57 protein-coding genes and 1 other RNA gene (1 of these 58 only partly in view) are annotated in these 57,671 nt (G+C 37.6%); 57 read left to right on the plus strand and 1 reads right to left on the minus strand.

Annotated elements, in window-relative coordinates:
* Positions 1-433: 433 nt before the first annotated feature.
* From EHW90_RS03990 to EHW90_RS04190, 42 genes are all read left to right on the plus strand, one after another.
* Positions 434-760 (plus strand): hypothetical protein, encoded by a 327-nt coding sequence (locus EHW90_RS03990; protein WP_243113910.1) that lies wholly within the window; start codon positions 434-436, stop codon positions 758-760.
* A 136-nt stretch (positions 761-896) separates the two neighbouring features.
* Entirely contained in the window at positions 897-1,340 is a 444-nt protein-coding gene (gene nusB / locus EHW90_RS03995; RefSeq protein ID WP_124951408.1) for a transcription antitermination factor NusB, read from the plus strand.
* A 1-nt stretch (position 1,341) separates the two neighbouring features.
* On the plus strand, positions 1,342-2,520 hold the full coding sequence (gene xseA / locus EHW90_RS04000) for an exodeoxyribonuclease VII large subunit (protein WP_124951410.1): 1,179 nt from the start codon (positions 1,342-1,344) through the stop codon (positions 2,518-2,520).
* A gap of 14 nt (positions 2,521-2,534) precedes the next feature.
* Positions 2,535-2,747: an exodeoxyribonuclease VII small subunit gene (gene xseB, locus EHW90_RS04005; RefSeq protein WP_124951412.1), complete on the plus strand. Its 213-nt coding sequence runs from the start codon at positions 2,535-2,537 to the stop codon at positions 2,745-2,747.
* Entirely contained in the window at positions 2,740-3,630 is an 891-nt protein-coding gene (locus EHW90_RS04010; RefSeq protein WP_124951414.1) for a polyprenyl synthetase family protein, read from the plus strand. The genes xseB and EHW90_RS04010 overlap by 8 nt, the downstream gene beginning before the upstream one ends.
* A gap of 7 nt (positions 3,631-3,637) precedes the next feature.
* The gene (gene dxs / locus EHW90_RS04015) at positions 3,638-5,515 is read left to right on the plus strand and encodes a 1-deoxy-D-xylulose-5-phosphate synthase (protein WP_124951416.1); all 1,878 of its coding nucleotides are present in this window, start codon (positions 3,638-3,640) and stop codon (positions 5,513-5,515) included.
* A complete protein-coding gene (locus EHW90_RS04020; protein ID WP_009444524.1) occupies positions 5,505-6,296 on the plus strand; it encodes a TlyA family RNA methyltransferase in 792 nt (263 codons plus the stop codon). The genes dxs and EHW90_RS04020 overlap by 11 nt, the downstream gene beginning before the upstream one ends.
* Positions 6,297-6,304: 8 nt before the next feature.
* Entirely contained in the window at positions 6,305-7,129 is an 825-nt protein-coding gene (locus EHW90_RS04025; RefSeq protein ID WP_124951418.1) for an NAD(+)/NADH kinase, read from the plus strand.
* Between the two features lies 1 nt (position 7,130).
* Positions 7,131-7,583 (plus strand): arginine repressor, encoded by a 453-nt coding sequence (locus EHW90_RS04030; protein WP_009444526.1) that lies wholly within the window; start codon positions 7,131-7,133, stop codon positions 7,581-7,583.
* 37 nt (positions 7,584-7,620) lie between these two features.
* Positions 7,621-9,270: a DNA repair protein RecN gene (gene recN / locus EHW90_RS04035; RefSeq protein ID WP_124951420.1), complete on the plus strand. Its 1,650-nt coding sequence runs from the start codon at positions 7,621-7,623 to the stop codon at positions 9,268-9,270.
* 9 nt (positions 9,271-9,279) lie between these two features.
* A complete protein-coding gene (gene glgA, locus EHW90_RS04040) occupies positions 9,280-10,722 on the plus strand; it encodes a glycogen synthase GlgA (protein ID WP_124951422.1) in 1,443 nt (480 codons plus the stop codon).
* Positions 10,719-11,204 (plus strand): HD domain-containing protein, encoded by a 486-nt coding sequence (locus tag EHW90_RS04045; RefSeq protein WP_009444529.1) that lies wholly within the window; start codon positions 10,719-10,721, stop codon positions 11,202-11,204. Before glgA ends, EHW90_RS04045 begins: the two co-directional genes overlap by 4 nt.
* Positions 11,201-11,659 (plus strand): divergent PAP2 family protein, encoded by a 459-nt coding sequence (locus EHW90_RS04050; protein WP_009444530.1) that lies wholly within the window; start codon positions 11,201-11,203, stop codon positions 11,657-11,659. The genes EHW90_RS04045 and EHW90_RS04050 overlap by 4 nt, the downstream gene beginning before the upstream one ends.
* Positions 11,660-12,439: an HAD family hydrolase gene (locus EHW90_RS04055; protein WP_124951424.1), complete on the plus strand. Its 780-nt coding sequence runs from the start codon at positions 11,660-11,662 to the stop codon at positions 12,437-12,439.
* 9 nt (positions 12,440-12,448) lie between these two features.
* Positions 12,449-13,426: a hypothetical protein gene (locus EHW90_RS04060; protein ID WP_242867638.1), complete on the plus strand. Its 978-nt coding sequence runs from the start codon at positions 12,449-12,451 to the stop codon at positions 13,424-13,426.
* Positions 13,413-13,904 carry a DUF5721 family protein gene (locus tag EHW90_RS04065; RefSeq protein ID WP_124951426.1) on the plus strand — a complete coding sequence of 164 codons (492 nt, stop codon included), beginning with the start codon at positions 13,413-13,415 and terminating at the stop codon, positions 13,902-13,904. The genes EHW90_RS04060 and EHW90_RS04065 overlap by 14 nt, the downstream gene beginning before the upstream one ends.
* Positions 13,894-14,412 carry a sigma-70 domain-containing protein gene (locus EHW90_RS04070; RefSeq protein ID WP_124951428.1) on the plus strand — a complete coding sequence of 173 codons (519 nt, stop codon included), beginning with the start codon at positions 13,894-13,896 and terminating at the stop codon, positions 14,410-14,412. The genes EHW90_RS04065 and EHW90_RS04070 overlap by 11 nt, the downstream gene beginning before the upstream one ends.
* A gap of 14 nt (positions 14,413-14,426) precedes the next feature.
* Positions 14,427-15,644: a 6-phosphofructokinase gene (locus tag EHW90_RS04075; protein WP_124951430.1), complete on the plus strand. Its 1,218-nt coding sequence runs from the start codon at positions 14,427-14,429 to the stop codon at positions 15,642-15,644.
* A gap of 73 nt (positions 15,645-15,717) precedes the next feature.
* A complete protein-coding gene (locus tag EHW90_RS04080; protein ID WP_124951432.1) occupies positions 15,718-19,449 on the plus strand; it encodes a phosphoribosylformylglycinamidine synthase in 3,732 nt (1,243 codons plus the stop codon).
* A gap of 19 nt (positions 19,450-19,468) precedes the next feature.
* Positions 19,469-20,788, plus strand: a complete 1,320-nt coding sequence (locus tag EHW90_RS04085; RefSeq protein WP_124951434.1) for an aspartate kinase — start codon at positions 19,469-19,471, stop codon at positions 20,786-20,788.
* Position 20,789: 1 nt separating this feature from the next.
* Positions 20,790-22,019: a BaiN/RdsA family NAD(P)/FAD-dependent oxidoreductase gene (locus EHW90_RS04090; RefSeq protein ID WP_124951436.1), complete on the plus strand. Its 1,230-nt coding sequence runs from the start codon at positions 20,790-20,792 to the stop codon at positions 22,017-22,019.
* A complete protein-coding gene (gene cmk / locus EHW90_RS04095; protein ID WP_124951438.1) occupies positions 22,012-22,683 on the plus strand; it encodes a (d)CMP kinase in 672 nt (223 codons plus the stop codon). The genes EHW90_RS04090 and cmk overlap by 8 nt, the downstream gene beginning before the upstream one ends.
* Positions 22,680-23,528: a 4-hydroxy-3-methylbut-2-enyl diphosphate reductase gene (ispH, locus tag EHW90_RS04100; RefSeq protein ID WP_124951440.1), complete on the plus strand. Its 849-nt coding sequence runs from the start codon at positions 22,680-22,682 to the stop codon at positions 23,526-23,528. Before cmk ends, ispH begins: the two co-directional genes overlap by 4 nt.
* On the plus strand, positions 23,509-24,615 hold the full coding sequence (rpsA, locus tag EHW90_RS04105) for a 30S ribosomal protein S1 (RefSeq protein ID WP_060930681.1): 1,107 nt from the start codon (positions 23,509-23,511) through the stop codon (positions 24,613-24,615). The genes ispH and rpsA overlap by 20 nt, the downstream gene beginning before the upstream one ends.
* A gap of 68 nt (positions 24,616-24,683) precedes the next feature.
* Positions 24,684-25,520, plus strand: coding sequence for a CPBP family intramembrane glutamic endopeptidase (locus EHW90_RS04110; protein ID WP_124951442.1), 837 nt, complete (start codon positions 24,684-24,686; stop codon positions 25,518-25,520).
* Positions 25,517-26,521 carry a cobalt-precorrin 5A hydrolase gene (locus EHW90_RS04115; RefSeq protein ID WP_124951444.1) on the plus strand — a complete coding sequence of 335 codons (1,005 nt, stop codon included), beginning with the start codon at positions 25,517-25,519 and terminating at the stop codon, positions 26,519-26,521. The genes EHW90_RS04110 and EHW90_RS04115 overlap by 4 nt, the downstream gene beginning before the upstream one ends.
* A gap of 1 nt (position 26,522) precedes the next feature.
* Positions 26,523-26,774 carry a hypothetical protein gene (locus EHW90_RS04120; RefSeq protein WP_124951446.1) on the plus strand — a complete coding sequence of 84 codons (252 nt, stop codon included), beginning with the start codon at positions 26,523-26,525 and terminating at the stop codon, positions 26,772-26,774.
* Between the two features lie 103 nt (positions 26,775-26,877).
* Positions 26,878-27,870, plus strand: a complete 993-nt coding sequence (gene plsX, locus EHW90_RS04125) for a phosphate acyltransferase PlsX (protein WP_124951448.1) — start codon at positions 26,878-26,880, stop codon at positions 27,868-27,870.
* Between the two features lie 13 nt (positions 27,871-27,883).
* On the plus strand, positions 27,884-28,120 hold the full coding sequence (acpP, locus tag EHW90_RS04130; protein ID WP_008751809.1) for an acyl carrier protein: 237 nt from the start codon (positions 27,884-27,886) through the stop codon (positions 28,118-28,120).
* A 74-nt stretch (positions 28,121-28,194) separates the two neighbouring features.
* A complete protein-coding gene (rnc, locus tag EHW90_RS04135) occupies positions 28,195-28,881 on the plus strand; it encodes a ribonuclease III (RefSeq protein ID WP_124951450.1) in 687 nt (228 codons plus the stop codon).
* Positions 28,882-32,439, plus strand: coding sequence for a chromosome segregation protein SMC (smc, locus tag EHW90_RS04140; protein ID WP_124951452.1), 3,558 nt, complete (start codon positions 28,882-28,884; stop codon positions 32,437-32,439).
* An 8-nt stretch (positions 32,440-32,447) separates the two neighbouring features.
* Positions 32,448-33,377, plus strand: coding sequence for a signal recognition particle-docking protein FtsY (ftsY, locus tag EHW90_RS04145; RefSeq protein WP_009444552.1), 930 nt, complete (start codon positions 32,448-32,450; stop codon positions 33,375-33,377).
* Between the two features lie 37 nt (positions 33,378-33,414).
* A complete protein-coding gene (gene ilvA / locus EHW90_RS04150; protein ID WP_124951454.1) occupies positions 33,415-34,644 on the plus strand; it encodes a threonine ammonia-lyase in 1,230 nt (409 codons plus the stop codon).
* Positions 34,637-35,962, plus strand: a complete 1,326-nt coding sequence (locus EHW90_RS04155; RefSeq protein WP_124951456.1) for a chloride channel protein — start codon at positions 34,637-34,639, stop codon at positions 35,960-35,962. Before ilvA ends, EHW90_RS04155 begins: the two co-directional genes overlap by 8 nt.
* Before the next feature lie 9 nt (positions 35,963-35,971).
* Positions 35,972-36,853 carry a 4-hydroxy-tetrahydrodipicolinate synthase gene (gene dapA, locus EHW90_RS04160; RefSeq protein ID WP_124951458.1) on the plus strand — a complete coding sequence of 294 codons (882 nt, stop codon included), beginning with the start codon at positions 35,972-35,974 and terminating at the stop codon, positions 36,851-36,853.
* Positions 36,853-37,608: a 4-hydroxy-tetrahydrodipicolinate reductase gene (dapB, locus tag EHW90_RS04165; protein WP_124951460.1), complete on the plus strand. Its 756-nt coding sequence runs from the start codon at positions 36,853-36,855 to the stop codon at positions 37,606-37,608. Before dapA ends, dapB begins: the two co-directional genes overlap by 1 nt.
* Before the next feature lie 45 nt (positions 37,609-37,653).
* Positions 37,654-38,913 carry a tRNA(Met) cytidine acetate ligase gene (locus tag EHW90_RS04170; RefSeq protein WP_124951462.1) on the plus strand — a complete coding sequence of 420 codons (1,260 nt, stop codon included), beginning with the start codon at positions 37,654-37,656 and terminating at the stop codon, positions 38,911-38,913.
* A gap of 41 nt (positions 38,914-38,954) precedes the next feature.
* Positions 38,955-39,273, plus strand: an RNA gene (rnpB, locus tag EHW90_RS04175) — RNase P RNA component class A.
* Positions 39,274-39,363: 90 nt separating this feature from the next.
* Positions 39,364-40,308, plus strand: coding sequence for a 4Fe-4S binding protein (locus EHW90_RS04180; protein WP_124951464.1), 945 nt, complete (start codon positions 39,364-39,366; stop codon positions 40,306-40,308).
* On the plus strand, positions 40,298-41,389 hold the full coding sequence (locus tag EHW90_RS04185; protein WP_124951466.1) for a HAMP domain-containing sensor histidine kinase: 1,092 nt from the start codon (positions 40,298-40,300) through the stop codon (positions 41,387-41,389). Before EHW90_RS04180 ends, EHW90_RS04185 begins: the two co-directional genes overlap by 11 nt.
* A complete protein-coding gene (locus EHW90_RS13260; RefSeq protein ID WP_167456744.1) occupies positions 41,382-41,543 on the plus strand; it encodes a CD1871A family CXXC motif-containing protein in 162 nt (53 codons plus the stop codon). The genes EHW90_RS04185 and EHW90_RS13260 overlap by 8 nt, the downstream gene beginning before the upstream one ends.
* Positions 41,544-41,553: 10 nt before the next feature.
* Positions 41,554-42,171 carry a TlpA family protein disulfide reductase gene (locus EHW90_RS04190; protein WP_124951468.1) on the plus strand — a complete coding sequence of 206 codons (618 nt, stop codon included), beginning with the start codon at positions 41,554-41,556 and terminating at the stop codon, positions 42,169-42,171.
* A 20-nt stretch (positions 42,172-42,191) separates the two neighbouring features.
* On the opposite strand, the gene EHW90_RS04195 is transcribed toward EHW90_RS04190, so the two are convergent.
* Positions 42,192-42,854 carry a response regulator transcription factor gene (locus tag EHW90_RS04195; protein ID WP_060930695.1) on the minus strand — a complete coding sequence of 221 codons (663 nt, stop codon included), beginning with the start codon at positions 42,852-42,854 and terminating at the stop codon, positions 42,192-42,194.
* Positions 42,855-43,188: 334 nt separating this feature from the next.
* On the opposite strand from EHW90_RS04195, the gene EHW90_RS04200 reads away from it, so the two are divergent.
* The 15 genes from EHW90_RS04200 to EHW90_RS04270 all read left to right on the plus strand — a co-directional run.
* Entirely contained in the window at positions 43,189-43,926 is a 738-nt protein-coding gene (locus tag EHW90_RS04200) for a CpsB/CapC family capsule biosynthesis tyrosine phosphatase (protein WP_243113911.1), read from the plus strand.
* Positions 43,927-44,616, plus strand: a complete 690-nt coding sequence (locus EHW90_RS04205; RefSeq protein ID WP_060930697.1) for a YveK family protein — start codon at positions 43,927-43,929, stop codon at positions 44,614-44,616.
* 15 nt (positions 44,617-44,631) lie between these two features.
* Positions 44,632-45,312, plus strand: coding sequence for a CpsD/CapB family tyrosine-protein kinase (locus EHW90_RS04210; RefSeq protein ID WP_124951472.1), 681 nt, complete (start codon positions 44,632-44,634; stop codon positions 45,310-45,312).
* On the plus strand, positions 45,309-46,307 hold the full coding sequence (locus tag EHW90_RS04215; RefSeq protein WP_124951474.1) for an LCP family protein: 999 nt from the start codon (positions 45,309-45,311) through the stop codon (positions 46,305-46,307). The genes EHW90_RS04210 and EHW90_RS04215 overlap by 4 nt, the downstream gene beginning before the upstream one ends.
* A gap of 27 nt (positions 46,308-46,334) precedes the next feature.
* Positions 46,335-47,006, plus strand: a complete 672-nt coding sequence (locus EHW90_RS04220) for a preprotein translocase (protein ID WP_124951476.1) — start codon at positions 46,335-46,337, stop codon at positions 47,004-47,006.
* A 32-nt stretch (positions 47,007-47,038) separates the two neighbouring features.
* Positions 47,039-49,093 carry a polysaccharide biosynthesis protein gene (locus EHW90_RS04225; protein ID WP_124951478.1) on the plus strand — a complete coding sequence of 685 codons (2,055 nt, stop codon included), beginning with the start codon at positions 47,039-47,041 and terminating at the stop codon, positions 49,091-49,093.
* Between the two features lie 90 nt (positions 49,094-49,183).
* Complete coding sequence (locus tag EHW90_RS04230) at positions 49,184-50,467, plus strand: DegT/DnrJ/EryC1/StrS family aminotransferase (protein WP_124951480.1); 1,284 nt, start codon at positions 49,184-49,186, stop codon at positions 50,465-50,467.
* Between the two features lie 21 nt (positions 50,468-50,488).
* A complete protein-coding gene (locus EHW90_RS04235; protein ID WP_167456745.1) occupies positions 50,489-51,256 on the plus strand; it encodes a sugar transferase in 768 nt (255 codons plus the stop codon).
* Entirely contained in the window at positions 51,253-52,020 is a 768-nt protein-coding gene (locus EHW90_RS04240; protein ID WP_124951484.1) for a glycosyltransferase family 2 protein, read from the plus strand. The genes EHW90_RS04235 and EHW90_RS04240 overlap by 4 nt, the downstream gene beginning before the upstream one ends.
* 8 nt (positions 52,021-52,028) lie before the next feature.
* On the plus strand, positions 52,029-53,072 hold the full coding sequence (locus tag EHW90_RS04245) for a glycosyltransferase (RefSeq protein WP_124951486.1): 1,044 nt from the start codon (positions 52,029-52,031) through the stop codon (positions 53,070-53,072).
* An 18-nt stretch (positions 53,073-53,090) separates the two neighbouring features.
* Entirely contained in the window at positions 53,091-54,179 is a 1,089-nt protein-coding gene (locus EHW90_RS04250) for a glycosyltransferase (RefSeq protein ID WP_124951488.1), read from the plus strand.
* A 15-nt stretch (positions 54,180-54,194) separates the two neighbouring features.
* Positions 54,195-55,418: an O-antigen ligase family protein gene (locus EHW90_RS04255; RefSeq protein WP_124951490.1), complete on the plus strand. Its 1,224-nt coding sequence runs from the start codon at positions 54,195-54,197 to the stop codon at positions 55,416-55,418.
* Positions 55,396-56,322 carry an ATP-grasp fold amidoligase family protein gene (locus tag EHW90_RS04260; RefSeq protein ID WP_124951492.1) on the plus strand — a complete coding sequence of 309 codons (927 nt, stop codon included), beginning with the start codon at positions 55,396-55,398 and terminating at the stop codon, positions 56,320-56,322. The genes EHW90_RS04255 and EHW90_RS04260 overlap by 23 nt, the downstream gene beginning before the upstream one ends.
* Before the next feature lie 24 nt (positions 56,323-56,346).
* Complete coding sequence (locus EHW90_RS04265) at positions 56,347-57,447, plus strand: glycosyltransferase (RefSeq protein WP_124951494.1); 1,101 nt, start codon at positions 56,347-56,349, stop codon at positions 57,445-57,447.
* Positions 57,448-57,626: 179 nt separating this feature from the next.
* A protein-coding gene (locus EHW90_RS04270) for a lipopolysaccharide biosynthesis protein (RefSeq protein ID WP_124951496.1) crosses the window boundary here: on the plus strand, positions 57,627-57,671 show its 5' end (the start). Its footprint extends 1,554 nt past the window's final position; 45 of the gene's 1,599 nt are visible here — the first part of the coding sequence; it begins with the start codon at positions 57,627-57,629; the stop codon falls past the right edge of the window.

Here is a 57,671-nt window from a genome sequence, read left to right on the forward strand (position 1 = left end):
AATAGATAATAAATTGACAAAAAAATAAGACTGAAATCCAGTCTTTATAAGGGTTTGAGGTTTATAAAGGGAATCGGTAGCTGTCAAACTCCCGTACAGATTCAATTCTCTTGGCATATATTCTCCTTAAAACTTAATGTGAATATTATATATGTAATATGGATTAAGGTAAATATTAAGATTGGTAAGATATTTATTTAACCTTTAACAGCTGCTTGTCAATATATTTATAAATTGATATAATGAGCATATACTTAGTTAAGAGTTTGTGACACGTGTTTTCATTCTAAAGATATATGTCGGTTATATAGTTATTCTATTGTATGTAATTAAATTCTATAAATTTTTAAGGAGGGAGTATGGCTGAGAAAGACATAACGCAAAAGATGCTTGAGCAGTACAATGATGTTTTATAGACGAAGTATTGAATCTGATGTCTGCAATGACAAGTGACAACAGATTTGAAGAAGTGATAGAAGAGGTACATGAAAAGGAGGCAAAGTATATGTGTGAAGTTATTGATATTATGCTGAGTAAGGGATGGCAGGAAGCTATAGACAGCGGAATGCAACAGGGAATGCAAAAGGGACTTGAAGAAGGAATGCAAAAGGGACTTGAAGAAGGAAGACAGGAAGGTATTGTAACCGGTGTTGAACTTGAAAAGAAAAATATTGCACAGAGCATGAAGAAAAAAGGCTTTGACATAAGCCTGATTATGGAGCTTACAGGGCTGACAAAAGAGAAGATATTATCACTTTAAAAGCAAAATAAATATTAAAGATATTTGTCTACATAAGTTTTAGACCCGATAAAGGTATACGCTACCCTTCTCCTTGCTTTTAGACTTTCTATAGGATATAATTATGTGATTATATGTAAAGGATATGGAGGATCATATGACAAGGCATTTGCTAAGAGAACATTGTTTTAAAATATTATTCGGTTTGGATTTTTATCCTGAAGAGGAGGCTAAAGTTCAGATAGATAATTATTTTGAATCACCGTCTTTGGAGGATGAAGATGATGTGCTTATCCATGATGCAAACTACGGTGAAGGGGATATAGAATATATAAGGTCAAAAGCAATGCTGGTTAGAGACAATCAGGCACAGATTGACAAGATGATTGGAGAACTCTCACAGGGCTGGAAACTTGAGAGAATAGGAAGAGTTGAAAAAAGCATCTTAAGACTTGCAATTGCTGAAATGAAATATGACAGTGATATACCTGTAAGTGTAGCTATAAATGAGGCTGTGGAGCTTGCAAAGACATATGGAAGAGACGAGTCATATTCATTTGTAAATGCGATACTCTCAAGGGCGAATGCAGAGGAGCAGTGATATGGTTTATTCTGTATCAAAAGTGAATGCATATATCAAGAATATGTTTATGCAGGACTTTGTACTAAATAAGATATCAGTAGAGGGAGAAGTAAGCAATTGCACATATGCAGGCTCAAATCATATATATTTTACCATAAAGGATGAAGGAGGGACCTTATCTGCCGTGATGTTTGCAAGTCAGAGAGGAGGTCTCTCTTTTGATATGAAAAGAGGGCAAAGAGTCATAGTTACCGGAAGTATTTCATGCTATGAAAAAGAAGGCAGATATCAACTTTACGCTACCAAGATAGAAGAAACCGGCAAGGGAGAACTGTATGAGAAATATCTGAAGCTGAAGGAAAAGCTTGAAGATATGGGAATGTTTGATTCAAGCTATAAAAGGCAGATACCCAAGGTTGTGCAAAGTATCGGAGTGGCAACAGCACAGACCGGTGCGGTTATCAATGATATAAGAAATGTCAGCTATAGAAGAAACCCGTATGTGAGGATAGTGCTTGCACCATGTCTTGTACAGGGAGAATCCGCTCCAAAGAGCATTATTTCCGCCATAAAAAAACTTGATAAGATGAATTTGGATGTAATAATAGTGGGCAGAGGCGGAGGCTCTATAGAGGATTTGTACTGCTTTAATGATGAAGAGCTGGCAGAGACTATCTTTAACACAAAGACTCCTGTAATAAGTGCGGTAGGCCATGAGACGGATTTTACAATAGCGGATTTTGTTGCGGACTTGAGAGCGCCTACACCGAGTGCTGCGGCGGAAATAGCCAATTTTGTATATGCGGATTATATGTATACATTGGACTTTTATAAAAATAAGCTTGATGAATGTGCAAGAAGAAAGGTTGACTATACCAAAAGAGATTTGGATATGCTTTTGATAAGATTAAATACACTCAGTCCGCAGATAAAACTTAGAGAACAAAAGCAAAGACTACAAAACTTTTCAAAGATATTGCAGAATGATTTTAAAAATATCTTGGAAAACAATAAGAATATACTTATAAATATGTCAAAGAGACTTGAGACGGTTTCACCGTTAAAAAGATTGTCGGGCGGTTATGCCTATATCAGTGATAAAGACAACAAAAAGGTATTAAGTGCGGCCTCTTTGCATCAGGAAGATGAGATAAATGTATTTTTTTCTGATGGAAAGATAAGGGCAAAGGTTTTATAATAGAGAGGTAAGTTATGCCGAAAAAACAGGAAAAAAAAGCAGGTATTGAGGAAAATCTGGCAAATATTGAAAGTGTTATTGCAAGGCTTGAAGAGCCGCAGACCACACTTGAGGAAGCTTTTGTACTGTATGAGGAAGGAATCAAACTGGTAAAACAGGCAAGTGAGAGTATATCTCATGTGGAAAGACAGATGGAAATACTCTCAGGGGATGTTGACGATGAATAAAGAGAATTTAAATAAGATAGAAAAACTGATAGAGTCGTTTTTTTACAGTGAGGACGATCTGAATAAAAAAGTTATAAAAGCCTCAAATGAAGCCATAAAAAACGGCGGTAAGAGACTCAGACCGCTGATAATGTTTGAAGTGTATAAGGCCGTCGCAGGTAATGAATACAGTGAAGAAATTATAGCGCCGTTTTTAGCCGCAATTGAGATGATACATACATTTTCACTCATACATGATGATTTGCCTGCAATGGACAATGACAGATTAAGGCGCGGAAAACCGACCACCTGGGTAAGCCATGGCGAGGATATGGCGATACTTGCAGGTGATATGCTCTCTGTGCAGGCTTTTGAGATAATATCAAAGAAAATGCAGGAAACGGATGACTTTACCGTTTTAAAGAGAATGTCAAGGGCAATGTATACACTTGCAAAAGACACAGGTGCTTTCGGAATGATCGGCGGTCAATGTGTGGATGTGGAATACTCCGGAAAGAAAATGAGTGAAGAGGTGATGAAGTATACCTATGCACTAAAGACCGGTGCACTTCTTAGAGCTTCATTTGTGATAGGAGGAATACTTGCAGGTGCAAATGATAAAGAAGTGAGTCTTTTAGAGAAGGCGGGAGCTTACGTAGGTGAGGCATTCCAAATAAGAGACGACTATCTTGATATAGTGGCGGATGAGAAGGAACTTGGAAAGCCTACACATTCTGATGAAAAAAATCAAAAAATCACTTATGTAAATATAGTAGGCATAGATGAAAGCTTAAGAAGGGTGGCTTCACTAAGTGAAAATGCCAAGAAATGTTTAAGTGAGGTAAGGGGAGATATGAGCTCTATTATCGAAATCATTGATATGATGGTGAATAGAACTTCATAAAAATAATATGATACTTGAAAATATTGAAAAACCGAGTGATATAAAAAAACTTAACAAAAAAGAACTTAATATACTGGCAAGAGAGATAAGAGATTTTCTTATCGAAAAAATAAGCGTTACAGGCGGACATCTGGCAGGCAATCTGGGAGTGGTGGAGCTTACAATGGCGATGCATATAGCTTTTGATTTGCCAAAGGATAAGATAATATGGGATGTGGGGCATCAGTCATATACACATAAGATACTCAGTGGAAGAAAGAATGCGTTTGACAATCTCAGGAAGTTCGGAGGTATATCGGGATTCCCGAAGACAAGTGAGTCAAAGTTTGATGTATTTAATACCGGGCATTCATCCACAAGTCTTTCAGCCGGGCTTGGAATGGCATTCGGCAGGGATATAAAAGGTGATAATTACCGTGTTATATCGGTAATAGGTGACGGTGCTCTGACAGGCGGAATGGCATATGAGGCACTTAATAATGCCGTACAGATAAAGAAAAACTTTATAATGGTACTCAATGACAACGATATGTCCATTTCAAAAAATGTCGGAGGTATGAATGAGTATTTAAACAGTATCAGAACTGCGGACGGCTATACCAACCTTAAAAAGGCTGTGAACAATTCACTTGAGAGATTGCCCTATATAGGAAAGCCTATAATAAAGAGCATTAAACAGACAAAAAACGGCATAAAGCAGATTTTGATACCGGGAATGCTTTTTGAAAATATGGGTATTACATATCTTGGACCGGTGGACGGACACAATATTTCGGCGCTGTTAAGAGTATTTGAAGAGGCAAAAAAGGTTGAAGGACCTGTGCTTGTACACGTACTTACCAAAAAGGGAAGAGGCTATACTCCGGCTGAAAAGCATCCTGAAAATTTCCACGGCATAGGAGCATTTGATATAGCCAGCGGAGAGGCCAAGTCGGGAAGTAAAGCTCCTACTTATACAGATATTTTTTCAAAGAAGATAGTGGAGCTTGCAGGCAGGAATAAGGATATAGTTGCAATAACAGCGGCAATGCCTGAGGGATGCGGACTTCTTGAATTCAGAGATAAGTTTCCGAAGAGATTTTTTGATGTCGGAATTGCCGAACAGCATGCCATAACATCTGCGGCAGGGCTGGCTGCGGCAGGGCTTATACCTGTTGTATGTATATATTCATCATTTTTACAAAGGGGATTTGACCAGATAGTACATGACGTTTGTTTACAAAATCTTCATGTGGTATTTGCAATAGACAGAGCGGGTCTTGTAGGTGCCGACGGCGAGACTCATCAAGGAATATTTGATGTATCATTCCTTACCTGCATACCGAATATGACCTTACTTGCTCCGAAAAATGCAAATGAATTGAAGGCTGCTCTTGAATTTGCCATAGATTTTGACGGTCCTATTGCAATAAGGTATCCAAGAGGTGTTGCCTATGACTCTTTGAACGAGTTTGAAAGTAAGATAGAGTTCGGCAAAGGAGAAATGCTCTTTGAAGAGAGTAATATTGCACTTTTGGCAATAGGCAGTATGGTGAGTACGGCAAAGAATTTAAGAGAGAAGTTAAAGTCAAAAGGATTTAATGTTTCCGTTGCAAATGCCAGATTTTTCAAACCGATTGATTTTGAATTGGTGGATAAGCTGTGTGAAAATCATAACCTTATCGTGACTATGGAAGAAGGTGTAATAAACGGCTCCATGGGTGAAAAGATAAAGGCATATATAAAAGATAAAAATTATGATACGGATGTATTAAATATCGCATTGCCTGACGGATATGTTGAGCATGGAGATGTGAGCCTTTTGAGAAAGAAGCTTGAGATTGATTCGGATTCGGTACTGAAAAAAGTTTTAGATAGATATGAGAAGATAAAAGATGAAGGATAGATTGGATGTACTTTTGGTAAAGCGCGGACTTGCCGAGAGCAGAGAAAAGGCTAAAGCTGTAATAATGTCAGGTATAGTTTATGTTGACGGACAAAAAGAGGATAAGGCGGGACAGACTTTTGCCGATACCGCAAATATTGAAGTGCGAGGAAGTACTCTAAAGTATGTAAGTCGTGGCGGTCTGAAGCTTGAAAAGGCTATGGAATGCTTTGACGTAAGTGTCAAGGATAAGGTGTGCATGGATATAGGTGCATCAAGCGGCGGTTTTACTGATTGTATGTTACAAAACGGTGCAAAGAAAGTCTATGCGGTTGACGTGGGACACGGACAGTTGGCATGGAAACTTAGAAATGACACGAGAGTTGTTGTTATGGAAAAGACCAACATAAGATATGTAAAACCTGAGGACATAGGTGAAAGTATAGACTTTGCAAGCATTGATGTTTCTTTTATATCACTCTCAAAGGTGTTACCTGCCGCATATAATCTTTTGGGCGAGCGCGGTGAAATAGTGGCGCTTATAAAGCCGCAGTTTGAGGCAGGCAGAGAAAAGGTAGGCAAAAAAGGTGTGGTAAGAGAAAAGTCCACACATATTGAAGTGATACAAAACTGCTTTGCCTATGCAAAGGAGAACGGTTTTTTTGTAAGAGAACTTGAGTTTTCACCTGTAAAGGGACCGGAAGGAAATATTGAATATTTATATCATCTTGTAAAATCGGGTGATATCGACAGTGATATTGACATAGAAGCCGTAGTGAATACTGCGCACGAAAAGCTGTAGGAGGAAGGATGAAAACTTTTTTTCTTGTAGGAAATAGTGAAAAAGAGGGTATAAAAAAAGCACTTAATAATCTTGAAAAAGAGATAAATTTAAGAGGCGGTATATGTCATAAATCCTTCGGCTATATAGATTTGGACAATATTCCAAATGTGGACTGTGTGATTACTTTAGGCGGAGACGGTACACTGATAAGAGCCGCAAGAGATATATCACATCTTTGTATCCCTATTATCGGTATCAACATGGGGCATCTGGGATACCTTACAAGTATAAATACGGCCAAAGATATAGAGTACATGGTTGATATACTTATAAATGACGAATACTTTATAGAAAACAGGATGATGATATCCGCAACCGTAATACGTGACGGAAAAGAAATAAAGACTTTGACCGCACTTAACGAGGCTGTTATTACAAGAAAAGAAGTGCTTAAAACTCTAAGATGTAATGTGTATATTGAAGGAGATTTCTTGAATGAATATTCATCTGATGGTATAATTGTATCAACACCTACAGGCTCAACAGCCTACAATCTGAGCGCCGGAGGACCTATTATAGAGCCAAGCTCAAGGATGATGCTTATCACACCTATCTGTCCGCATGCACTCAGTCAAAGAAGCATAGTACTTTCATCATCAAAGGTAATACGTATTTCATTCGGCGATAATATAAAGTCAAACAGAGAGCTTGTAGTGGACGGAGACGAAAGTGTAAGCCTTGAAAATAAGGATGTTGTGGAACTTAGGGAGTCGGAAATATTTGCCCGATTGATAAAGTTAAAAAAGGGGAGTTTTCTTGATAATATCAGGAATAAGATGAACAGGATTTGATATGAAAATAAAAAGACATTCAAAGATTATAGAACTTATTAACACATATGACATTGAGACTCAGGAGGAACTTGCACAAAGACTTGAGGACAGCGGGTTTGTTGTGACACAGGCTACGGTTTCAAGAGATATAAGAGACTTGAAGCTTTCAAAGGTTGTATACGGAGACGGAAAACAAAAGTATTCACTTATGCCTAAGCAGGACGGTATTTCCGAAAAATATCTTAAAATACTCAAAGAAGCCTTTATATCAATGGATATGGCACAGAATATATTGGTGGTAAAGACCGTATCGGGTATGGCTATGGCTGTTGCGGCGGCACTTGATTCTTTACAGATGAGTGAGATAGTGGGGTGTATTGCAGGAGATGACACTATAATGGCGGCAATAAGAAGTGTGGATGATACCGTAACCGTTATGGAGAGAATAAGGAAACTTATTTATAAAGAATAATGTATAAGTATCAGGGTAGTATCTAAAAAGGAGGATTATGCTGATAGAGTTACATATAAAAAACCTTGCACTGATAAAGAAAGCGGATATCTACTTTAAAGAAGGTCTCAGTGTACTAAGCGGTGAGACAGGTGCAGGTAAGTCTATTTTGATAGATTCAATAAATCTTGCATTGGGTGCGAAGGCCAACAAGGACATTATAAGAGTAGGTGAAAATGAAGGATTTGTTGAACTGATTTTCACATTGGACGAAAAAAGAAAAGAAAAACTGAAAGCGATGGATATCTCTTTTGAGGATGATATACTGATACTTACAAGGAAGATAAGCACCTCAAGAAGTGTGTGCAGAATCAATGATGAGACCGTAACTCTTGGTAAGCTCAGAGAGATTACAGATACTTTGATAGATATACACGGTCAGCATGAACATCAGTCACTTTTAAGTGCGGGGAACAATCTTGTTTTGCTTGACTCATTTTGTCCCAAAGAGCTTAGTAAGCTCAAAAGTGAACTTTCAAATGACTACGGTGAGTTAAAGAAAATCAATCAAAAGATTCAGGAAGGCATAGATGAGAGACTTAGAAAAAGAGAGATTGATATACTTGACTTTGAGATAAATGAAATAAAAGATGCCAAGATAAAGGAAAATGAGGAAGAAGAGCTTGAACAGGTTTTCAAAAAAGGCAAGAATATATCAAAGATAAATGATGTACTTGTAGAACTTCTTTCGGAACTTGAAAATGAAAGTATCGGAAACAATATAAGAGATGTCTTTGATATTGCAACACTTGATGACAGTCTGAATGTGGTGGTATCAAATCTTAATACTATAGAGGATTTAATATCGGAGACAATACATTATACAAACAGATACCTTGACAGCTTGGAATATAATGAAAGAGAGTATGATAAAGTTATAGAAAGATTGGATACTATAAGACATATAAAGTCAAAGTATTCAAACGACTACCATAAGATACAGGAGTTGCTAAAAGAGAAGGAAAACAGACTGAATTTCTTAAAAGATTTCGGTGAGGAGGTCGTCTTACTTAGAAAGAGTGCGGCAAAGCTTGAAGAGAGTATATTGGAAAGATGTACACTTATAAGTGCTATGAGAAAAGAAGTGGCGGTCACACTTACCGGGAAGATTAAGGAAGAACTTGAAGATTTGAACTTCCTTGGGGTTGAGTTTGAAATAAGATTTACAAAGAAGGACAAAATCTCAAGAGACGGATATGATGCGGTGGATTTTTTGATAAGTACAAATCCGGGACAGCCCATGAAGCCGCTTCAGATGGTGGCAAGCGGAGGTGAGCTCTCAAGAATAATGCTTGCATTAAAGACGGTTTTTGCAAGCAGTGATGATATACAGACTTTGATATTTGATGAGATAGATACGGGAATCAGCGGAAAGACTGCTGTAAAGGTAGGCGAAAAGCTTATGAATATATCAAGGGGGCGTCAGGTTTTGTGTATTTCACATCTGCCGCAGATAGCGGTTATGGCGGATCAAAATTTGTTCATATCAAAATCTACAGACGGAAAGACTACACAAACAAATATTGATTTACTGGATAAAGAAGGTAAAATAAAAGAGATAGCCAGATTGATTGGCGGTAATAATTTAACTGAAGGTGTACTAAAAACCGCAAGGGAAATGATACAAGAAGCGGACTTAAGGAGGTAAGTGGATACTATGAAGAAAATATTGTTTGTTGCATCAGAGGCAGTGCCATTTATTAAAACAGGCGGATTGGCAGATGTAGTGGGTTCTTTGCCGAAATATTTGGACAAGAGATATTTTGACGCGAGAGTTATTCTACCTAAGTATATGTGCATGAAGGAAGAAATCAGAAACTCTTTGGAGTACATAGGAGATTTCTACATTGACTATGCAGGTACAAGTAAGTACGTAGGAGTACTCAAAAAAGAGCTTGACGGAGTAACTTTTTATTTTATTGACAATGAGGAGTATTTTAGCGGTCCGACTCCATACGGAGATTGGCTTTATGATATAGAGAAGTTTATATTCTTTTCACAGGCCGCACTTTGTGCATTGCCTTTTGTTGATTTCAGACCTGATTTGATACATTGCCATGACTGGCAGACAGGTCTTGTGCCTGTATATTTGAAGGACAGATTTGCAGGCGGAGAGTTCTTTAGAGGAATAAAGTCGGTATTTACAATTCACAATTTAAAATTCCAGGGTACTTGGGATGTAAAGACAATAAAGTATTTCTCAGGACTCAGCGATTACTACTTTACACCTGATAAGCTTGAGGCATTTAAAGACGCCAACCTTTTAAAGGGCGGACTTGTGTATGCCGATGCTATAACCACAGTTTCAAAGACCTATGCCAAGGAGATACAAAATCCTTTCTACGGTGAGGGAATGGACGGACTTTTGAGGGCCAGAGACAATGACTTAAGAGGTATTGTAAACGGTATAGATTACAATGAGTTTGATCCTGAGACTGATAAGCTTATTTATAATAATTACAACAGTAAAAATTTCAGAAAAGAAAAGATAAAAAATAAAAGAGCGTTGCAAAAGGATTTGGGCTTGCCTGTAGATGACAGGAAATTTATGCTTGCAATGGTTTCAAGACTTACAGACCAAAAAGGACTTGACCTTGTTGAGTATATGATGGATCAAATCTGTGATGAGAACACTCAGCTTGTAGTACTTGGAACAGGAGATCCTAAGTATGAAAATATGTTCAGACACTACGCATGGAAGTATCCTGACAGAGTATCTGCAAATATTTATTACTCGGAGGATATGTCACATAAGATATATGCGGCAGCGGATGCCTTCCTTATGCCTTCACTGTTTGAGCCTTGCGGACTCAGCCAGCTTATGTCACTTAGATATGGAACTCTTCCTATTGTGCGTGAGACGGGCGGACTTTGTGATACCGTTGAAAGCTACAATGAGTTTGAGTCAAAGGGTACAGGATTCTCATTTGCAAACTACAATGCACATGAGATGATGGACAGGATAAATTTTGCAAGGCATATTTATTATGATAAAAAGAGAGAATGGAATAAGATGATTGACAGGGCAATGGCGGTGGACTTCTCATGGAAGCAGTCCGCACTTGAGTACCAGGCTCTGTATGATTGGTTGATAGGATGAAAGAATATATAAATGATGCACAGTATATGGACATTGTAAAGGATATACTAAGCAGTGATATCTTTAAAAAGCTGGCGGGCTTTGTACAGCACGGCAGCACCTCCACTATGGAGCACAGTATAAATGTTTCGTATACTACATATTTGGTATGTAAAAAACTTAACTTGGACTACAAGTCGGCGGCAAGAGCGGCGCTTTTACATGATTTTTATCTCTATGACTGGCACAGACCCGCAAAGGAGATAGGCACACATTTTCACGGATTTACACATCCGTATACGGCTGCAAAGAATGCCAAGAAATACTTCGGCATAACTGACAAGGAAGCCGGAATGATAAAGACTCATATGTTTCCTTTTACACCTATTCCCCCTCTTTCAAGAGAGGGATGGGTGCTTACTATGGCGGATAAATCCACATCTGTGAATGAGATTATCAGCAATATGAAAAAGATTTTCAAACCGGAGGGAGGAGTTGTATGAGTGTTTTAGATGAGATACTTTCAAATCAAGTACTTGTCAGTGCGGCCCTCGGTTGGCTGGTTGCACAGCTTTTAAAGACACTTATTGATATATGGTATAACAAGTCCTTTTCTCCGGACAGACTTTGGGGAAGCGGCGGTATGCCAAGTTCACATTCGGCTACAGTCTGTGCACTTGCAACCTCAAGTGTTTTAAAATACGGATTTGGCGGATATGAGTTTGCGGTAAGCTTTATTTTGGCGCTTGTGGTTATGTACGATGCTATGGGTGTGAGAAGAGAGACCGGAAAACAGGCAAAACTCCTGAATATGATTTTGGAGAACAATATATTTGAAGACAATTTTGAACATTTTGAAGAGAGACTGAAGGAATTTGTCGGACATACACCTTTGCAGGTATTTATGGGTGCGATTTTAGGTATAGTGATAGCATTTGTAATTGGAGGAATGTATTAAATGATAAAACTTATTGCCTCGGATGTGGACGGAACCTTGGTAGGTGACGGAGAAGGTAAGCTTGACACAAGGATAGTAAAGGCTATAAGAGCTCTTCATGATAAAGGTATACACTTTGCGGTTGCCTCGGGAAGACAGTGGATAAGTATTGAAAATGTCTTTGAAGAGGTGAAGGATAAGATATTTTATATCTCGGACAACGGAGCTTATATAGGTATCAACGGCAGAAAGCTCTTTGTCAGCACTATGGATGATAAAGTCACAAAGGAGTTGATACTTGATATAAGAAAGGATAAAAATCTGGTTGCCGTAGTGGCTGATGCGTCATCTTATTATATAGAAGAAAAAAACGACTTTTTGCTCAGCTGGATAAGAGGCGGATATAGAGGAAGAATAGAGGTGGTGGACGACCTGACAAAGGTTAAAAATCTGATAAAGATTTCCGCATATTCTGAAAATATATACGGTAAGGCGGATTATCTTATCGACAAGTACAGTGATAAACTTTTGGTAAACTATGCCGGAAAGATGTGGATTGACTGCACCGCAAAGGGTGTCAGCAAAGGCAATGCGCTTAGAAAGCTTCAGGAAGCTTTTGAAATAAGTGAAAATGAGACAATGGTTTTCGGAGATCAGGAAAACGATGTGGAGATGTTTAAGGCGGCATACTATTCATTTGCAGTAAAAAATGCGGCACCGGTTGCAAAAAACAATGCAAGATTCATGGCGGACAGCAATGAAAATCTGGGTGTTTTGAAAATATTAAACTATCTGCTTTAGGAGACAAAGTTGAAAAGAAAAATTTTAGTCGGGCTTTTGGCGGCGGTATGTCTTATGGGCTGCGGGATAAAGACGGAGAACATAAGTGAAAATATAAAAATAAATCTTACAGACAACAAGCTTGGTTACAGCTATGCTCAGATGCTTATTCCGGCCGTTTCGGAGAGCCAAATTATTACAAATACATACAGTGCTTCAATATGGGACAGCTATATAGACAGAGATAAAAACATTACATACAAAGACAACTTTTATAATGATTTAAAGAATTATTATAAAGAGCTTGTAGTATTGAAAAAATTGGCGGGAAAAAATAATATCACACTTTCCGAATCGCAAAAAAGCGACGCACTTAAGCTTTCAAAGACATTTTATGATGAAAATGCGGCAAACAGTGAGGAGTTTAAGGGGCTAAGTCAGGAAGAGTGTGATAATGTTTTCTTAGACTATTTTTTGGTTATGAAGGCAAAAAAAGAGCTGATTGCAAAGAATGTAAAAGAAGTCAGTGAGAGTGAAGCCAGAATAATGGATTTTAATGTTATAGAGGTTTCGGATTACAATCTGGCTACAGATCTTTTGAACAGACTGAACAACGGTGAAAATTGTGTAAAACTTGCAACTCAGTTTTCAGAAAATTCAGATATATCAAGGAGTGTGGAGCTTAATAATGAGCCTGAAGATATAAAGAGTGCACTTGGAGTGTTGGAAGACGGAGGTGTAAGCCCTATCCTTACAAACAAGGGAAAATATATACTTTACAAATGTGTAAAGAGTAATGACGAAGAGGCTACAAAGAAAAATAAAGAGAAGATAAAAAATGAGAGAGAGTCCGCATATCTTTTGAATATGTATAACGACTTTGTAAAGTCAAATCCTATAGATATAAACGATTCCGAGTTTGACAAAGTATGTAAGAATGCGTTCTTTACAATTGCAGGTAAGGACTTTTTTACACTCTGGGCGGAGGATAACAATGGAGGCCTTTGAGATTTTAGATGTAAAAGAGTTTACCAAAAAACTCTTTATGACGGATCTTTTTGACAAGTTCAGTGTTATTGAGGCCGAGTTTACAACCTTTGTGAAGTTTGATATCGGAGGAAAGTTAAACAAAGCTTACTTTGATGAGGTACAGGATAGGAGCTTTTGTACCTGGAGTGAGCTTAGACATATCTGCTTTGAGATTATCAAAGGGAAGAGGACTCCCACAGCCTTTAAATTGGTGTTAAAATTTTCAGAAGAATTCAGTAAAAGATGGGTAAGTGAGAATACCGCAAAAGATATAGAGGCCGATATGTACTTAAATATCAGGTATGCGGATAAGAAGCTGGAGCTTATAAGCTCATTTTCACCTAAGACATTTTTACTTGAAAGAGATATACTGAATGTCTTTGATACATATGTAAAAGATATGTTCAAAAAGATAAATATTACATTGGTAGAGAGTGGATCGGATAATGAAGGATAAGACAGTTCTTGAGATGTATCTTGAGGATATGAAGGCGATAAAAGAGATAGATGAAAGAGAGCTTAATGAGCTTACAGCCGCTCTTTTACATGGAGATGAGAGTGCAAGAAACAGACTTATTGAAGGTCATATGATGTATGCTACAGGACTTATACAGCCCTTTATAGGCTGCGGTGAGGAGATTAGCGATCTTATAAGTGAAAGTCATCTGGCACTTACCATGGCTGTTATGGAATACAGTGAAGGCGATTTGAAATCTCAGATAAAATCAAAAGTTGAAGAGAGATTGCGTGAGATTGCGGATGAAGAAAAAGTGAAAAAAGATGCCTCAAATAAGCTTGCCGACAGGGTAAATGAACTTATGGACGTTTCAAGTGAATTGGCGGCTGAGCATGGAAAAGAAGCGAGCGTTGAGGAACTGGCAAAAAGGTTACAGATTCCAAAGGATGAAGTGGAGGAACTTTTGAAAATAAGTCTTAATGCAATTGATTTGGAAAAAATAAATTAGGAGATGAAAAAGCTATGGAAAGAAAGAATTTGATTGTAGGTCAGTCGGGAGGTCCTACAGCGGCCATCAATTCGTCACTGGCAGGAGTTTATGTCGGTGCAAAGGAACTTGGAATTGATACGGTATACGGCATGAGATACGGTATAGAAGGACTCTTAAAAGAAAATATAATAAACCTTGACGATACGCTTGAATCTACGCTTAATGTTGAACTTTTAAAGAGGACACCGAGTTCATACCTCGGTTCATGCAGATACAAATTGCCTGAAGTAAAAAAAGGCGATGAAGTTTATGAGAAGATTTTTGAAATACTTGATAAATACAATATCGGTATTTTCATATATATCGGCGGCAACGACTCAATGGATACTATAAAGAAGTTGTCGGACTATGCAAAAATAAACGGCAGTAAGATAAGATTTGTCGGAGTACCGAAGACTATTGACAATGACCTGCCTGTAACGGATCACACTCCGGGATTTGGAAGTGCCGCAAAATATATTGCAACATCCATCTCAGAGATAGTAAGAGATTCAAATGTATACGATTTAAAGAGTGTGACTTTTGTTGAGATAATGGGAAGAAATGCCGGTTGGCTTACGGCCGCAGCGGCTTTGGCAAAGAATAAATCAAATGACGGACCTGATTTTATACTGCTGCCTGAGATAGGACTTGATTTAAAGAAATTTATCGGTATATTATCCGACAGGATGCAGACAAAGGGCAATATAGTAGTAGCGGTTTCGGAAGGCATTAAGGATACGAACGGACATCATATCAGTGAGGACGAGTGCAATGTGGATGCATTCGGACATAAGATGCTTTCGGGGACGGCCGCTTTTTTGGCTAAAAAGATAAAAACTGAATTAGGTGTAAAGACCAGAGCTGTTGAGATAAACACACTTCAAAGGGCTGCCGCACATCTTCAGAGTAAGACCGATATTGATGAGGCGTTTAATATCGGATTTTTGGGAGCAAAGGCGGGAATTGACGGTAACACGGGTGTCATGATGAACTTTGAAAGAGTGGAAAATTCTCCATATTTGTCTATTGTTAAAAAATGTGATATAAATTTAGTTGCAAATATTGAAAAGTGTATACCCGGAGAGTGGATAAGTGAGGACGGATTTTATGTGAACGAACATTTTATTCAGTACGCAAAACCGCTTATCATGGGCGAACTTTCAAATATTGTATGTGACGGTATACAAAGTCATATTAAAAGTTTATAGCATAAGGTTTTACAATTATAAGCTTAAAACCTGTTAATCGTTTGCAGTTATTTTTCTGGGAAATGGAGGAAAAATGGGCGTTAGAAGGATTTATGTAGAGAAGAAGAGTGATTTTGCCATCAGAGCAAAGGAACTTTTAAGTGAGCTTAGGAATTATTGCGGCTTAAAAGACCTCTTGGATGTAAGGGTTTTGGTCAGATATGATATTGAAAATATATCGGATAATGACTATAAAAGAAGCATCAATACGATTTTTTGTGAACCGCCTCTTGATAACTGTTATGAAGGCAGCTTTCCACATAAAGACGGAGACTTTTTCTTTACTGTAGAATATTTGCCGGGACAGTTTGACCAAAGAGCGGATTCCGCAATACAGTGTGTTAAGCTTTTAGGAAGCGAAGACGACATTGATATTCGTTCGGCAACCACATATGTTTTCTTTGGAAACTTCAGTAGTGAGGACAAGGAGAAAATAAAAAATTACTGCATAAATCCTGTAGACTCAAGAATTGCAAATGAGTCCCTACCTGAAACTTTAAAAATTGACTTTGAAGTACCTAAAGACGTGGATATAATTGACGGCTTTATAAAGATGGATGAAAAGGCTTTAAGAGAGTGTTATGAGGGCCTTTCATTGGCTATGACTTTTGACGACTTTAAGTTTATACAAAATTATTTAAAAAACGACGAAAAAAGAGATCCCTCTATCACTGAGATAAGAGTACTTGACACATATTGGTCGGATCACTGTAGACATACGACTTTTTCTACAGAGATTTGCGATGTGGACTTTGAGGAGGGATTTTTTGGCGTACCTGTAAAGGAGTCATATCAGAGGTATCTGGATGACAGAAAGGAGCTTTATCAAAATAAATCAGGCAAGAAGATATGCCTTATGGACATTGCACTTTTAGCTATGAAAAAGCTGAAGGCTGACGGCATCCTTAATGATGTGGAGGAGACTGACGAGATAAACGCCTGCTCCATAGTCGTACCTATAGTTGTGGACGGTAAAAAAGAAGAGTGGCTTATCAACTTTAAGAATGAAACGCATAACCACCCGACGGAGATTGAGCCTTTCGGCGGTGCCGCAACCTGTCTTGGAGGTGCGATAAGAGACCCGCTGTCAGGAAGAACCTATGTATATCAGGCTATGAGAATCACAGGAGCTGCCGACCCTACACTTCCTATTGAAAAGACCCTTGCAGGCAAGTTGCCGCAGAGAAAGATAGTTACAGGAGCGGCACACGGCTATTCATCATACGGCAATCAGATAGGACTGGCTACAGGGTATGTAAAAGAGATATATCATCCGGACTATGTGGCAAAGAGAATGGAAATCGGTGCGGTGATGGGTGCCGCAAAGAGAGAAAATGTTATCAGAAAGACCTCGGATCCGGGAGATATCATAGTACTTCTTGGAGGAAGAACCGGAAGAGACGGTATCGGAGGTGCTACAGGTTCAAGTAAAGTACATAAGACCGATTCAATAGTTACGGCAGGCGCAGAGGTACAAAAAGGTAATGCACCTACAGAGAGAAAGATACAAAGACTCTTTAAAAGACCTGAAGTAACAAAACTTATAAAAAAATGTAACGACTTCGGAGCCGGAGGAGTATCTGTAGCAATAGGAGAACTTGCGGACGGACTTATTATAGATCTTGATAAGGTGCCTAAAAAGTACGCGGGACTTGACGGTACCGAGCTTGCAATCTCCGAATCACAGGAGAGAATGGCTGTAGTACTGGATCCTAAGTCTGTAGATGAATTTTGCAAGTATGCAGAGGAAGAAAACCTTGAGACAAGTATTGTAGCAAAGGTTGTGGAAGAAAAAAGACTGCAAATGACTTGGAGAGGAAAGAAAATAGTTGACCTTTCAAGAGCATTCCTTGATACAAACGGTGCAACCGCTACAACCAAGGTATATGTAAACACTCCAAGTGATGAAAATATCTTTGATAAGAGGGATGATAAATTACCTTTAAAGGAGAGATGGCTTAATACGGTTTCTGATTTAAATGTGGCATCACAAAAGGGACTTGTGGAGATGTTTGATGCAAGCATCGGAGGAAAGAGCGTATTGATGCCTTATGGCGGAAAATATCAGCTTTCAGAGACACAGAGCATGGTTGCAAAGTTGCCGCTTCTAAATGAAAAGAGCGATGCGGTCACCATTATGAGTTACGGATTTGACCCGTACTTATCAAGTTGGAGCCCTTATCACGGGGCAATGTATGCAATAGTCACTTCATTAAGCAAAATAGTAGCGGCAGGCGGTGACTATAAGAAGGTACATTTTACTTTCCAGGAGTACTTTAGAAGGATGACAAGTGAAGCCACATGGGGAGAGCCTCTTGCGGCACTGCTTGGAGCATATGAAGCACAGATGAGACTTGGGCTTGCATCTATAGGAGGCAAGGACTCCATGTCAGGTACTTTCAACGATATAAATGTGCCTCCTACACTGGTTTCATTTGCGGTGGCTGTGGGAGAAAATCAAAATATAATATCCACGGAGTTAAAGAAGGCAGGCAACAAGCTTTATTTACTTAGAGTAAAGAAAGACAAGTATAATCTTCCTGATTTTGAGTATTTAAAGAAGCTCTATGAGTATGTTCAAAAAGAAATTGAGGCTGAAAATATAGTAAGCGCATTTGTAACGGAGCGAAACGGATGTGTTGAGGCAATCTCAAAGATGTGCTTCGGAAATATGCTCGGAGCAAATTTATCTGCGGATGAAGACACACTTTTTGCTCCGGAGTTCGGAAGCTTCCTTGTGGAATGTGAAAATGAACTTAATTTTGAAGATGCACTATACTTGGGTGAAGTTACAGATAAGCCTAAATTGGTTGTAGGAGACATTGAGATTTCACTTGATGAGTTGCTTGAAAGTTGGAAAAAGCCGCTTGAAAAAGTATTCCCTTCCGTACAAGAGCCTGATAACAAGGATTGCGCAGAGGATAAGATATATAAAGCGGACAGTATTTATATAGCAAAAGAAAAACATCCGGCTCCGAGAGTATTTATACCTGTTATGCCGGGAACCAACTGTGAATATGACTCAATAAGAGCGTTTAACAGAGCCGGAGCTATGGCAGAGGCGTTTGTATTCAGAAACGGCTCACCTTTAGCTATAAAGGAATCGGTTGAAAAGTACAGGGATGAGATAAGAAATTCTCAGATTATAATGTTCCCGGGAGGTTTCTCGGCAGGTGACGAGCCTGACGGTTCGGCAAAGTTTTTTGCCACCGTATTCAGAAATGAAATTTTGAAAAAAGAGATAGAAGATTTGCTTAACAGAGACGGACTTATACTTGGAGTTTGCAACGGATTCCAGACTCTTATAAAGCTTGGACTTTTGCCTGACGGAGTTATAAAAGAGCAGGAGGAGACTTCAGCCACACTTGCAACAAATACCATAGGCAGACATATTTCAAAGATGGCTTACCTTAAGGTTACAAGCAATAAATCACCTTGGCTTATGAACGCAAAACTTGGAGATGTATATGCAAATCCGATTTCACACGGTGAGGGAAGATTTGTGGCAAGCGAGGCAAAGATAAAGGAACTCTTTGAAAACGGTCAGGTTGCTACAAGATATGTGGATTTATCCGGAAATCCTACAATGGACGGCGAGTACAATCCTAACGGCTCATATGCCGCTATAGAAGGAATCACAAGTTTGGACGGCAGAATATTCGGAAAAATGGCACATTCGGAGAGAAGAGAAGACGGTACATATATAAATGTTTTCAAAAAACAGGATTTGCAAATTTTTGAATCTGGTGTAAAATATTTCAGATAAAAAAAATTTGGAGAAGATAATGATAAAAGTAGTAAAGTTTGGAGGCAGCTCACTTGCCAGTGCACATCAGTTCAAAAAAGTGGGAGATATAATAAAGGCCGACAAATCAAGAAGATTTGTCGTACCTTCAGCACCGGGTAAGAGAAACCCTAAAGATGAAAAAGTAACAGACCTTTTGTATGAGACATATGATCTTGCGGCAGAAGGTGGAGCATATAAGAAAAAATTTGAAAAGATTAAGGCAAGATATGAGGAGATCATAGACGGTCTTTCACTTAATCTGAATCTTGAACATGAATTTGCAAAGATTGAGGAAGAGTTTTTAAATAAAGCGGGCAGAGAGTATGCCGCTTCAAGAGGCGAGTATTTAAACGGTCTTATTATGGCAAACTACCTCGGAGTGGAGTTTGTAGATCCGGCGGAGATGATATTTTTCTTTGAGGACGGTACATTTGACGCCGAAGCTACAAATGTCGAGGTTGCGGCAAGACTTGAAAAGGTAAGCAGAGCCGTAATACCGGGATTTTACGGAAGCGACCACTCGGGAAAGATAAGAACTTTCTCAAGAGGAGGCTCGGACATCACAGGATCTATAGTTGCAAGAGGTATAAGAGCCGATTTGTATGAGAACTGGACGGATGTATCAGGATTTTTAGTGGCGGACCCGAGAATCATACCTAATCCCGAGCCTATAGAGTCAATCACATACAAGGAGCTTAGAGAACTAGCTTATATGGGAGCTTCAGTGCTTCACGAGGATGCCATCTTCCCTGTAAGAAAAGAGGGAATCCCTATCAACATCAGAAACACAAACAAGCCTGACGACAAGGGTACAATGATTGTAGAGAGCACTTGCAAGAGCTCAAAGTTCACAATCACAGGTATTGCAGGTAAGAAGGGATTTTGTGCAATCAATGTGGATAAGGCGATGATGAACTCCGAGGTAGGTTTCTGCGCAAGAGTACTCAATGTATTTGCAGAGAACGACATATCTATAGAGCATATGCCTTCAGGTATAGATACAATGACTGTACTTGTTCACCAGTCCGAGTTTGAGGAGCATGAGCAGCAGATAGTTTCAGGTATACACAGAGCCGTAGCTCCGGATACGGTAGAGATGGAGTCCGGACTTGCACTTATAGCCATAGTAGGTAGAGGAATGAAGGCAAACAGAGGTACTGCCGGAAGAATTTTCTCGGCACTTGCACATGCAAGAGTCAATGTAAAGATGATAGATCAGGGTTCATCGGAGCTTAATATCATCGTAGGTGTCAAAGAGAATGACTTTGAAACAACTATAAAGGCTATATACGATATGTTTGTAAAATCGGTATCATAAAATGAGCAAAGTGGTAATAATAGGCGGAGGTGCAGCAGGAATGATAGCGGCATACTCCGCTGCTTTAACATCAAACAAGGTTATACTCCTTGAAAAGAATGAAAAGCTTGGAAAAAAGATTTATATTACAGGAAAGGGCAGATGCAATTTGACCAATGCATCCGATATGAATACTGTAATGGAAAATGTGGTAAGCAATAAGAGATTTTTATTCAGTGCTTTCAGAAATTTTACCAATGAAGATATAATGAACCTTGTAGAAAACAACGGCACCAAGCTGAAGGTGGAAAGAGGAAACAGAGTCTTTCCGGTCAGCGATCACTCATCAGATGTTATAAAATCTGTGGAAAAGGCTATAAGAGATTTGGGTGTGGATATAAGATTAAACACTAAAGTTGATGAGCTGATAATAGAAAATAACAGATGTGTCGGTGTGATTGTAGGAAAAAATAAAATTATGGCGGACGCCGTAATAGTGGCTACAGGAGGAATGTCATATCAGGCTACAGGCTCCGACGGAGACGGCTACAGGTTTGCAAAAGAAGCCGGACTTAGTGTAAGTAAGCTCTACCCTTCGCTGGTACCTTTTAATGTGGAAGGTGAAAGAGTAAAAGCTTTACAGGGGCTTTCACTAAGAAATATTCATGCATACATCTATAACGACAAAAAACTTGTGTATGACGAATTCGGTGAAATGCTTTTCACACATTTCGGCGTAAGCGGACCTGTGATAATATCGGCATCGGCTCTTATCGGAAACAAGGATATAAAGGGATACAGACTGAGTATTGATTTAAAGCCGGCACTTGATAATGAAAAGCTTGACGAGAGAATACTTAGAGATTTTTCCGAGCAAAAAAACAAGCAACTTAAAAACTCTCTAAACAAGCTATTTCCTACAAAGCTTATAGACGAGGTAATATATCAGAGCAAAATAGACCCTGAAAAAAAGGTGAATCTGCTTACCAAAGAAGAAAGACACAGACTTGTAAACGCAACCAAAAACCTTGAGTTTAGGTTAAGCTCCACAAGAGGTTTTAACGAGGCCATTATAACCAAGGGCGGAGTGGAAGTATCACAAATAAATCCTAAGACTATGGAGTCAAAGAGTGTTAAGGGACTTTTCTTTGCAGGAGAGGTGCTTGACCTTGATGCCCTTACAGGCGGATACAATCTTCAGATAGCATGGTCAAGCGGATATGCGGCAGGAGAAGGAGCAGGCAATGTATAGTATAGCGATTGACGGACCGGCAGGAGCGGGAAAGTCGACTATAGCAAAGTCTCTCAGCAAAAAGCTGGGCTTTGTATATATAGACACCGGTGCAATGTATAGAGCGGTGGCACTTTTCTTTTTGGAAAAAGGGATAAAGGAAAGTGACGATGAAAGAATAGATAAGCTTTTAGCAGACCTTGATATAAGTATAAAGTATGTGAACGGTGAGCAAAGAGTCTTTTTAAACAACATAGATGTAAGCTCTAAGTTAAGACTTGAAGAAATAGGCAAGCTTGCAAGTAAGTTCAGTGCCGTAAAAAGTGTAAGAGAAAAGCTTGTAGCGCTGCAAAGAAAGCTGGCAGAGAGAGAAAATGTAGTGATGGACGGCAGAGATATAGGTACGGTGGTACTGCCTGATGCAGACCTTAAGATATATCTTTGTGCAAGCTCCGGCGTCAGGGCAAGAAGAAGGTATCTTGAGCTTATAGAAAAGGGATTTGATAAGTCCACACTTAATGAAGGGGAAATAGAAGCCGAAATCATAAAAAGAGATGAGGCAGATATGAACAGAGAGATATCCCCTCTAAAGCAGGCTGATGATGCATATTATCTGGACACATCCGATATGACACTAGAAGAGGTCGTATCAAAGATACTTGATATGGTAAAAGAGGAAAGATGAAAGTAGAATTGGCAAAAAGTGCAGGATTTTGTTTCGGAGTGGAAAAGGCGGTAAATACCGTATATGAAGAAGCAAAAAAGGAAAATGAGATTGTATACACACTTGGACCTATCATACACAATGAAGAAGTGGTGAAGGATATGAAAAAACGAGGTGTGGAGGCTGTGAAGATGGAAGATTTGGCTTCACTGCCGAAGGGCACGGTGATTATCCGCTCACATGGAGTCAGCAGGGATGTATACAATTTTGTAAAACAAAGCGGACACAGAGTGGTGGATGCCACATGCCCGTTTGTAAAAAAGATTCATGCCATAGTTTCCGTACAAAGCGGCAAAGGTAAAACTGTGGTAATAATCGGAAACCCCGATCATCCTGAAGTAATGGGAATTAAAGGTTGGGGTGATGAAAACACCTATGCGGTGGAAAATGTAGAGCAGTTCATAAATTTAGACTTAAAAAAAGATGAAGAAATAATAATTGTGGCTCAGACGACATTTAATCATAAAAAATTTCAAGAAATCATTGATAAAATATCGCTTTTGGGTTATGATGTAAGATGTTTTAATACGATTTGCAATGCAACACAGGAAAGACAAGCTGAGGCAAAAAAAATAGCATCAAATGTGGATGCCATGATAGTTATTGGAGACAAAAAAAGCTCCAATACAGGCAAGCTTGTGGAAATATGTCAGGAAGAATGTAAGAATACGGTATTTATTCAAACTCTTGAGGACCTAAATTATGATGCTTTACTTTCTGTGGATAGTGTAGGTATTACGGCAGGGGCTTCGACCCCAAAACATATCATTGAGGAGGTTCAAAATATTGTCAGATCTAAGTTTTGAACAAATGTTAGATGAGTCATTCAAGACTCTACACACTGGAGAAGTTGTCAACGGTAAGGTAATCAATGTTAAGGAAGATCAAATAATCCTTAATGTTGGTTTTAAGTCAGATGGTATCATCACAAGAAGTGAATATAGTAATGACAACAGTTTAGATTTAAGAACAGTTGTAAATGTCGGTGACGAGATGGAAGCTAAAGTCTTAAAGATAAACGACGGAGAAGGACAGGTTCTCCTTTCATACAAGAGATTGGCTCAGGATAGAGGTAATAAGAAGCTTGAGGACGCTTTCAACAACAAGGAAGTACTCACAGGTAAGGTAGTACAGGTAGTTGACGGCGGACTTAGTGTAGTTGTAGACGATGCAAGAGTGTTTATACCGGCATCACTTGTATCAGATACATTTGAAAGAGATTTATCTAAGTATAAAGATGCAGATATTGAATTCATTATTACAGAATTCAATCCGAGAAGAAGAAGAATTATCGGTGACAGAAAGCAGCTTCTTCTTGCTAAAAAAGAAGAGCAGAAGAAAGCTTTATTTGAGAAGATAACACCTGGTGATGTTATCGAAGGTACAGTAAAGAATGTTACAGACTTCGGTGCATTCGTAGACCTTGGCGGTGCTGACGGACTTTTACATATCTCAGAGATGAGCTGGGGTAGAGTGGAAAATCCTAAGAAAGTTTTCAAATCAGGAGATAAGGTAACAGCATTTATCAAAGATATCTCAGGTGAGAAGATTGCACTTTCTATGAAGTTCCCTGATCAGAACCCGTGGCTTGACGCTGAAGAGAAGTTTGCACGCGGTAATGTAGTTAAGGGAAAAGTCGCAAGAATGACTGACTTCGGTGCATTCGTTGAGATTTCAAACGGTGTTGATGCATTACTTCATGTATCACAGATTTCACACGACCATGTAGAGAAGCCTTCAGATGTACTTAAAGTTGGTGATGAAGTTGAGGCTGTTATCGTTGAGTTCAACGAGCCTGAGAAGAAGATATCACTCAGCATTAAGGCTTTGACACAGGCTAATGAAGAGCTTGAGAAAGAGAATGCAAGAAATTCAGAGTCTAACGAGGAATAAGATAATTTTTATAAGGTCGTAGGTGGTTTCATCTGCGACCTTTTTTAGATAATAAAAAGAGGAGTCGAATGAAAAAATATATAAAAATAGTACTTTGGTGCGCTCTTGCTCTTATTTTATGTTTGAGCTATGAGTGGATAAGCAATATTATATTTTATAAAATCAATTACCTGGATGTAAAATTCGGTATAATACCTGATGTGCTTTTGCCGAGTATAAATGCGGTTGTAGACACATTCATATCTTTAGTGCTTATTGTCATATATCTTATTTTGGCAATTTTTATAGTAAAAAGACATGATGAAAGAGTGAAGATAGGGCTTTTTAAAGGTATTATATTCGGTATTGTAATGGGATTTGCATTCTACGGTATAGCAGGTCTGTGGTTTGAGATAGTCGACAGATTTTTGGTGGTTATACCTTTTATAGCAAAGAATAACGAGTATTTTTCAGGAGTATATGACGACCTTGAATCAGGTGCATATATCTGGTCTTTACTTTCAATATCAATAGTAGGACCGATTGTGGAGGAGATACTTTTCAGACTGCTTATATTCAACTCACTTGAGAGAGTGACGAAAAACCCTTGGTTTGCCATTATCGTATCAGGTGTGGCTTTCGGTGTATGGCATATGATATTTGTACAAAGCGTGTATACAGCCAGTATGGGTTGCATTATGGGACTTATCTACTACAAGACAAGAAATATATTTGTCACAATGTTTATCCATATATTTAACAATACTATAGGCAATCTGCCTGCCGCACTCAATACGGATTTGATAAACAATGCTATAACAGCTATATCATATATAATGATTATACCGGCTATAGTACTGATTGTAGTTTTATGGAATACAAAGCCTGAGAAAAAAGAGTACAGTCAAAGTTATTACAGCTTATGAAAAATATAACAATTATATCATTTACCGCAAAGGGTGGAGATATAAATACAAAATTGATTGATATTTTAAGCGAAGCGAATATATCGTCGTATACGCTAAAAAAATATCTGTCAGATAACAGAATGAAGCCGCTTGAAGATCTTAAAGAGACTGTGAAGAAACATTTCAGTGATGATGCAATCATTTTTGTAGGAGCGACAGGGATAGCGGTAAGGATTATAGCACCATATGTGAAGGATAAATTTTATGATCCTGCGGTACTTGTAATAGATGAACTCGGAAGGTATGTTATACCGCTGCTTTCAGGTCATGTGGGCGGAGCCAACGAGTTGGCGCAATATATAGGAGGGGCATTATTTGCCACTCCTATTATTACAACTGCGACAGATATAAACGGAGCCTTTGCGGTAGATGTATTTGCCAAAAAACACAATCTTTTTATATCATCAAGAAAACTTGCAAAGGATGTAAGTGCCGCACTGCTTGATAAAAAATATGTCGACATTGACAGTGATATTGAAAAGTTTGATGTAAAAGAGCTTAAGAAAAAACTTAATCCTGAGAATAAATCTTGTGATATAAAAGTGAGGATAAGTGACAGAATCTATGATGAGAGTGTCCTGACTTTAATACCTAAGGATTTGTACATAGGAGTTGGCTGTAAAAAAGATACTGATGCAAGTAAGCTTAGTGATTTTGTAAATGAAGTGTTTATAAAAGAAGACCTTGATATAAGAGCGGTGAAATCTATAGGAAGTATTGATATAAAAAAAGATGAAGAAGCTATAAAAAGTCTTGCAAGCAAACTTGATGTACCTTTTGTGACATTTACCAAAGACGAATTAAACTTGGTAAAAGGGGATTTTTGTGAGTCCGAGTTTGTAAAAAAGGTTGTCGGAGTCGGCAATGTATGTGAAAGATCCGTTTGTATACAATGCAAGAATCTTATAGTAAAAAAGACGGCAAAAGACGGAATGACTGTTGCAATAGGACGAGAATAAGATGGTATATTTGATAGCGGATAAAGATCTTGAGGGTCAGGAAAAGATAAAATATTATAAATGTTTTTTGCAGGAATTATATCATGACGATGTGGAATGTATCATTGAAGACAACAGAGTTATAACTCCGCTTGGACTTGAAGGTAAAGCCATGGAAGAAAAGGGAAAAGAGATAAGAAAAAAACTCCCGGATGCTAAAGCTGTTTATCTGTGCAGAGAGGGAGAAGTTATAGTTTTAAAAGACAGCTTATAGCTTTATTTTAAAATATAAGACGGATTTTGAATTTTGTCTTGCGTAGAACTTAATATTTGGTTATGATACAGAGGTGTTATAGAAAAAACATTTGAGGTGTATTATGGTTACAGTCGCATTGGACGCAATGGGTGGAGATTATTCACCGGACGAAATAATAAAGGGGGCATTTGATGCCTTAAAAAAAGATAAGGATATTAAAATTATTTTAGTTGGTAAGAAGGAGGTTTTGGAGAAAAAAGTAAGTGACGAGTTTGCAGACAGATGTGAATGTGTCTATTCAAGCGAGGTAATAACCAATGAAGAAGCACCGGTAGCGGCCATCAGAGCAAAGAAGGATTCATCCATAGTGGTAGGCATGAATCTTGTAAAAGAGGGAAAAGCGGACGGCTTTGTAAGTGCGGGAAGTACCGGAGCCGTACTTGTAGGCGGACAACTTATAGTAGGCAGGATAAAAGGAGTTTTAAGGCCTGCGCTTGCACCGCTTATACCTACTGAAAAAGGTGTTTCTTTGTTGATTGACTGTGGTGCCAATGTGGATGCAAGGGCGGATAATCTGGTACAGTTTGCACAGATAGGCTCTTTGTATATGGAAAAGGTTATAGGTATCAAAAATCCGAGAGTAGGCCTTGTAAACATAGGTGCCGAGGAAGAAAAGGGAAATGCGCTTGTCAAGGAGACAATGCCTTTATTAAAGGAATGTAAGGATATAAACTTTATAGGCAGCATAGAGGCAAGAGAGATACCGAAAGGCGGAGCCGATGTAATAGTGTGTGAGGCCTTTGTAGGTAATGTAATAATAAAGCTCTATGAGGGAGTAGGTTCTACACTTATCGGTAAGATAAAGGAAGCCCTGACAAAGAACATTTTCACAAAGATAGGTGCAATGATGATAAAGTCTTCACTGAAGGCTACATTGAAGTCCTTTGATGCAAGCGGATACGGCGGTGCTCCTTTACTCGGACTTAACGGACTTGTAGTCAAAGCACACGGCAATTCAAAGGCAAACGAGATTTGTAATTCGATTTTACAATGTAAGAGCTTTAAAGAAGAAGCTTTGAGTGATATTATAAGAGAGAAAATGATTAAAGATTAGAATGGAGAAAAAAATGGAATTTGAGAAGTTAAAAAAGATTATCGCCGAGGTTTTAAATATTGATGAGAATACAATTGAACTTAGTTCTTCTTTTGTAGATGATTTGGGAGCCGATTCTTTGGACTTGTTTGAGATAATTACAGGCATTGAGGAAGAGTTTGAACTTGAGATTCCTCAGGAAGTTGCAGAGAATATCCACACTGTAAACGATGCCGTTGAGGAGATAAAGAAGGCTACAGACGCCAGATAGTGTTTACGAGGCTACTGTTTAAGATATCAGATAATGGTAGCCTCTTTATAAAATATAGATTGTTGAGGGTTGTTATGAATAATAATTTAAATGAGTTACAGAAATTATTAGGATATGAGTATAAGAATACAGAGCTTTTAAATCAGGCGCTTACACACAGTTCATATGCCAATGAGCATCAGCTTGGAAAAAACGGTTCCAATGAAAGATTGGAGTTTTTGGGAGATGCCGTTTTAGAGCTTGTAAGCAGTGAGTTTTTCTACGGAGTTTATCCTGACAAGCCTGAGGGAGAACTTACAAAGATAAGAGCAAGCTTTGTATGTGAGCCTGCACTTGTGGACTGTGCAAAGAATATAAGACTCAGTGAGTTTATAAAGCTTGGAAAAGGTGAGGAGCATACAGGCGGAAGATTCAGACCGAGTATAATCAGCGATACCTTTGAGGCGGTTATAGGAAGCATATATTTAGACGGTGGTTTTGCTAATGCAAAAGAGGTGATTTTAAAATTCATTTTGAATGGATATGAAAATAAAGTCTTCTTTTATGATAGCAAGACTATCTTACAGGAAGTGATACAATCACAGGATTCAAGACCGGTAGAGTACGACCTTTTGTCGGAGGAAGGACCTGACCATTTGAAGAAGTTTATCGTAGCTGTGAAAATAAACGGTGAAAGAGTGGGCGTGGGAGAAGGCGTAAGCAAAAAGTCTGCCGAGCAGGCGGCGGCATATGAAGCATTGAAAAAATTAGGGAAAGTTTAGATGTATTTAAAGCGTATTGAAATTCAGGGATTTAAGTCCTTTGCAAATAAGATCGTATTTGATTTTCACAACGGAATAACAGGTATCGTGGGACCTAACGGCTCGGGAAAAAGTAATGTATCCGATGCGGTCAGATGGGTGCTGGGAGAGCAAAGTGCCAAGCAGCTTCGAGGCGGAAATATGCAGGATGTAATCTTTGCAGGTACCGAGCTTAGAAAGCCGCTCGGATTTGCCTATGTTGCAATCACCCTGGACAATTCTGACCACAAGCTGGATATTGACTTTAAAGAGGTGACCGTATCCAGAAGACTGTTCAGATCTGGAGAGAGTGAATATCTGATAAACGGTTCAGCCTGCAGATTAAAAGATATCAGTGAGCTTTTCTTTGATACGGGTATCGGAAAAGACGGATACTCCATAATAGGTCAGGGTCAGGTAGATAAGATACTAAACGGCAGACCTGAAGAAAGAAGAGAGCTTTTTGACGAAGCGGCAGGAATCACAAAGTTTAAAAGAAGAAAAGGTCTTGCGCTGAAAAAGCTTGAGTCAGAGAGAGAGAGCTTGGTCAGAGTAAACGATATATTGGCGGAGCTTGAAAAACAGGTCGGTCCTCTTGAAAAACAGGCCAAGGTCGCAAAAGAGTTTTTGAATCTGCGTGAAGAATTAAAGATTTTTGATGTTAACAGTTATATTATGGAGTATGACGGTATAACTCAGAATCTTAATGAATATAAAAAGCGTGAAAAGCTCTTATCCGACGATTTGGCGGATGCAAGAAATTTACTTGAAAAGTCAAAAACCGACTATGAAGATATCACGGCGGAGTTAAAAAGGCTTGACGAAGAGCTTGACGACGTGAGAAATCTTATAGGAAATAACACGACAAGACTGCAAGAGATAAACTCACATATAGAGATTTTAAAAGAGCAGATAAACTCCGAGAATAAGAACAATGAAAACCTCTCATACAGAGGTGAAAATATAGACAGTGATATTGAAAAAAAGCAAAAAGAGCTGGAAACTTTAAAAGAAGAAAAGGCCTCATTGCAAAATCTTTTAAAAGAAGCGAACGAAAGGGAAAACGCTCTTTTAAGCGAACTTGAAGACATTGACAAAAAAATAGATGAGCTTGCACAAAGACTTGATAACTTGAGGCTTTCATCCGAGGAGTTTAATTCACGAAATGCGGATTTGAGAGCGAAAAAAGAGAGATATAAGGGTATCCTGGAGCAGGTTCGCCTCAGAAAATCTCAGATGACTCAAAGACTTTTGGAGAGTAAGACAGGTCAAAATACAATCGAATTAAAGATTGATGAGGAAAATAAGAGCCTAAACTCGGTGAATGGATCACTTCACGGTGCCGAGAGTACTAAAGACGAGCTTGAGAGTAAAAAGGCTGCTATACACAGTGAGATAATCAGGTTTTCAAAAGTGGCATCCGAGCTTCAGATGAAGTATCAGAGTGAGTCGGCAAAGCTGACATCATTAAAGGATCTTGCGGAAAAATATGACGGCTACGGTATTGCAATAAAAAAAATTATGGAGACCAGAGATCGAATCGGCGGTATACATGGTGTTGTTGCGGATATAGTCAGAGCGTCAAAACAGTATGAGGTAGCTATAGAGACCGCTCTTGGAGGCAGGATACAAAATGTGGTTATCGACTCCGAAAATACCGCAAAGGTTTTGATTGATTATCTGAAGAAAAACAGATTTGGAAGGGCTACATTTTTGCCTCTTTCCGCTATGAGGAATAATACATTTTCAAATACCGAGTTTTTGAAAGAAAAGGGAGTAGTCGGAATAGCAAGTGAGCTGGTAGAGTACGATAGTGTATACAAAAACCTTATAGGCAGCCTGCTTGGACGAATTGTAGTTATTGACAATATAGATAATGCGATTGCCTTTGAAAAAAAGTTCAGATATGAATACAGAGTTGTAACCCTTGACGGTGATTCACTTAGTCCGGGCGGTTCCATAAGCGGTGGTGCTTTTAAAAACAGTACCAATCTTTTGAGTAAGAAAAGAGAGATAGAAGAGGCACAGGCAAGTGTATCCGTACTTTTGAAAAATTACAATGAGGCAAACGACAAGCTTGAATCCTTTAATTTACAAAGAAATGATATAGAGATTAAGCTTGATGAGAACAGAAAAGTAATACAGGATTTAGTCATTGAGAAAAACAATATATCAAACAGAAGATCAGGGTTAATTGAAAAGCTTGAAGAACTTAAAGCCTCATCAGTTTCGGTACAGACAGATTTTGACAATATAGACAAAGAACTTTCGGAGATAGAAATTGAGACAAAAAGGCTTGATGCCAAACTTTCAAATGTAGGTGAGGACTTCGGAAAGCTGGGAAGGGATATCTCGGATATAGAAAGTGATATCAAAGAACAGAGAAATAAAAGAGAGCTGCTGGTGGAAAAGCTGAATGCTTCAAAGCTTGAAAAAGCCAATATCTCACAAAGACTTGAGTTTATTGATGAGAATGTAAACAGAACCGGAGAGGATGTCAAAGCGCTGCTTGATGAAAAGTCGGGCTTAAAGACAAGAGCCGAGGATATTGTAAGAAATATCAATGAGAAAAATAAAATCATAGAAAATGAACATATCTCAAAAAACGAGTTGGCTAAAAAGATAGAAAAACTTAAGCAAAGAGAAGAAGAACTTATTTTGCTTAAAGAAGCGAAGTCAAAGTCACAGAATAAGATATTTGACAACAGAGATGTTTACAGTGAAAGAGTTTCACTTCTTGACAGAGATATCTACAGACTGAAAGGCCAGATAGAAAAGTCTGAAGAGAGGATGTCCGAGAGAACCAATTATATGTGGAATGAATATGAACTTACATATAATTCGTCATTGGAGCTGAAAACCGATACGGATATGTCTTTAAATGATATCAGAGCAAATATATCTTCACTGAAGTCAAAGATAAAGGCACTTGGAAATGTCAATATTAATGCTATTTCAGACTACAATGAGATTTCCGGAAGATATGAGCTTATGAAAAAGCAGCATACGGATATCCTGGAGGCTGAAGCTACTTTGATAAATATTATCGATGAGCTGGATGTGGCTATGAAAAAGCAGTTTGCCGAGAAGTTTGAAGAGATTGCAAAAGAGTTCAATGAAGTGTTTAAAGAACTTTTCGGCGGAGGCAGCGGAAAGCTTGTACTTGAAGAAAGCTCCGATATGCTGGAGGCCGGTATAACAATAATCTCACAGCCGCCGGGAAAGAAGCTTCAAAACATGATGCAGCTTTCAGGTGGAGAGAAGGCGCTTACAGCCATAGCACTTTTGTTTGCAATACAAAATCTTAAGCCTTCACCTTTTGCATTGCTTGATGAGATAGAGGCGGCGCTTGATGATTCAAATGTAGACAGATTTGCAAAGTATTTACATAAGCTTACAGACCATACACAGTTTATAGTAATTACTCACAGAAGAGGTACAATGGTATCTGCGGACAGACTTTACGGAATTACAATGCAGGAAAAAGGTGTTTCCGCACTTGTTTCAGTGAACCTGATAGAAAATGAATTGGATAATTAGGAGAGATAATGGAAGAAAAGAAAAAAGGATTTTTTTCAAGGCTTGTAGAAGGACTTACAAAAACGAGAAATGCCGTAGTCAGCGGAATAGAGAATGTATTCCTCGGATATGATGTAATAGATGAGGACTTTTATGAGGAGCTTGAAGAGACTCTTATTATGGGAGATATCGGAATCAGAGCTTCTACAGATATTATAGAAGAGCTTAGAAAGAGAGTAAAGGAAGAGCATCTTAACTCGCCTGCACAGTGTAGAGAGGTGCTTATTGACACAATAAAAAGAAAGATGGATTTGGGCGAGAACGCCTATGAGTTTGAAAACAGGAAGTCTGTAGTATTTGTCATAGGTGTAAACGGTGTAGGAAAGACCACATCTGTCGGAAAACTTGCAAGTCAGCTAAAAAACGAGGGTAAAAAGGTTTTGGTTGTGGCTGCTGACACATTCAGAGCGGCGGCTATTGAGCAGCTTGAAGAGTGGACTAAAAGAGCCGGAGTGGATATAATAGCACAGAACGAAGGTTCAGACCCGGGAGCTGTGGTATTTGACGCGTGCAAGGCGGCAAAAGCAAGAAATACAGATGTAATGATAGTGGACACCGCAGGAAGACTTCACAATAAGAAAAATCTTATGGAAGAGCTGAAAAAGATAAATAAAATAATTGAAAGAGAATATCCTGACGCTTACAGGGAGACCTTGGTGGTACTTGACGGTACTACCGGACAAAATGCACTTGAACAGGCAAGGGTATTTAACGAGGCGGCAAATATAACAGGTATTATACTGACAAAGCTTGACGGAAGTGCCAAGGGAGGTATTGCGGTGGCAATACAGGCGGAACTTTCCATTCCTGTCAAGTATATAGGGGTAGGTGAGAAAATAGACGATCTTCAAAAATTCAACTCAAAAGAATTTGTGGATGCACTTTTTAGTAATGAGTAAGACAAAGCTATCTAAAATAGAATCGAGGCAATAAGTAATGAAGGAATTTACATTGGAAAAATTTGAAGAGGCGAGCGAACTTGTACAAAAGGTGACATCGGAGACAAAACTTGTATTCAGTGAGTTTTTCTCGGAGCAGTCCGGAAATAAAGTATATTTCAAGCCTGAAAATATGCAGTATACGGGAGCATATAAGCTTAGAGGAGCATACTATAAGATTTCAACACTTTCCGATGAAGAAAAGGCAAAGGGAATTGTAACGGCTTCGGCAGGAAACCACGCTCAGGGTGTGGCATACGCAGCTAAGCTTGCAGGTATAAAAGCTACAGTGTTTATGCCTACAACAACACCTCTTATAAAAATAAACAGAACCAAAAACTACGGTGCAACGGTAGAACTCTACGGCGATGTATTTGATGAAGCGGCTACAAAGGCTATGGAGTATGCAAAGGAGAGCGGTGCGACATTTGTTCATCCTTTCAATGACCTTACAGTGGCTACAGGACAGGGCAGTATCGCAATGGAGATAATCAAAGAACTCCCTACAGTAGATATAATACTTGTACCGATAGGAGGCGGCGGACTTTGTGCCGGTGTGGCGACACTTGCAAAGATGTTGAATCCGAATATCCATGTAATAGGAGTGGAGCCTGAGAATGCGGCCTGCATGAAAGAATCTATCAAAGAGGGACATATAGTTACATTGCCTTCAGCCAACACGATTGCAGACGGTACCGCAGTAAAGACACCGGGAGATAAGCTGTTTAACTATGTAAAAGAAAATGTGGATGATATAATTACAATCAACGACAATGAGCTTATAGTATCATTCCTTGATATGGTGGAAAATCATAAGATGATAGTGGAAAACTCGGGGTTACTTACAGTTGCGGCACTAAAGCATTTGGATGTAAAGGGAAAAAAGATTGTTGCAATACTTAGCGGCGGAAATATGGATGTTATTACAATGGCATCACTTATACAGCACGGACTTATTGAAAGAGACAGGATATTTACGGTATCCGTACTTTTACCTGATAAGCCGGGTGAACTTGCAAAGGTGGCCGACTTACTGGCAAGCGAGAGAGGAAATGTTATAAAGCTTGAGCACAATCAGTTTATCAGTATCAACAGAAATGCCGCCGTGGAGCTTAGAATTACTATAGAAGCTTACGGAACGGAGCATAAGGAACAGATAGTCGAAAGACTAAATAAAGAGGGATATAGACCAAAACTTGTAAGAAGTAAAGGAACATATAATGCTTGATGAAAAAGTGAATATAGATATTAACGAGTTTTTAAAAACATTAAATTTTAAAACTAATATAATATATTTTATAAAATGGGGGATATTTTCAGTCATAATAGGAGTGGTTGTAGGATTTGCCGGAGCCAGCTTCGGACATGCGATAAGCTTTGCCACGGATTTTTGGCAAAGCCACCGCTACACACTCTATCTTTTACCGATATTCGGACTTATAATTTCAGCCTTGTATCACTTTATACATGCGGACAATCCGAGAGGAACCAACTGGGTAATAGATTCGATATCTTCAGGTGAGACCATTCCTTTAAAAATGGCACCTACAATATATTTATCTTCATTTTTGACACACCTTGGAGCGGGCAGTGCCGGAAGAGAGGGTGCGGCACTACAGATAGGCGGAAGCCTCGGAAACTTTATAGGAAGGAAGTTAAAGCTTGGACAGACTTCATTTTCAGATAAGGCGGATATAAATATTGCAATAATGTGCGGAATGGCATCCTGCTTTTCAGCGCTTTTCGGAACGCCGATATCGGCGTCCATATTCAGTATGGAAATATTCAGTGTAGGCGTTATGTATCATGCGGCACTTATACCGTGCCTGCTGTCGTCATATATTGCAGTATATGTGGCAAAACTTATGAATACACCTGTGGAGAAGTTCATAATACAAAGAGCGCCTGATTGGAACTTCAGACTTGTAGGGTTTATGATACTGCTTGCGGCACTTACAGCCATTGTTGCAATATTATTTTCAGTGGCAATGCATGAAAGTGCAAATATTTACAAAAGATTTTTTAAAAATCCGTATATAAGGATTGTAGTTGCGGCAGTTTTATTTATAATATTAACTATACTCTCAGGAAGCAGAGACTACAACGGCGGAGGATTTTGGCTTATAGAAAGAAGCATGAGCGGAAATGTAAGGTATGAGGCATTTCTTATGAAAATTCTTTTTACTGCGGTGGCAATGGGAGGAGGCTTCAAAGGAGGAGAGATAGTACCTACATTTGTTATAGGTGCGACCTTCGGAGGAGCATTTGCAAAATTTTTCGGACTTCCGTATGAACTGTGTACCGCATGCGGTATGATTGCCTGCTTTGTAGGAGTTACCAACTGCCCTATAGCATCCATTTTTATGGGTCTTGAATTTTGTGGTAGCCTTGGCATAAACTATTATGCTATAGTAGTAGGAGTAAGTTTTGTATTGTCAGGTTATTATGGACTTTACAGTTCACAAAAGTTTGCGTATTCAAAAACTGAAGCAAGATATGTAGGCTCGGATGCGGTGAGCATTAGAAAGAAAAGACAAAATAGTTAGGAGGATTTTATGGCTATATTTGAAGGTGCAGGTGTTGCACTTATTACACCGATGAATGAGGATTTAAGTGTAAATTATAATAAATTGGAAGAAATAATTGAGGAGCAGATTGCAGGAGGTACAGATGCCATTATAGCCTGCGGTACTACAGGTGAAGCGTCAACTCTTACGGTTGAGGAGCATTTGGATGCTATAAAGAGAACTATCGAGATAGTAAACAAGAGAATACCGGTAGTTGCAGGTACAGGTTCAAATTCTACAGAGACTGCAGTGGAGTTTTCAAAGGAAGCCGAAAAGTACGGAGCTGACGGAGTATTGGTGGTTTCACCTTATTACAACAAGGCAACACAAAAAGGTCTTATTAAGCACTTTACTTCTATTGCTGAGGGTATAGATATACCGGTGCTTCTTTACAATATTCCGGGAAGAACAGGAGTGAATATCGAGCCTGAGACTATTGCATACCTTGTAAACAATGTGGAGAATATAGTAGGTGTTAAAGAGGCAAGCGGTAATTTCTCAAATGCGATAAAGACATTAAGACTTTGTCCGCAGATAGATATGTACTCCGGAAATGACGATCAGGTAGTGGCTCTTATGAGTATAGGTGCAAAGGGTGTTATATCCGTACTGTCAAATGTGGCACCTAGACAGACCCATGAAATGTGTAAAGCTGTGCTTGACGGAGATATATTTAAGGCAAGAAAGATGCAGATAGAGGCGCTTGATGTTATCAACAATCTGTTTGCCGAAGTAAATCCTATACCGGTAAAGGCGGCTATGAACCTTCAGGGAAAGAATGTAGGACCGCTCAGACTTCCGCTTACACCTATGGAGAAGGCACATGAGGAAGTTTTGGCTAAGGCTATGAAGGAGTACGGTATTTTATAATGGTTAAGGTTATTTTAAACGGTGCGAGCGGCGCAATGGGCAAGGTGGTTGCAGACCTTATTTCTGCAGACCCTGATATGGAAGTGGTTGTAGGAGTGGATAGCAGAGCCGATATGGACGCTGCATTTCCTATAATGGATAGTATAAATAAAGTTAATGTGGCTGCTGATGTGGTTATCGACTTCTCATCTGTAGAGGCTGCGGATACATTGCTTGACTTTATAGAGCAAAAAAAGATTCCTGCAGTTATCTGTACTACAGGTCTAAGTGAGGCACAGATTGACAGAATAAACGAACTTTCATCAGTAAGTCCGATTCTTCGTTCCGCAAATATGTCACTTGGAATCAATGTATTGTCAAAGGTATTGGCTGAAGTAGCCCCTACACTGAAGAAAGCAGGGTTTGATATAGAGATAGTGGAGGCACATCACAGAAGAAAGCTGGATGCTCCGAGCGGAACAGCGCTTTTGCTTGCAGACTCTATAAATTCAAGTATGGATGAGAAGCTTGATTATACCTATGACAGAAGCGACAGACATGAACAAAGAAGAGAGAATGAGATAGGCATCTCATCTGTGCGAGGCGGTACAATAGTTGGTGATCACGATGTTATCTTCGCAGGAGAAGATGAGGTTATTTCATTTAACCATAGAGCATATTCAAGAAAGATTTTTGCAAACGGTGCGATAGCGGCGGCCAAGTTCTTAATGGAAAAATCTAGCGGACTCTATGATATGAGCGATGTGATTAAATAAATTTTTAGGCAATCAGTATTCTGATTGCCTTTTTTAGAGGTGAATATGAAGATTTTGGGGATTATTGCGGAATATAATCCTTTTCACATGGGGCATAAGTATCAGATTAAAAAAGCTAAAGAACTTTCAGGAGCCGAATATGTTGTAGCTATAATGAGCGGTAACTATGTGCAAAGAGGGGCACCGGCGGTTTTTGAAAAAAGTATAAGGACAAAGATGGCTTTAAACGGAGGAATAGACGCCGTATTTGAAATACCGAGCTTTTTTAGCGGTGCAAGTGCAGCCGACTTTGCAAGGTACGGCATAAGTTTGCTGGATATACTTGGAGTTGATTATATATCATTCGGTGCGGAAAACAATGATTATGATCTGCTTTGCAGCGTAGCAGGTATTCTGTCGGGAGAAGAGATTGAGATTTCAATAAAAAAATATTTGGCTTCAGGTTTAAACTATGCCAAAGCAAGACATAGTGCGATAATGGAGAAGTTAGCAAGTGAAAGTATATCACTGCAGCAAAGAATGCAGATAGAAGATATACTTTCATCCCCCAACAATATACTTGCAATAGAATATCTTAAGAATATAAAACTTATAAAATCAAATATAAAACCGGTTATAATAAGTAGGAACGGAAGCACTTATCACGAAAAGAATATAGAAGAGGATAAATTTGCCTCAGCCACAGCTATAAGAAATGCATTATATAGCGGTAAGAAAGATATATTTGATAATATTAGCGGAGGAATACCGTTGGAAAATATAGATATTTTAAAGTCATCAAAGCCGATATTTGAAGATGATTTTTTATTTACCGTACAAAGGAATATATATGATAAGTTATATAAAAGAGAAGACTTATGTGCATACTGTGATGTATCGGATGAGCTTAAAAATACAATAAATAAAAGTATAAACGAGATTAAAAGTAGGAGTTTTGAAGATTTTATTTTAAGCCTTAAGAGTAAGAATTTTACATATACCAGAATAAGCAGAGCAATCTTTCATATTCTTTTAAACCATAAAAAGAAAACCTTGGAAGAGTTAAAGTCACAGCCTGATATGGCGGCATATCCTTTATTACTGGGATTTAAAAAGGCTTCATCCAATCTTTTATCCGAACTTAAGCTTAGAAGTAAAAAGCATTTTATCAGTAAAACGGGCAGTGCAAAAGAGCTTTTATGTGAGAGCGCTTTTAAATTATTTGAAAACAATATATATTCCGATTTTTTGTATAATTCGATTTATTTTGAAAAATATGGTGAGATACTTGATAATCCGTACAGGAGAAAGATTGTTATTTTATAATTTTTTCTTGCCAAAAAGCATCTCGGATGTTAAAGTATCACTTAGTAAAACAGACGGTCGCACAAGTGTGAGGAAAGTCCGGGCTTTATAGGGCAGGATGCCGGATAACATCCGGTGGAGGCGACTCCAAGGAAAGTGCAACAGAAAATAACCGCCGAAAGGTAAGGGTGAAAAGGTGGTGTAAGAGACTACCGCTTGTATGGTAACATATGAGGCCGTGTAAACCCCATCCAAAGCAAGACCAAAGCGAATAAGGGCTGCCCGTCCGATATTCAGGTAGGTTGCTAGAGCCTTGTGGTAACATAAGGACCAGATAGATGACCGTTTAATACATAACCCGGCTTATGTTTTGCTTAGGCTCCCGTAGGGGGCCTATTTTATTGCAATACTTTACCTTATCTTAACCTATATATGCTAGAATATACAAAGAAATTATTTTAGGAGAGGGGAATGAAATACTTTGAGAATAAATACACAAGATTTCAGGAAATAAAAAAGAATGTCATACAGGCAGTAGCCACATTGGTGACAAATGCCAATCTGAAAGGATTCTTTGACGGAAAGATATATAAAGGAAATACGAAGGTGGCCTGTGTACCGGGATTAAACTGCTACTCATGTCCGGGAGCAATAGGGTCATGCCCGATAGGCTCACTTCAGGCGGTTATAGGAAGTAATAAGTTTAGCATATCATACTATGTAATAGGTATAATAATACTTATAGGTGCACTGTTTGGAAGACTTGTATGCGGACTTTTATGTCCGTTCGGTTTTGTACAGGATTTACTGTATAAGATACCTACACCTAAGTTTAAAATTCCTGCAAAAGTGGACAGAGTACTCAGATATATGAAATATCTGATATTGCTTACATTTGTAATACTCTTGCCGATGTTTTTGGTTGATGCTTTCGGTAACGGAGCACCTTACTTTTGCAAACTTATCTGCCCGGCAGGAACGCTTGGAGGAGCACTTCCCTTACTTGCAAAAAATGAAGGACTTAGAAGCACAATAGGATTTTTGTTCTTCTGGAAACTGAGTATACTGATAGTTGTAGCGGCACTTTCCATATTTACATACAGACCTTTTTGCAAATATATCTGTCCGCTCGGAGCATTGTATTCTTTCTTTAACAAAGTCGGATTTTATAAGATGGAGTTTGTATCAGATAAATGTGTAAACTGCAGACTTTGTGAAAGAGCTTGCAAGATGGATATAAGTGTAAGAGCAAACCCGAATTCATTGGAATGTATAAGATGCGGGGCCTGCACTGCAGCTTGCAGACACGGCGCTCTGACCACATCATATGCAGGGTTTGGCAAGAAAAAAGAAGAAAAGCCTGTTAATGTAAAGTTATGTAACAGTAAGTGCAAAGGATGTGCAAATGTGGAATAGGTTATCTATCAGAGTGAAGCTGACATTGCTTACAGCCATAGTACTTTGCATAATATCTCTGATATCGTTTCGTATAAATATAGATAATGCCTCAAATATCTTTATAATACCTGACGGTGTTAATGTAACAAATACTATGGGCGGAAGATGCTTTAAGCTTGACTTTGATATCGCGCAGAAAACCTTTAGGATAAACTGCTTTTATATCACGGTTTTTTGCTCGGTATTCGGAACGGCACTTATGTGGTTTGTCAGCGGAAGGGTATTAAAGCCGTTAAGTACATTTACAAAAGCTATAAAGGATATTGATATAAATAATGTAGGCGAAAATATATCAGTGGTAAAAAGCAAAGATGAGGTGGGGGAGTTGCAGGATTCCTTTAACTTTATGCTTGAGAATATCAAGGATTCATATATAAGGCAGAAGAGTTTTTCACAGAATGCGGCACATGAGCTAAAGACTCCTGTAGCCGCAATAAAGACAAATCTTGAAGTTTTAAATATGGACGAAAATCCCGATATCTCAGATTACAAAGATTTTGTAAATGTGGTGTCAAGGCAGATAGATATGATGAGCTCCATAGTACAGGGATTAAGACTGTTAAGCAGCGGCGAGAGTCTAAACTTCGAAAAAATATGCCTGAAAGATTTGATAGATGATATTTTGACTGATTTAAAGACATATATAGAAAGCAGACATCAAAAAGTAGAGGTGTTATTTGATAATACAGACTTTAATATACAGGCTGACAGAGTGTTGTTAAAACAGGCTGTCTTCAATATAGTACATAATGCAATAAGATATTCGGACAATGAGGCGGTTATTAAGATTTCGCAGACAGGTAATATATTGAGTATCAAAAATTTCGGTACAGGAATTGCACAGGCTGATTTAAACAGAGTGTTTGAACCATTTTATTGTATTGACAAGTCCAGATCGAAAAAATACGGCGGCAGCGGTCTGGGTCTTGCTATAGCAAAGGATATAGCGGACAGACACGGATTTACTATTAACGCAAAGAGTAAAGTCGATGAATATGTAGAAATATCAATCAGCTTTTCGGAGAATAAAAATGAGTAAGTTTATAAAAAAAATAGAAAAAAACAAGGCGGTGCCTTTTTGCTTTTTGGCGGTTGCAGTTATTATGATAGGTGTGGGAGTAGTCAGAGGTGAGCACCTTGTGGTACTGCAAAAGGCTGTAAATATCTGCCTTGAATGTATAGGAATAGGATAAGGAGAATTATATGAAGAAATTATTTGTTTTAGGTATGGCAATTATGATGGCGGGAGCAATAAGTGCCTGCAATGCAGGAAATAAGACTGCTAATGAGTCCGTAAGCACAGAGGCACAGACAGATTCAAAGAAGGCCGATACAAGCGAGTCGGCAGATTCAAAGAAGGCTGATGAGAGTAAAGCTGCAGATTCAAAAAAGGAAGATGTAAGCTTCCCTGAGTTCAGTGCAAAGACTGTTGAGGGCGGGGAGATAAGTAACGATGTATTCAAAGACAGCAAGCTTACAGTAGTCAATGTATGGGGCAGCTGGTGCGGTCCATGTGTACAGGAAATCCCTGAGCTGCAAAAGTTGTCAGAAAACATGAAAGATAAGAACGTCAATGTAATAGGAATAGCTCAGGATGCAGGAAGCAACTTCCAGGCGGTAAAAGAAGTACTTGATAAGAGCAAGGTAACTTATCAAAACATCATCCCGTCAGGACCTACAGAGGATTTTGTTATGAGTCTTCAGGCATTTCCTACCACTTTCTTTGTAGACTCACAAGGAAAGATAGTTTATGCAATACAGGGTTCAAAGAATCTTGAAGGATTCACACAGATAGTGGACGATTTATTATCAAAAATGTAATATTAACAGAGGAATGGGCACTAAGTAGCTACAGTGTATCCCATTCCTCTGTTTGTTTTTATAACATCACTTCCAAGTTTCTTTCTGATAGCCGCTATATGGACTTTGATAACATTCGATGCATCACTTGCATTCATATCAATATTATGTTCAAGCAGTTCGGCGGTTGAAACCAATCTGTCTTTATTAAGGCACAGATACTCAAATATGGCGTATTCCTTAGGCGTAAGAGAAATAATCTCGCCTTTTCTTTGTACCTGCTTCTTATTAAGAAACAGCTCTATGCCTTGAGATTCAAGTCTTATACAGTCGTCATTTTTATTATATGAAGTGCGAAGCAGCGCTCTTATTCTTGCCTCAAGTTCTTTAAAGTGAAAAGGTTTTACCAGATAGTCGTTTGCGCCGAGGTCAAGCCCAAGTACCTTGTCGTTTAATGTATCTCTGGCAGACAATATAATGACCTTACAATCCGCATTGTCCTCCCTTACAGCCTTTAACACTTCTATTCCGTCAAGCTTAGGCATATTCAAATCAAGTACAATAAGATCATATTTTGATTCAAAATAAAGCTCCAATGCTTCTTCACCGTCAGCTGCGGTATCCACATAGTAGTTTTGCTTGCGAAGCCCCTTGGCAAGCGCATTTAATATATCTTCTTCATCCTCACATATCAAAAGTCTCATACTACCTCCCGAATATATAACAGTTATCCTTTATTAAGTTTAAGTATATCAATTAAATCCACCTATAACAATACTCTTATTTTTGCGATTTGCCAAAATTTTTGAAAGAAATAATCAGTATATTATCGTGTTGTATAAAATGCAGTATAAAAATAAGAAAAATAGGAGAGCAAAGATAATATACTGAAATTTAAAAATATTATTTGCATATAAGCTACAAAAAATATAAATTTATAATTAAGCATTGTTAAAATTTTGATTGAATAAATCATATAGCGTTGTATAATTAAAAAGTAATTAAAATAAAACTTAATAAAAAATCAATTTAAAATAAATGAATATGAAAGGTATTGAGAGTTTAACAGATATACATGCCCACATTATTTACGGTGTGGACGACGGAGCAAGGACACCAAAGGAGTCTCTTAAGCTTATAAGTATGGCAGCAGAACAGGGTATAAAAAAGATAATTGCAACCCCGCATACCGTGCCTGAGCTTACAAGCGATGAGATAGCAGAAAAACTGAATATAATAAAGAGTAAAGTAAAAGAAGAAAATATCGACTGCAAGCTTTATACAGGGCAGGAGATATTTTATTCGGAAAAGGCGATAGAAAACCTGAAAAGCGGTAAGTATCTGACACTTGCAGACAGTGAATATATCTTGGTGGAGTTTGATCCCGGAAGCAGCTTCAGTTATATAAAAATGGCGACAAGGGATCTTACATTTGCAGGGTTTATACCGATATTTGCACATGTGGAGAGATATAGTTGTCTACAAAAGAATGACAGACTTGATGAGATAAGAGACATGGGTGCGCTGTTTCAGATGAACTATACAAGTTTAAACGGGGGTGTATTTAATAAAAATACGGCGTGGTGTAAAGCAAAAATAAAGGAAGGCTATATCTCCTTTATGGCAACGGATATGCATAGAACAGATATGAGAAAACCTGATACCAAAAAGGCTCTTAATTGGCTTTGCAGGTATGTAAATGACGACTTAAGTAAACTGGTCTGTGACAATGCAAATAAAGTCATAGAAAATAAGCAAATAGAATGGAGTAGATAAATGGGGGAAAGAATGACAAACGAGGAGACGGAGATAGACTTACTTGAACTTTTTTTTATACTGAAGAGAAAGTGGTGGATGATTGTACTTGCAGGTATAGCAGGATTTGCACTGGCAATTGTCTTCAGCATCTTTTGTATTACACCGCAGTATCAGTCCACATCTCAGATGTATGTACTGTCAAAGGAGACTACATTAAACTCACTGGCGGACCTTCAGATAGGCAGTCAGCTGACAAAGGACTACAAGGTTATGATACAGAGCAGACCTGTGCTTGAAGAAGTGATAGAAAAGCTGGGACTTAATATCAACTATAAGCAACTCAGAGCCAAATTAAAGATTGATAATCCTCCCGATACCAGAATACTGTCACTGACAGTAACAGATCCGAATCCGAAAAATGCTATGGAGATAGTCAATCAGATAGCGTCATCGTCTTCAAAATATATAGGAGATTTGATGGAGGTGGTACCGCCAAAGATTATAGAACTTGGAATAGTACCGGAAGAAAAGTCGGGGCCGAGCATAAAAAAGAACGCCGTACTTGGAGGAGTGGCGGCCGCAATGCTTGTAGTATTTATTATTGTTGCAATAGAACTGCTTGACGACACTATAAAGACTGAAGAAGACCTTGAAAAGAATCTGGGCCTTATAGTACTTGCAAGCTTGCCTGAACATAAAAAGAAATAACATTGGAGGAGACAGATGGAAATATTTTTCAACATAGATGAGACGGAAAAAGGATTTCTATATGAGGAATCCATGAGAATGCTTAGAACCAATCTACAGTTTTCAGGCGGAAACTTAAGAGTGATACTCTTTACAAGCTCAATTCAGGATGAAGGAAAATCGGAGACAAGCTTTCAGCTGGCGATAAGCTTTGCAAAACTGGATAAAAAGGTTTTATATGTGGATGCGGATATGAGAAAGTCGGTATTTACTACCAGATATCAGATAAAGGAGAATGTGCAGGGACTTAGCCAGTATCTGAGCGGACAAAATACTGAAGATATTGTATACAAGACAAATATAAAAAATATGGACGTGGTATTTGCAGGTCCGTATGCTCCTAATCCGGCAGAACTCTTGTATGAAAATAAGTTGGATGAGTTCATAAAAAAACAAAGACTTCAATACGACTACATTATAATTGATGCTCCGCCTCTTGCAAATATAGTGGATGCGGCAGTTATAGGAAGATGTGTAGACGGTGCGGTAATAGTAGTAAAGAGCGCCACTGTAAGTCAGAGAATGGTAAAGAGAGTAAAAGACCAGCTTGAAAAGGTGAATTGTAAAATAATAGGGGCGGTATTAAACGGAGTTGAAATGAAAAAGAACAGCTATCACTACAAATATTACGGAGATTATTACGGCAATAAAAAATGAGAACACATATAAAGAAAAAGATAATAGGATTTTTTGTGTTGCTTATATTGGCTGTATCGGTTATAGCTGTAAATATTTGGCAGAAAAATAAAGACAGTGTGATAGCTACAAGTTTGAGTAAAAAAGCGGATATATCCGACGATACTAATATATTAAGTTATAAAGGAAAAAGCTACAGAAGAAAAAGCTATGTAAAGGCAATACTTGTTCTCGGTATAGATTCAACGGTGGATATGCACTATATACAGGATGCAGGCTCGGGAGGACAGGCTGACAGCATAGGACTGATAGCGTGGGATACAAACAGCGACAAGTTAAATATGGTAATTATACCCAGAGATACTATGGCGGATATACCTGTAACCGACCTTAACGGAAATATTATGGGAAGCACATTGCAACATATAACATTGGCCTTTGCATTCGGAGACGGAAATGAAATAAGCTCAGACTTTATGAAGGAGTCTGTAAGTAAGCTGTTTGACGGACTGAATATAGACAATTATTTTGCTATGAATACATCAGCCATTGAAAAGATAAATGATGCGGTCGGAGGAGTAGATGTAGTAATACCGTATGACGGAATGCAGAGTGTCGATAAGTCATTTATTAAGGGAGATACGGTTACATTGAAAGGAAATATGGCGGAAAAATTCTTAAGATTCAGAGACACAAGCAAGGATTTTTCAGCTATGGAAAGAATAGAGGCACATAAGAAGTATTTAAGGGCATATCAACAGAAATTAAAACAATTTAAAGGAGATTCAATAATTGTTGATATTTTAAATGATATTGAGCCGTATTCATATACCGATATGCAAAAAGATATGATTTTAAAGCTTGGTGCCTGTGCAATATCGGATGATGACTTTGACGAAGAAAAGATATATGTACTTGAAGGGGAAAATAAAAAAACAGAGCTTTATGATGAGTTCTATGTTGACCATGATAAGGCAATGAATAAAATTATTGATTTGTTTTACACGAAAGAGTAGGACATCAATAGGGAAAGGAATAGAAGTATGAATAAAAAGGGTATAGCAGTGTTGTCATGCATATTGGCTATGTCAATAGCAGGAGGAGCATACGGAGCCACAAGTGTACAAGGAGGTTCAGGTTCAAATACAGGACACTCAAGAAGAAGCGGAGGCGGCGGAGGTGGCGGTGGAAGCCACAGCAGAGGCGGTGGAGGTGGAAGCGTCCACAGAGGAGCATCAAGTTCACATACAGGTGCAAACACTCAGACAAATACTCAGGCATCCGCAATAAATACACAGAACAATTCCACAGCGGTAAGATTTATAGGTGCGATTGAAGGCGGACACGCGATAACTCCGAGTGCAGGCAGTGAAACGGCAGGACTTCCTGAAAAGGTTGTGGCAAGCATCAACAGTATCAATCAGGGAGGAAGTATAAGTGATGCAACAGGCTTAAAGGAATTTGCCGAATATAAGGCCATGGATAAGACTATGGCGATAATTACAACAGATGCAAACGGAAAGATTGCGGATATTCCTACAAAGTTGTCGATATATGTCCCGAATATAATTGAAGGTAAGGATATAAAAGTAATAGCTTATGCCAATATTACAGGAACATGGGCGGCAATACCGGTACACAATATAAACTATCAGGCAAAGACAATGGATATTACAATAAACGGTTCATCCACAATTTGTCCGATATATAAATAAAATCTAAGAAGATTGTGTTAATAGGGGGGACAATGCAAGAACAGAATTTTAAGCTGAAGTACTTGAATGGAGCAGTCATTATACTGCTTATCTATGATATGATTGCGGTAAATTTTTCATATCTTGCAGGATTGTGGCTACGATTTGACTTACAGTTTTCACATATTGAAAGCAGATATATAACAGCTTGGGCAAAGTTTATTCCGATATATACCGTCATAGTTTTGAGTACGTTTATTGTATTCAAGCTGTATAAAAGTATATGGAAGTTTGCAAGCTATACGGAGCTGAAACATGTTATGTATACAAGCTTAATAACAGCTATGTTACACACATATTTTATAACATTGTTGTTTGGCAGGATGCCTATTTCATACTATATTCTGGGCGCTATAATACAGTTTTTAGCAATAATAGTAAGCAGATTTTCATATCGTTTTGTACTTTTGCTTCGCTCGGACAGAGAGAATATACAAAGAGCCAAGGGTAATGTAGCAAGAGTGATGATAGTGGGTGCCGGCAATGCAGGAAGATTACTTCTTCGTGACATAAAAAGAACTAAGGACTGTAATGACAGTGTAGTATGCTTCATAGATGACGATACAAATAAATGGGGTAAAACGGTCGATAATATACCTGTGGCAGGCGGAAGAGATCGTATACTTGACAATGTAAAATATTATCGCATAGATAAAATCTATGTGGCAATGCCGAGCAGTAAGCCTGAAGAACTGGGCAAAGTTTTGAACATTTGCAAGGAGTCGGGCTGTATATTAAAGAACCTTCCGGGAATGTGCCAGCTGGCAAACGGTAAGGTAAAGATAAGAGATTTAAAGGATGTAAATATTGAAGACTTGCTGGGCAGACCTCCTATAAAAGTAGACTTGGAAGAGATTTTTGAATACCTGAACGGAAAGACCATTATGGTAACAGGCGGAGGAGGTTCAATAGGCAGTGAACTTTGCAGGCAGATAGCGGCACATTCACCTAAGAGACTTATCATATTTGATATATATGAGAACAACGCTTATGAGATAGAGCAGGAACTTTTGATGAATTATCCGAATCTGAGCCTTGATACCATAATAGGGTCTGTCAGAGACTTAAACAAGCTTGAGCAGGTATTTGCTACATATAAACCTGATGTGGTATATCATGCCGCGGCACATAAGCATGTTCCGCTTATGGAGGAGAGTCCTTGTGAGGCTATAAAAAATAATGTAATGGGAACATATAATACCGCACTTGCGGCACTGCATAATAATTGCAAGAGATTTGTACTGATTTCAACAGACAAGGCGGTAAACCCTACAAATGTGATGGGTGCCAGCAAGAGAATGTGTGAGATGATTATCCAGACCTTTGCAAGGAAGGTTAAAGAGAGAAAAGTAAATGACCTCAGACATATCGGATTACAAAGGGATAAGAGAATCATAGATATGGATGAATATTGCTACAGTCATTCAAATAATCCTGCTACAGAGTTCGCAGCGGTGCGCTTCGGAAATGTACTGGGAAGTAACGGCTCAGTTATACCGAAGTTTAAAAAGCAGATAGAAGCCGGCGGACCGGTTACAGTCACACATCCTGATATCATAAGATATTTTATGACAATATCGGAGGCGGTATCACTTGTATTACAGGCAGGTAACTATGCAAAGGGTGGAGAAATATTCGTACTTGATATGGGCACTCCGATAAAGATAGATACGATGGCAAGAAACTTGATAAGACTCTCAGGTCTTCGTCCGGATATAGATATCAAGATAGAATATTCAGGGCTTCGTCCGGGAGAGAAGCTTTTTGAAGAAAGATTGATGTCTGAAGAGGGACTTGAGATGACGCCTAACAAATTGATAAGCATAGGAAAACCGCTTGAATTTGATGAGGATAAATTCTTAAGGCAGCTTAGACTGCTCTCTGTATACATGGGAGAAAACAGCGGAAATATCAGAGAGCATATAAGGAGCATTGTGACAACATATCATACAGCACATGTTGACAGTATAAATAGTGAGTTATTTGATAATAAAAGAGAAATTGCAAATGTATTACATCATGAAGACTTACCACAGGCAGCAAATTGATTTTATCAACTTAAGAAGCTTACAGGAGAGGTCTTGTAGGCTTTTTTACTGTGTTTTTGTATGTTGATAGGCTCTAAAAAGAGGTGAAAGATGTTTCGAGGAGACAAGGTATTTGAAAAATTTGAAAAAAGAGTTTGGTTGAGCAGCCCAACTATGCACGGCGATGAACTTAAGTATATGAAAGAAGCGTACACTTCAAACTGGATGTCCACAGTCGGTGAAAATATCAATGAGGTGGAGAAAAAGGTTTGTGAGTATACAGGTTCAAAATATGCGGTTGCACTTTCGGCAGGTACCGCATCACTTCATCTGGCGATAAAGGCGGCAGGTATAAAAGTGTACGGTATGCCGAAATCAGGAGCAAATGTACTTGAAGGTAAAAAAGTGTTCTGCTCTGATATGACATTTGCGGCAACGGTAAATCCTGTGGTGTATGAAGGCGGAGAACCTGTATTTATAGACAGTGAATGTGATACCTGGAATATGGATCCGAAGGCGCTGAAAAAAGCATTTGAGATATATCCTGATGTAAAAATAGTGGTAATTGCACATTTGTACGGAACGCCGGGAAAAATAGAAGAGCTTAACAAAATAATAAAGGAACATAATGCCGTCTTGGTTGAGGATGCGGCGGAATCTTTGGGTGCTACATATAAAGGCAGGCAGACAGGTACATTCGGTGATTATAATATACTTTCTTTTAACGGTAACAAGATAATCACAGGAAGCAGCGGAGGATGTTTTCTTACAGATGACGAGGAAGCTGCAAAGAAAGTTCGCAAGTGGTCGACACAGGCAAGAGAGGATGCACATTGGTATCAACATGAAGAACTCGGATATAACTACCGTATGAGCAATGTGATTGCAGGAGTGGTAAGAGGGCAGTTACCATATCTTGATGAGCATATAGCAAGAAAAAAGGCCATATATGAAAGATATAAGGCCGGGTTAAAAGACTTACCGCTTTTACTGAATCCTTTTGATAACGAGAATTCAAATCCGAACTTTTGGCTCTCATGCTTAATAGTGGACAGTGATGCTATGTGCAGACAGGTACGCAGTGAAAATGAAACCTGCTACATAAAAGAAACAGGTAAGACTTGTACTACAGAAATACTGGAATCCCTTTCTAAAATCAATGCGGAGGGTCGACCGATATGGAAGCCTATGCATATGCAACCTATATACAGGATGAACCCTTTTATCACAAAAGAGGGAAGCGGCAGAGCAAGGACAAATGCCTACATATCAGGGGAAATAACGGATATCGGCATGGACATATACAGCAGAGGACTTTGCCTACCAAGCGATATAAAGATGACAACGGATGAACAGGATAGGATAATAGAAGTAATAAGGAGCTGTTTTGGGTAAAAATTAAAGAGGTGTATATTGTTGAGAAAAAATAAAAAATTATTTAAAGCCACGCACAATAAAAGGCCGTTAAGAAGAATTGGATTTTATGAGAGGTATATAAAAAGAATATTTGATATTGTTTGTTCTATTTTGGCAATTAGTGTATTTTGGTGGTTATATGCAATTATTGCAATATTAGTGAGGGCAAGACTTGGCAGTCCGATATTATTCACTCAATATAGACCGGGAAAAATTGATCCGAAAACAGGTAGAGAAAAGATATTTAAAATGTATAAGTTCAGGACAATGACAGATAAGAGGGATAACAGCGGAGAGTTGTTGCCGGATGATTTTAGAATAACAAAATTTGGAGCGTGGCTAAGGTCAACATCTCTGGATGAACTACCTGAAGTGATATCAATTTTAAATGGAGATATGTCAGTTATAGGACCGAGGCCGCAACTTATAAAAGATATGGTATTCATGTCAAATGAGCAAAGAATGAGACATACTGCAAAACCCGGACTTTCAGGCCTTGCACAGATAATGGGAAGAAATGCTATTTCATGGGATAAGAAGTTAAAGTATGATTTACATTATTTAAGTCACATTTCATTTAGAAACGATTTATTTATTCTTATAAAAACTGTGCTAAAAGCTTTTATAAGTAAGGAGGGGATTACAGAGGAAGGAAAGGTGACCGCAACAGATTATGGAGACTATCTACTCTTAAATAACCGAATTAGCAAAACAGAATATGATAAAAGACAGAAAAAAGCTGAAAGGATATTGGAGGGAGTCAAATGAGTGATTTAGTTTCTATAATAATGCCGTCATATAATACTGCAAAGTTTATAGGTGATTCAATAGAATCTGTATTAAATCAAACATATACAAACTGGGAGTTGATAATTGTAGATGATTGTTCAACTGATGATACAGATAAGATTGTAAATAATTTTAAAGACAGCAGAATAAAGTATTTGAAGAATAAAAAGAATTTAGGAGCTGCACTAACCAGAAATAAGGCTTTGAGAGAAGCAGGAGGCACATGGATAGCTTTCCTTGATTCTGATGATATTTGGTTACCCAAAAAGTTGGAACATCAACTCAATTTCATGAAAAGAAATGGATATAATTTATCATTTACAGATTATGAAAAAATAGACGAAAAGTCTAAGCCTATGAATATTTATGTTTCCGGTCCACATAAAGTAAATAGGAGTAAAATTTATAAGTATGATTATATAGGACAACTCACTGTTATGTACAATGCAAAAGTGTTTGGAACGATTCAAATTAAGGATATAAGGAAGAATAATGACTATGCTATTTTACTCAAGTTATTTAGAAGACCTAATACATATGCGTATAGGTTAAAAGAAAACTTGGCTAGATATAGGATAAGAAGGGCAAGCATTAGCCACGACAAGTTTATAAAAAAACTGAAGAGTCATTATGACCTGTTTCACATATGTGACGGAAGGTCGGTAATTACATCAGTGTTTTACACATGTAGAAATATGTTTTATGGGGTATTAAAGAAAATACTATATGAAAAAAGAGGGTGATATTACCTATGAAAAAAGTATGTATTGTCGGACACTTCGGATTCGGAGAAAATTTGCTGAATGGGCAGACTGTTAAGACAAAAAATATAACGTATGAGCTTGAGAAGCTTTGTGGTAAAGATAATGTTATTAAAATTGATACACATGGAGGTATAAAAAAACTGTTTAATATTATTTTGAAGATATTTAAGGCTTTTAAATATTCTGAAAATATTATTATATTGCCGGCTCATAACGGTATAAATATATTTGTCCCATTGTGTAATGTAATAAATATATTTTTTAGGAGGAAACTGCATTATATAGTGATAGGCGGATGGCTGCCTGCATTCCTAAAAAAAAGAGGAGTACTTAAGTTTGAATTGAGATATTTCAACAGTATTTATGTAGAGACAAGTACGATGAAAAGAGCACTTGTTAAATTAGGATTGAATAATGTTGAAATATTGAAAAATTTCAAGAATTTAACAATAATTTCAGATACTGAATTGGAAAGTAGCTATAGTAAGCCATATAAAATATGTACATTTTCAAGGGTAATGAGAGAAAAAGGGATTGAAGATATTGTTGATGCGGTTATATCTATAAATAAAAAGAATCGAGATGAAATTTATAGGTTGGATATATATGGGCAGGTAGAGACAGGACAAGAGGAGTGGTTTGAAAATCTAAAAAAAAGTTTTCCTGAATATATATCCTATAAAGGAACAGTCAGTTTTGATAAGAGTGTTGAAGTATTAAAAGAATATTTTTTGTTGGTATTTCCGACAAGATTTTTCACGGAAGGAATACCCGGAACTATTTTAGATGCTTATGCAGCGGGAGTACCTGTAATTTCATCACGATGGGAAAGTTTTTTTGATGTTGTTGATGATGGATACACAGGAATTGGATATGAGTTTGGCAACAAGGTGGAATTGGAAAATTTACTTGAACAGATTAGCAATACTCCGGAAATTATTGTTGATAAGAAATGCTATTGTATAAGAAAAGCAAAAGAATATGTACCTGAGGTAGTTTTACATTCATTGCTTGAAAATTGTAAAATTTAATAGAAAGTAAGTGATTGTATGAAAAAAATAATATGTTATATAGATATTATGGCAAGTACCGGTGGAGCACAAAGAGTTATGAAGAACTTGGTAACTTATTTGATTGATAAGGGCTATAGTGTAGTATTGGTCAATGATTTTGATATTGGAAATGAAAATTCATTTGATATACCGGATAAAGTGAAAAGAGTCTATTTAAGAAAAGATAATAAAGGTAATCCGATATCAAAAAATATTGAGAGAATAGTAAAGTTAAGGCAATTAGTTAAGAAAGAAAAACCTGATATATTACTTTCTTTTTTAGGAGCTCCAAATATTAGATCGGTACTGGCGACTATAGGTTTAGATATAAAAAAAATTGTATCTGTTAGGAATGATCCAAAATATGAATATGGAAAAAGTCAAATAAGTAAGATTGCTGTAAATTTACTATTTAGATATGTGGATGGATGTGTTTTTCAAACAGAGGATGCCAAGTCTTATTTCAATAAGAAGCTACAATGTAAATCAAGAGTTATTCTAAATCCGGTAGATGAAATCTTTTTTAAAACAAAAAGAAGTGAATCTTGTAGTGGGATAGTCACAGTAGGAAGACTGGAAGCACAGAAAAATCATAAATTACTTTTACAGGCATATTCCAACTTATTAAAAAGGGATAAGGATATTGAAGATTTATATATTTACGGTGACGGAAGCTTAAAAGGGGAACTTGAAGAATTTGTTTATAAAAATAGACTTAAAAATAAGGTGCATCTTTTGGGTAAAGTAAGCAATGTTGCAGAAATACTTTCAAAATCAAAGCTTTTTATACTGTCATCCGATTTTGAAGGACTTCCGAATGCTTTAATGGAAGCTATGGCATCAGGGACTCCGGTTGTATCAACAGATTGTCCCTGCGGTGGTCCAAAAATGTTGATAAAAGGTAGAAATGCAGGAATCTTAGTAAGGTGTGACGATGTCAAGGCATTGGAAGAAGCAATAAATGGAGTCATATATGATAAAGAAAAACTGAAACAGATGTCAGTTGCAGTAAGAGAAGCAGCAAAAAGTTTTGAATCCTCAAAAATATTTAAAGAGTGGGAAGAGTATTTGAATTTTATTGGATAAAGGGATGTAGAAATAATGAAATTAAAAGAAAAAAGCAATAAATTGATTCAAATACTGATGGCGTCACTTATAGCTTCATTCTATATTTTTGGAGAAAATTCATTCGGTTCTATAATTTTATTTATTATAGCAATCATGATTTTTAGTGCAATGGCTGTTGAGTATAATTTTAAAATACCCTTTAAGATTGAAAGTTTTCACACTGTTATACTTTTATTTGCGTTATTTTGTTTCTTATCTGCATTTTGGGCATTAAGAGCAGGTTATGCAATTGAAAAAGGATTAACGTTAATAAAGATATTGGTATGCATGTCGATATTGTATTCATATTATTCAGTGAGGGAAAATGCACTTGAAGAGTTATTTTCAGCACTATTGTGGGCCAGTTTGGTAGTAGTATTTTATTCCTACATATTTTATGGAAAAGATTTAATTATAAGTGTTATTTTGAAAGGGAAAAGATTAGGTAACAGTTTTTCTAATGTTAATGCTATAGGTATGGTAAGCGGGGTAATGATTATCATTACAATGTTTAAAGTCATTTATAATAAATGTATGTGGTATCTGATTTTAGATATACCTGCAGTTATTTTAATATTGGCCACATCCAGTAGAAAAGCATTAATAATGGTATTTATCGGTGTATTTTTGTTATTCATATTTAAAAATTTAAACAAGAATATATTTATGACTGTATTTAGAGTTATAAGTATATCAATAATTGCTTTTTTCCTGATACGTTGGATGATGTCTTTGGAGGCTTTTGCAGGAATAGGGAAAAGAATGAATGGAATGATAGCATTGCTTACAGGAAAGGGAGTTATTGATTCGTCGTCTTTGCTTAGATATGAATATATAAAATTAGGTATGGATATATTTAAAAGAAACCCTATTTTTGGTATTGGAATGGGAAATGCACGTTTGTTTGTTTCCAGTAATTATGGGTATGATGCATATTTGCATAATAATTATGTGGAAATTTTAGCTGATGGTGGGATAGTAGGTTTTGTAATCTATTATTATATATATTATGTAGTGATAAGGGATTTAATTAAATATTTTAAATATAGAGAAAAGTATACAGTTGTAGTAATTGTTTTACTGTTAATGCAACTTATAATGGATTATGGAAGTGTAAGTTATTACTATAAGAATACAATTTTCTATTTTCTTATTTTCTTTATATGTATAAGAAAAATGAAGGAGAGGAAGAGGAGTGGAACTGTTTCATCTGATTAAATGTGGTATAAAGTTTATATTTGATTCAAAATATAGATTTGTGTACTTGTCCGGTAAAGGAGTATATAACAAGATTGCAGATGATGAATATCTAAAAAAGAAATTTTATGCAAAAATGGCTTACAAGCTTGACCTGTCAAATCCTAAGACATTTAATGAAAAAATGCAGTGGCTTAAATTATATGACAGAAACTTGGATTATGTAAAAATGGTTGATAAATACGAAGTAAAAGAATATGTAGCATCAGTAATCGGAAAAAAGTATATTATTCCAACAATTGCTTATTGGGATAATATAGATGATATAGATTGGAATAGCCTACCGAATAAATTTGTACTTAAGGTTACACATGATTCAGGAGGGATTATCATATGTAAAGATAAGAATTGCTTTGATGTAAATAAGGCAGTTCACATATTGAAAAAAAGTATTAAGCGTGATTACTATATGTTACATCGTGAATGGCCATATAAGAATGTACCAAGGAGAGTGATTGCAGAGAAATATATGTCTGAAAAAAATAGTGATAATTTAACAGACTATAAATTTATGTGTTTTAACGGTATTTGTAAATGTATTTTCACATGCACAGACAGATATTCAAAGGACGGTTTAAAAGTAACATTCTATGATACTAAGTGGAATATACTGCCGTTTGAGAGGCACTATAAGTCACGTAAAGAGCCTGAGAAGAAACCGGATAGGCTTGATGAGATGATTAGACTGGCAGAGATACTATCTAAAGATATTCCGTTTGTTAGAGTAGATTTTTATCTTATCAATAATGAAATCTTTTTTGGTGAGATGACATTTTATCCCGGAAGTGGATTTGAAGAATTTACTCCATTTAAGTGGGATGAAATATTAGGAAGTTGGATAAGTTTACCAAAGATAAACTTGTAGGAATAAATGAAAAAGGGGACTGAAATGAAGAGAGTACTTATGGTTTCCTGCGAGGGTTTGGGAAATGGCGGTGTTCAAGCAGTAATGATGAATATTGTTAGAAATATGCATAAAGAGTACCTTTTTGATATGCTTTTATTTACTTCAGAGAAAAGATACTATGATGATGAATTTCTGACATATGGTGGTGAAATTTACAGGATTCCAAGATATGAAGGAAGTAATAAATTAAGGAAAAAAATAGATTATTACATTAGAGGTGGAAATTTATACAGAAGGGTTAAGGAGTTGCTGGATGTAAAGGGGCCTTTTGATATTATTCATTGTAATGCGGAGTTTGAAAGTGCTCCAATAATGAAGGCTGCGTCAGAGTGTGGGATACCGGTAAGAATTACGCATACACATATTATTTCTCAAAAAAATAACTTTGTTGCTACATGTTTAGAAAATTATAGAAAAAAAATTATAAATATATATGCAACCAAAAGTATTGGATGTTCAGTTGAAGCATGTAGATCATTCTTTTTAGATAGTAAAAAAGCTACTGTTATCAATAATACATATGATGACAGCAGGTTTAATCCTAAACAGCATGTTTACCAAGATGAGGATGGATTACATATTCTTCAGGTGGGAAGATTTTGTGATACTAAAAATCAATTGTTTACTGTAGATGTTCTTTGCCAGATACGAAAACAAGTTGAAAATGTACATCTATCGTTTGTCGGATTTGATATGGAAGGTTATGAAAAACTAATCAGAGATAAAATAAAATATTTGCAATTAGATGAATATGTAACGTTTTATCCGAGTAATGCAGATATCCCAAGATTACTTTCAAAATCAACAAGTTTCATCTTTCCATCACTACATGAAGGATTTGGCATTGCAATTATTGAAGCACAAGCTATGGGGCTAAGATGTTTTGCTTCAACCGGTGTTCCTAGAGCAACTGATTGTGGTGGTGTTACATTTATAACATTAGAGGATGGTGCTAAAGTGTGGGCTGATAAAATTGTCGAATCATATAAGAAATATGGGAATAGTAAAACAGAATATGATGTATCCGGGTATGCAATAACAAATGTAATAAGTTCGTATAAGGAATTATATGAGGGTAGGTAGAAATAAAAATACTAATACCAATATTTCATCATATTAATGATTTTGGGGAAGCTATTAAAACCTATATATTAAAAAATATATAGAAAATATTTCATATTTAACTAATCGGAGAGAGGATGGTATATTGACATATCAAAAAATACTAAAAAGAAGTATTAGATGAGTCAATCTGATAATAAATGGAATTAAACTGTTCAAGAACGAAGAAGACCATGCTTAATGCA

It is taken from the genome of Lachnoanaerobaculum orale (assembly GCF_003862485.1).
GTDB lineage: Bacteria > Bacillota > Clostridia > Lachnospirales > Lachnospiraceae > Lachnoanaerobaculum > Lachnoanaerobaculum orale.

What these genes read in the sequence shown, in the direction of transcription:
- EHW90_RS03990 (WP_243113910.1), top strand. Translation starts at nt 434, where the DNA reads ATGTCTGCAATGACAAGTGACAACAGATTTGAAGAAGTGATAGAAGAG.
- nusB (WP_124951408.1), top strand. Translation starts at nt 897, where the DNA reads ATGACAAGGCATTTGCTAAGAGAACATTGTTTTAAAATATTATTCGGT.
- xseA (WP_124951410.1), top strand. Translation starts at nt 1,342, where the DNA reads ATGGTTTATTCTGTATCAAAAGTGAATGCATATATCAAGAATATGTTT.
- xseB (WP_124951412.1), top strand. Translation starts at nt 2,535, where the DNA reads ATGCCGAAAAAACAGGAAAAAAAAGCAGGTATTGAGGAAAATCTGGCA.
- EHW90_RS04010 (WP_124951414.1), top strand. Translation starts at nt 2,740, where the DNA reads ATGAATAAAGAGAATTTAAATAAGATAGAAAAACTGATAGAGTCGTTT.
- dxs (WP_124951416.1), top strand. Translation starts at nt 3,638, where the DNA reads ATGATACTTGAAAATATTGAAAAACCGAGTGATATAAAAAAACTTAAC.
- EHW90_RS04020 (WP_009444524.1), top strand. Translation starts at nt 5,505, where the DNA reads ATGAAGGATAGATTGGATGTACTTTTGGTAAAGCGCGGACTTGCCGAG.
- EHW90_RS04025 (WP_124951418.1), top strand. Translation starts at nt 6,305, where the DNA reads ATGAAAACTTTTTTTCTTGTAGGAAATAGTGAAAAAGAGGGTATAAAA.
- EHW90_RS04030 (WP_009444526.1), top strand. Translation starts at nt 7,131, where the DNA reads ATGAAAATAAAAAGACATTCAAAGATTATAGAACTTATTAACACATAT.
- recN (WP_124951420.1), top strand. Translation starts at nt 7,621, where the DNA reads ATGCTGATAGAGTTACATATAAAAAACCTTGCACTGATAAAGAAAGCG.
- glgA (WP_124951422.1), top strand. Translation starts at nt 9,280, where the DNA reads ATGAAGAAAATATTGTTTGTTGCATCAGAGGCAGTGCCATTTATTAAA.
- EHW90_RS04045 (WP_009444529.1), top strand. Translation starts at nt 10,719, where the DNA reads ATGAAAGAATATATAAATGATGCACAGTATATGGACATTGTAAAGGAT.
- EHW90_RS04050 (WP_009444530.1), top strand. Translation starts at nt 11,201, where the DNA reads ATGAGTGTTTTAGATGAGATACTTTCAAATCAAGTACTTGTCAGTGCG.
- EHW90_RS04055 (WP_124951424.1), top strand. Translation starts at nt 11,660, where the DNA reads ATGATAAAACTTATTGCCTCGGATGTGGACGGAACCTTGGTAGGTGAC.
- EHW90_RS04065 (WP_124951426.1), top strand. Translation starts at nt 13,413, where the DNA reads ATGGAGGCCTTTGAGATTTTAGATGTAAAAGAGTTTACCAAAAAACTC.
- EHW90_RS04070 (WP_124951428.1), top strand. Translation starts at nt 13,894, where the DNA reads ATGAAGGATAAGACAGTTCTTGAGATGTATCTTGAGGATATGAAGGCG.
- EHW90_RS04075 (WP_124951430.1), top strand. Translation starts at nt 14,427, where the DNA reads ATGGAAAGAAAGAATTTGATTGTAGGTCAGTCGGGAGGTCCTACAGCG.
- EHW90_RS04080 (WP_124951432.1), top strand. Translation starts at nt 15,718, where the DNA reads ATGGGCGTTAGAAGGATTTATGTAGAGAAGAAGAGTGATTTTGCCATC.
- EHW90_RS04085 (WP_124951434.1), top strand. Translation starts at nt 19,469, where the DNA reads ATGATAAAAGTAGTAAAGTTTGGAGGCAGCTCACTTGCCAGTGCACAT.
- EHW90_RS04090 (WP_124951436.1), top strand. Translation starts at nt 20,790, where the DNA reads ATGAGCAAAGTGGTAATAATAGGCGGAGGTGCAGCAGGAATGATAGCG.
- cmk (WP_124951438.1), top strand. Translation starts at nt 22,012, where the DNA reads ATGTATAGTATAGCGATTGACGGACCGGCAGGAGCGGGAAAGTCGACT.
- ispH (WP_124951440.1), top strand. Translation starts at nt 22,680, where the DNA reads ATGAAAGTAGAATTGGCAAAAAGTGCAGGATTTTGTTTCGGAGTGGAA.
- EHW90_RS04110 (WP_124951442.1), top strand. Translation starts at nt 24,684, where the DNA reads ATGAAAAAATATATAAAAATAGTACTTTGGTGCGCTCTTGCTCTTATT.
- EHW90_RS04115 (WP_124951444.1), top strand. Translation starts at nt 25,517, where the DNA reads ATGAAAAATATAACAATTATATCATTTACCGCAAAGGGTGGAGATATA.
- EHW90_RS04120 (WP_124951446.1), top strand. Translation starts at nt 26,523, where the DNA reads ATGGTATATTTGATAGCGGATAAAGATCTTGAGGGTCAGGAAAAGATA.
- plsX (WP_124951448.1), top strand. Translation starts at nt 26,878, where the DNA reads ATGGTTACAGTCGCATTGGACGCAATGGGTGGAGATTATTCACCGGAC.
- acpP (WP_008751809.1), top strand. Translation starts at nt 27,884, where the DNA reads ATGGAATTTGAGAAGTTAAAAAAGATTATCGCCGAGGTTTTAAATATT.
- rnc (WP_124951450.1), top strand. Translation starts at nt 28,195, where the DNA reads ATGAATAATAATTTAAATGAGTTACAGAAATTATTAGGATATGAGTAT.
- smc (WP_124951452.1), top strand. Translation starts at nt 28,882, where the DNA reads ATGTATTTAAAGCGTATTGAAATTCAGGGATTTAAGTCCTTTGCAAAT.
- ftsY (WP_009444552.1), top strand. Translation starts at nt 32,448, where the DNA reads ATGGAAGAAAAGAAAAAAGGATTTTTTTCAAGGCTTGTAGAAGGACTT.
- ilvA (WP_124951454.1), top strand. Translation starts at nt 33,415, where the DNA reads ATGAAGGAATTTACATTGGAAAAATTTGAAGAGGCGAGCGAACTTGTA.
- EHW90_RS04155 (WP_124951456.1), top strand. Translation starts at nt 34,637, where the DNA reads ATGCTTGATGAAAAAGTGAATATAGATATTAACGAGTTTTTAAAAACA.
- dapA (WP_124951458.1), top strand. Translation starts at nt 35,972, where the DNA reads ATGGCTATATTTGAAGGTGCAGGTGTTGCACTTATTACACCGATGAAT.
- dapB (WP_124951460.1), top strand. Translation starts at nt 36,853, where the DNA reads ATGGTTAAGGTTATTTTAAACGGTGCGAGCGGCGCAATGGGCAAGGTG.
- EHW90_RS04170 (WP_124951462.1), top strand. Translation starts at nt 37,654, where the DNA reads ATGAAGATTTTGGGGATTATTGCGGAATATAATCCTTTTCACATGGGG.
- EHW90_RS04180 (WP_124951464.1), top strand. Translation starts at nt 39,364, where the DNA reads ATGAAATACTTTGAGAATAAATACACAAGATTTCAGGAAATAAAAAAG.
- EHW90_RS04185 (WP_124951466.1), top strand. Translation starts at nt 40,298, where the DNA reads ATGTGGAATAGGTTATCTATCAGAGTGAAGCTGACATTGCTTACAGCC.
- EHW90_RS13260 (WP_167456744.1), top strand. Translation starts at nt 41,382, where the DNA reads ATGAGTAAGTTTATAAAAAAAATAGAAAAAAACAAGGCGGTGCCTTTT.
- EHW90_RS04190 (WP_124951468.1), top strand. Translation starts at nt 41,554, where the DNA reads ATGAAGAAATTATTTGTTTTAGGTATGGCAATTATGATGGCGGGAGCA.
- EHW90_RS04195 (WP_060930695.1), bottom strand. Translation starts at nt 42,854, where the DNA reads ATGAGACTTTTGATATGTGAGGATGAAGAAGATATATTAAATGCGCTT.
- EHW90_RS04200 (WP_243113911.1), top strand. Translation starts at nt 43,189, where the DNA reads ATGAATATGAAAGGTATTGAGAGTTTAACAGATATACATGCCCACATT.
- EHW90_RS04205 (WP_060930697.1), top strand. Translation starts at nt 43,927, where the DNA reads ATGGGGGAAAGAATGACAAACGAGGAGACGGAGATAGACTTACTTGAA.
- EHW90_RS04210 (WP_124951472.1), top strand. Translation starts at nt 44,632, where the DNA reads ATGGAAATATTTTTCAACATAGATGAGACGGAAAAAGGATTTCTATAT.
- EHW90_RS04215 (WP_124951474.1), top strand. Translation starts at nt 45,309, where the DNA reads ATGAGAACACATATAAAGAAAAAGATAATAGGATTTTTTGTGTTGCTT.
- EHW90_RS04220 (WP_124951476.1), top strand. Translation starts at nt 46,335, where the DNA reads ATGAATAAAAAGGGTATAGCAGTGTTGTCATGCATATTGGCTATGTCA.
- EHW90_RS04225 (WP_124951478.1), top strand. Translation starts at nt 47,039, where the DNA reads ATGCAAGAACAGAATTTTAAGCTGAAGTACTTGAATGGAGCAGTCATT.
- EHW90_RS04230 (WP_124951480.1), top strand. Translation starts at nt 49,184, where the DNA reads ATGTTTCGAGGAGACAAGGTATTTGAAAAATTTGAAAAAAGAGTTTGG.
- EHW90_RS04240 (WP_124951484.1), top strand. Translation starts at nt 51,253, where the DNA reads ATGAGTGATTTAGTTTCTATAATAATGCCGTCATATAATACTGCAAAG.
- EHW90_RS04245 (WP_124951486.1), top strand. Translation starts at nt 52,029, where the DNA reads ATGAAAAAAGTATGTATTGTCGGACACTTCGGATTCGGAGAAAATTTG.
- EHW90_RS04250 (WP_124951488.1), top strand. Translation starts at nt 53,091, where the DNA reads ATGAAAAAAATAATATGTTATATAGATATTATGGCAAGTACCGGTGGA.
- EHW90_RS04255 (WP_124951490.1), top strand. Translation starts at nt 54,195, where the DNA reads ATGAAATTAAAAGAAAAAAGCAATAAATTGATTCAAATACTGATGGCG.
- EHW90_RS04265 (WP_124951494.1), top strand. Translation starts at nt 56,347, where the DNA reads ATGAAGAGAGTACTTATGGTTTCCTGCGAGGGTTTGGGAAATGGCGGT.